At 69.8% G+C, this 49,429-nt stretch carries 41 protein-coding genes, 1 tRNA gene and 2 rRNA genes (1 of these 44 only partly in view); 16 read left to right on the forward strand and 28 right to left on the reverse strand.

The window, feature by feature from the left end; genetic code table 11:
* A protein-coding gene (locus ACIBCU_RS21000) for a purine-cytosine permease family protein (protein ID WP_399233009.1) crosses the window boundary here: on the reverse strand, nt 1–593 show its 5' portion. 844 nt of this gene lie to the left of the window's left edge; only the first 593 of its 1,437 coding nucleotides appear in the window; the start codon lies at nt 591–593; its stop codon lies off the left edge, out of view.
* A 596-nt stretch (nt 594–1,189) separates the two neighbouring features.
* Nucleotides 1,190–2,128: a tRNA (adenosine(37)-N6)-dimethylallyltransferase MiaA gene (gene miaA, locus ACIBCU_RS21005; protein ID WP_399233011.1), complete on the reverse strand. Its 939-nt coding sequence runs from the start codon at nt 2,126–2,128 to the stop codon at nt 1,190–1,192.
* A 133-nt stretch (nt 2,129–2,261) separates the two neighbouring features.
* Between miaA and ACIBCU_RS21010 the strand changes: the two genes are divergently transcribed.
* Nucleotides 2,262–2,507, forward strand: coding sequence for an antitoxin (locus ACIBCU_RS21010; protein ID WP_362930063.1), 246 nt, complete (start codon nt 2,262–2,264; stop codon nt 2,505–2,507).
* An 84-nt stretch (nt 2,508–2,591) separates the two neighbouring features.
* Here the strand turns inward: ACIBCU_RS21010 and ACIBCU_RS21015 are convergent, their stop codons facing one another.
* Both ACIBCU_RS21015 and miaB read right to left on the reverse strand, forming a co-directional pair.
* On the reverse strand, nt 2,592–3,311 hold the full coding sequence (locus tag ACIBCU_RS21015; protein WP_399233014.1) for a class III extradiol dioxygenase subunit B-like domain-containing protein: 720 nt from the start codon (nt 3,309–3,311) through the stop codon (nt 2,592–2,594).
* A 29-nt stretch (nt 3,312–3,340) separates the two neighbouring features.
* Nucleotides 3,341–4,861, reverse strand: a complete 1,521-nt coding sequence (gene miaB / locus ACIBCU_RS21020) for a tRNA (N6-isopentenyl adenosine(37)-C2)-methylthiotransferase MiaB (RefSeq protein ID WP_362930067.1) — start codon at nt 4,859–4,861, stop codon at nt 3,341–3,343.
* 160 nt (nt 4,862–5,021) lie between these two features.
* On the opposite strand from miaB, the gene ACIBCU_RS21025 reads away from it, so the two are divergent.
* Complete coding sequence (locus ACIBCU_RS21025) at nt 5,022–5,936, forward strand: YceI family protein (protein WP_362930069.1); 915 nt, start codon at nt 5,022–5,024, stop codon at nt 5,934–5,936.
* A gap of 128 nt (nt 5,937–6,064) precedes the next feature.
* On the forward strand, nt 6,065–7,063 hold the full coding sequence (locus ACIBCU_RS21030; RefSeq protein WP_362930071.1) for a TAXI family TRAP transporter solute-binding subunit: 999 nt from the start codon (nt 6,065–6,067) through the stop codon (nt 7,061–7,063).
* 15 nt (nt 7,064–7,078) lie between these two features.
* Here the strand turns inward: ACIBCU_RS21030 and ACIBCU_RS21035 are convergent, their stop codons facing one another.
* On the reverse strand, nt 7,079–8,473 hold the full coding sequence (locus ACIBCU_RS21035) for a sensor histidine kinase (RefSeq protein ID WP_399233017.1): 1,395 nt from the start codon (nt 8,471–8,473) through the stop codon (nt 7,079–7,081).
* A gap of 14 nt (nt 8,474–8,487) precedes the next feature.
* Nucleotides 8,488–9,180 carry a response regulator transcription factor gene (locus ACIBCU_RS21040; protein ID WP_362930075.1) on the reverse strand — a complete coding sequence of 231 codons (693 nt, stop codon included), beginning with the start codon at nt 9,178–9,180 and terminating at the stop codon, nt 8,488–8,490.
* 355 nt (nt 9,181–9,535) lie between these two features.
* Between ACIBCU_RS21040 and ACIBCU_RS21045 the strand changes: the two genes are divergently transcribed.
* The 9 genes from ACIBCU_RS21045 to ACIBCU_RS21085 all read left to right on the forward strand — a co-directional run bounded on the left by ACIBCU_RS21045 (nt 9,536) and on the right by ACIBCU_RS21085 (nt 17,092).
* Nucleotides 9,536–10,321, forward strand: coding sequence for an amino acid ABC transporter ATP-binding protein (locus ACIBCU_RS21045; RefSeq protein WP_356710160.1), 786 nt, complete (start codon nt 9,536–9,538; stop codon nt 10,319–10,321).
* Nucleotides 10,322–10,353: 32 nt separating this feature from the next.
* Nucleotides 10,354–11,277 (forward strand): glutamate ABC transporter substrate-binding protein, encoded by a 924-nt coding sequence (locus ACIBCU_RS21050; RefSeq protein ID WP_362930077.1) that lies wholly within the window; start codon nt 10,354–10,356, stop codon nt 11,275–11,277.
* A 141-nt stretch (nt 11,278–11,418) separates the two neighbouring features.
* Nucleotides 11,419–12,066: an amino acid ABC transporter permease gene (locus ACIBCU_RS21055; protein ID WP_104789549.1), complete on the forward strand. Its 648-nt coding sequence runs from the start codon at nt 11,419–11,421 to the stop codon at nt 12,064–12,066.
* Nucleotides 12,063–12,995 carry an amino acid ABC transporter permease gene (locus tag ACIBCU_RS21060; protein ID WP_362930079.1) on the forward strand — a complete coding sequence of 311 codons (933 nt, stop codon included), beginning with the start codon at nt 12,063–12,065 and terminating at the stop codon, nt 12,993–12,995. The genes ACIBCU_RS21055 and ACIBCU_RS21060 overlap by 4 nt, the downstream gene beginning before the upstream one ends.
* 326 nt (nt 12,996–13,321) lie before the next feature.
* The gene (locus ACIBCU_RS21065) at nt 13,322–14,956 is read left to right on the forward strand and encodes an FAD-dependent monooxygenase (RefSeq protein ID WP_362930081.1); all 1,635 of its coding nucleotides are present in this window, start codon (nt 13,322–13,324) and stop codon (nt 14,954–14,956) included.
* A gap of 32 nt (nt 14,957–14,988) precedes the next feature.
* Nucleotides 14,989–15,075: a putative leader peptide gene (locus tag ACIBCU_RS21070; protein WP_311605579.1), complete on the forward strand. Its 87-nt coding sequence runs from the start codon at nt 14,989–14,991 to the stop codon at nt 15,073–15,075.
* Nucleotides 15,076–15,146: 71 nt separating this feature from the next.
* A complete protein-coding gene (locus ACIBCU_RS21075; RefSeq protein ID WP_362930083.1) occupies nt 15,147–15,758 on the forward strand; it encodes a cysteine dioxygenase in 612 nt (203 codons plus the stop codon).
* On the forward strand, nt 15,749–16,162 hold the full coding sequence (locus ACIBCU_RS21080; RefSeq protein WP_399233072.1) for a rhodanese-like domain-containing protein: 414 nt from the start codon (nt 15,749–15,751) through the stop codon (nt 16,160–16,162). The genes ACIBCU_RS21075 and ACIBCU_RS21080 overlap by 10 nt, the downstream gene beginning before the upstream one ends.
* Before the next feature lie 279 nt (nt 16,163–16,441).
* On the forward strand, nt 16,442–17,092 hold the full coding sequence (locus tag ACIBCU_RS21085) for a hypothetical protein (RefSeq protein WP_399233021.1): 651 nt from the start codon (nt 16,442–16,444) through the stop codon (nt 17,090–17,092).
* Nucleotides 17,093–17,258: 166 nt separating this feature from the next.
* Here ACIBCU_RS21085 and recX read toward each other — a convergent pair whose 3' ends face one another.
* The 4 genes from recX to ACIBCU_RS21105 all read right to left on the reverse strand — a co-directional run bounded on the left by recX (nt 17,259) and on the right by ACIBCU_RS21105 (nt 20,914).
* Nucleotides 17,259–17,939 carry a recombination regulator RecX gene (recX, locus tag ACIBCU_RS21090; RefSeq protein WP_362930089.1) on the reverse strand — a complete coding sequence of 227 codons (681 nt, stop codon included), beginning with the start codon at nt 17,937–17,939 and terminating at the stop codon, nt 17,259–17,261.
* Between the two features lie 3 nt (nt 17,940–17,942).
* Nucleotides 17,943–19,073: a recombinase RecA gene (gene recA / locus ACIBCU_RS21095; protein WP_362930091.1), complete on the reverse strand. Its 1,131-nt coding sequence runs from the start codon at nt 19,071–19,073 to the stop codon at nt 17,943–17,945.
* Nucleotides 19,074–19,386: 313 nt separating this feature from the next.
* The gene (locus ACIBCU_RS21100; protein WP_362930137.1) at nt 19,387–20,532 is read right to left on the reverse strand and encodes an AI-2E family transporter; all 1,146 of its coding nucleotides are present in this window, start codon (nt 20,530–20,532) and stop codon (nt 19,387–19,389) included.
* A 187-nt stretch (nt 20,533–20,719) separates the two neighbouring features.
* Nucleotides 20,720–20,914, reverse strand: a complete 195-nt coding sequence (locus ACIBCU_RS21105) for a DUF3046 domain-containing protein (RefSeq protein WP_362930093.1) — start codon at nt 20,912–20,914, stop codon at nt 20,720–20,722.
* Between the two features lie 80 nt (nt 20,915–20,994).
* Here ACIBCU_RS21105 and ACIBCU_RS21110 point away from each other — a divergent pair, with 80 nt between their 5' ends.
* Entirely contained in the window at nt 20,995–21,909 is a 915-nt protein-coding gene (locus tag ACIBCU_RS21110) for a hypothetical protein (RefSeq protein WP_399233024.1), read from the forward strand.
* 10 nt (nt 21,910–21,919) lie between these two features.
* Here the strand turns inward: ACIBCU_RS21110 and ACIBCU_RS21115 are convergent, their stop codons facing one another.
* Genes ACIBCU_RS21115 through ACIBCU_RS21125 form a run of 3 tightly spaced genes read right to left on the reverse strand, consistent with a single transcriptional unit; the run spans nt 21,920 to nt 23,875 of the window.
* Nucleotides 21,920–22,225 carry an AzlD domain-containing protein gene (locus ACIBCU_RS21115; protein WP_399233026.1) on the reverse strand — a complete coding sequence of 102 codons (306 nt, stop codon included), beginning with the start codon at nt 22,223–22,225 and terminating at the stop codon, nt 21,920–21,922.
* Nucleotides 22,222–23,001 (reverse strand): AzlC family ABC transporter permease, encoded by a 780-nt coding sequence (locus ACIBCU_RS21120; RefSeq protein WP_362930099.1) that lies wholly within the window; start codon nt 22,999–23,001, stop codon nt 22,222–22,224. The genes ACIBCU_RS21115 and ACIBCU_RS21120 overlap by 4 nt, the downstream gene beginning before the upstream one ends.
* A 10-nt stretch (nt 23,002–23,011) precedes the next feature.
* A complete protein-coding gene (locus tag ACIBCU_RS21125) occupies nt 23,012–23,875 on the reverse strand; it encodes an AraC family transcriptional regulator (protein WP_362930101.1) in 864 nt (287 codons plus the stop codon).
* A gap of 101 nt (nt 23,876–23,976) precedes the next feature.
* On the opposite strand from ACIBCU_RS21125, the gene ACIBCU_RS21130 reads away from it, so the two are divergent.
* Both ACIBCU_RS21130 and ACIBCU_RS21135 read left to right on the forward strand, forming a co-directional pair.
* Nucleotides 23,977–28,692, forward strand: a complete 4,716-nt coding sequence (locus ACIBCU_RS21130; protein WP_399233029.1) for a DEAD/DEAH box helicase — start codon at nt 23,977–23,979, stop codon at nt 28,690–28,692.
* A 58-nt stretch (nt 28,693–28,750) separates the two neighbouring features.
* Nucleotides 28,751–29,557: an Fpg/Nei family DNA glycosylase gene (locus tag ACIBCU_RS21135; protein ID WP_399233031.1), complete on the forward strand. Its 807-nt coding sequence runs from the start codon at nt 28,751–28,753 to the stop codon at nt 29,555–29,557.
* 96 nt (nt 29,558–29,653) lie between these two features.
* Here ACIBCU_RS21135 and ACIBCU_RS21140 read toward each other — a convergent pair whose 3' ends face one another.
* The 11 genes from ACIBCU_RS21140 to ACIBCU_RS21190 form a co-directional block, all read right to left on the reverse strand.
* Entirely contained in the window at nt 29,654–29,872 is a 219-nt protein-coding gene (locus ACIBCU_RS21140; protein WP_362930107.1) for a hypothetical protein, read from the reverse strand.
* A 267-nt stretch (nt 29,873–30,139) separates the two neighbouring features.
* A complete protein-coding gene (locus ACIBCU_RS21145) occupies nt 30,140–30,331 on the reverse strand; it encodes a CsbD family protein (RefSeq protein ID WP_104789534.1) in 192 nt (63 codons plus the stop codon).
* Between the two features lie 25 nt (nt 30,332–30,356).
* Nucleotides 30,357–30,827 (reverse strand): DNA starvation/stationary phase protection protein, encoded by a 471-nt coding sequence (locus tag ACIBCU_RS21150; RefSeq protein WP_362930109.1) that lies wholly within the window; start codon nt 30,825–30,827, stop codon nt 30,357–30,359.
* Nucleotides 30,828–31,073: 246 nt separating this feature from the next.
* Nucleotides 31,074–31,457, reverse strand: a complete 384-nt coding sequence (locus ACIBCU_RS21155) for a helix-turn-helix domain-containing protein (protein WP_014153702.1) — start codon at nt 31,455–31,457, stop codon at nt 31,074–31,076.
* Nucleotides 31,458–31,566: 109 nt separating this feature from the next.
* The gene (locus ACIBCU_RS21160; protein ID WP_399233035.1) at nt 31,567–32,079 is read right to left on the reverse strand and encodes a CinA family protein; all 513 of its coding nucleotides are present in this window, start codon (nt 32,077–32,079) and stop codon (nt 31,567–31,569) included.
* Nucleotides 32,076–32,918 carry a CDP-diacylglycerol--glycerol-3-phosphate 3-phosphatidyltransferase gene (gene pgsA, locus ACIBCU_RS21165; RefSeq protein ID WP_362930113.1) on the reverse strand — a complete coding sequence of 281 codons (843 nt, stop codon included), beginning with the start codon at nt 32,916–32,918 and terminating at the stop codon, nt 32,076–32,078. The genes ACIBCU_RS21160 and pgsA overlap by 4 nt, the downstream gene beginning before the upstream one ends.
* A complete protein-coding gene (rimO, locus tag ACIBCU_RS21170; protein ID WP_362930115.1) occupies nt 32,915–34,393 on the reverse strand; it encodes a 30S ribosomal protein S12 methylthiotransferase RimO in 1,479 nt (492 codons plus the stop codon). Before rimO ends, pgsA begins: the two co-directional genes overlap by 4 nt.
* Before the next feature lie 154 nt (nt 34,394–34,547).
* Nucleotides 34,548–35,348 (reverse strand): helix-turn-helix domain-containing protein, encoded by an 801-nt coding sequence (locus ACIBCU_RS21175; protein ID WP_399233037.1) that lies wholly within the window; start codon nt 35,346–35,348, stop codon nt 34,548–34,550.
* Nucleotides 35,349–35,561: 213 nt separating this feature from the next.
* Nucleotides 35,562–38,345 (reverse strand): DNA translocase FtsK, encoded by a 2,784-nt coding sequence (locus ACIBCU_RS21180; protein ID WP_362930119.1) that lies wholly within the window; start codon nt 38,343–38,345, stop codon nt 35,562–35,564.
* A 110-nt stretch (nt 38,346–38,455) separates the two neighbouring features.
* Nucleotides 38,456–39,136, reverse strand: coding sequence for a response regulator (locus tag ACIBCU_RS21185; protein WP_362930121.1), 681 nt, complete (start codon nt 39,134–39,136; stop codon nt 38,456–38,458).
* Nucleotides 39,137–39,380: 244 nt separating this feature from the next.
* Nucleotides 39,381–44,816 (reverse strand): HAMP domain-containing protein, encoded by a 5,436-nt coding sequence (locus tag ACIBCU_RS21190; RefSeq protein ID WP_399233040.1) that lies wholly within the window; start codon nt 44,814–44,816, stop codon nt 39,381–39,383.
* Nucleotides 44,817–45,230: 414 nt separating this feature from the next.
* On the opposite strand from ACIBCU_RS21190, the gene ACIBCU_RS21195 reads away from it, so the two are divergent.
* Nucleotides 45,231–47,846, forward strand: a complete 2,616-nt coding sequence (locus ACIBCU_RS21195) for a SpoIIE family protein phosphatase (RefSeq protein ID WP_362930125.1) — start codon at nt 45,231–45,233, stop codon at nt 47,844–47,846.
* Here ACIBCU_RS21195 and ACIBCU_RS21200 read toward each other — a convergent pair.
* The 4 genes from ACIBCU_RS21200 to ACIBCU_RS21215 all read right to left on the reverse strand — a co-directional run.
* Entirely contained in the window at nt 47,843–48,364 is a 522-nt protein-coding gene (locus tag ACIBCU_RS21200; protein WP_399233043.1) for a pyridoxamine 5'-phosphate oxidase family protein, read from the reverse strand. The genes ACIBCU_RS21195 and ACIBCU_RS21200 overlap by 4 nt on opposite strands.
* Nucleotides 48,365–48,837: 473 nt before the next feature.
* Nucleotides 48,838–48,910 (reverse strand) — tRNA-Thr (locus ACIBCU_RS21205).
* A gap of 250 nt (nt 48,911–49,160) precedes the next feature.
* A 5S ribosomal RNA gene (gene rrf / locus ACIBCU_RS21210) occupies nt 49,161–49,277 on the reverse strand.
* Nucleotides 49,278–49,356: 79 nt separating this feature from the next.
* A 23S ribosomal RNA gene (locus ACIBCU_RS21215) occupies nt 49,357–49,429 on the reverse strand; the annotation flags it as partial.

The following is a 49,429-nucleotide window of genomic DNA, read 5'->3' on the forward strand; positions in this document are numbered from 1 at the left end:
GTCCAGACCCCCGCCAGCAGGAAGACCACCGCGAGCACGGGCAGCGCGTACCGCTCGAAGGTGTGCACGAAGTTGTGCCCGATGAAGCCGACGGCGATCTCCACGACGACCACGAGCAGCAGGCTCGGCAGCGGCCGCAGCCCGGTCAGTGTGTTGAGCGCGAAAGCGGCGCTGACACTGTTCACCGCGAACCAGCCGACGCCCGCCACCAGCGCGTTCACCACCGACGGCAGCGCGTTGCCGCCACGGCCGAAGGCCAGTCGGCCGACGGCCATCTGCGGTACCCCGAACCGGGGCCCGTCGGTGCTCAGCACTCCGTGCGTGACCGCGCCCACCGCCGTACCCAGCAGCAGCGCTGTTGCCGCCTGCCAGAAGTTCAGCCCGAAGAACAGCACCGAGATCACGCCGATGTAGACCGTCGCGAACTCGATGTTGGGCGAGGCCCAGGTCCACAGCAGTCCGCGCGGAGTGCCGTGCCGTTCGGCCGGCGGGATGGGGTCGGCGCCCGCCGTCTCGACGGCGATGACCTTGTCGCCGTACCCGGTGCCGGGTGCGGCCGTGTTCGGGGAGGTATCGGTGGGGGCGGTCGTCATGGGACGAAGTCTCGGCCCGCGGGCCGACCGCTCCCAGGGGCGTGCTGTCCGCTTCGGGGCCTGTGACGGCGTACAGCGTGTACGTCGTCACCGGCCCGAACACGGCACGCTTCGGGATATCAGCAGGCTCAGCCCTTCGGCGGGGCGGAGTCCTCCGGCCCCCACTGCCCTCGTGGCTGCCCTCGCCCGCGCGGCGCTTGAGCTCCTCCTCGCGGCTTGTGCAGATCCGCCTCCCAGTCCTTGAGAACGGACTCGTCCTTCTTGTTCTCTCGCCTCTGCCTCCGTCACGCCACCGCACACCCCTCACCGAACGAGCGGAACAGAACGTCGGAATCAACGGGCTCGCCCGCTGCTCTCCCCAGACACACAGCAGCTCCCCGTCGCGGCACCCACAGCTCACTCCGCCCTCCGCCCACAGCCACTCCAAGAAACTGATTAGCCATCAGCAAAGTCAGCGATGCGTCAGCACCAATACCCGAAAGGGTTGTGCCTGATTGTCGAAGTCTGATGAAGCCCGAAACCCAGGACAGTCTCTCTGACCTGCTTCGATGCAGCACAGACTGATCCCTGCTACGCCTCGTTCTCTCGTCACGCCATCAGGTTGTAACCGCTCGTTCGACCAACGCCAGCGCCCGGCGCGGGAGTTCTCCGCGCTGTTCCTCGGCACCACTCAGCCACCGGACGCGCGGGTCTCGCCGGAACCAGGAGTCCTGCCGCCGCGCGAAGCGTTTGGTGGCGCGTACGGTCTCCGTGCGCGCCTCGTCCTCGGTGCACTCCCCCGCGAGAGCGGCGAGCACCTGCTGGTAGCCCAGCGCGCGCGAGGCGGTGCGTCCCTCGCGCAGCCCCCGGGCCTCCAGGTCACGCACCTCGTCCACCAGCCCGGCCTCCCACATCCGGTCCACGCGGGTTCGGATACGTTCGTCGAGTTCGGGACGTCCGACGTCCACGCCGATCTGAAGGGCGTCGTACACCGCTTCGCCGCTCGGCAGATTGGCCGTGAAGGGCTTGCCGGTGATCTCGATGACCTCCAGGGCGCGGACGATACGGCGGCCGTTGCCGGCCAGGATGGCGCGGGCCGCCTCGGGGTCCGCGGCGGCGAGCCGGGCGTGCAGGACGCCGGAGCCGTGCTCCGTGAGCTCCTGTTCGAGCCGGGCACGTACGCCGGGGTCCGTACCCGGGAATTCGAGGGCGTCGATCGCGCCCTTCACGTAGAGACCCGAGCCGCCCACCAGGACGGGCGTACGTCCTTCGGCCAGCAGCCGGTCGATCTCGGTGCGCGCGAGCCGCTGGTACTCGGCGACACTCGCGGCCTCGGTGACGTCCCAGATGTCCAGGAGATGGTGCGGAACGCCGGCACGCTCGGGGAGAGTCAGCTTCGCCGTGCCGATGTCCATGCCCCGGTAGAGCTGCATGGAGTCGGCGTTGACCACTTCACCACCGAGCTGCTGGGCGAGAAACACTCCCAGATCGGACTTTCCGGCGGCGGTGGGACCGACGACGGTGATGACGCGGGGGGTGGGAGCTGGTCTTCTCACCGAGACAGTCTCCCAAACTTCGGGACGCCCTCCGACCGGAAGAGACCGGGAACGGACGGACACGGCGAGTAACGCGTGATTTCTCACAGACGGGTAAAATGTGACCACAGTCCCCCAGCACGGAAGGTGACCCATGGGTTTCCTGGACAACCTGAAGGCCAAGCTGGCCCCGGCCAAGGAGAAGGTCGGCGACCTCGCGCAGCAGCACGGGGGGAAGATCGACCAGGGCATCGACAAGGCCGCCCGCACGGTCGACCAAAAGACCAAGGGCAAGTACAGCGACAAGATCGTGTCCGGCACGCAGAAGGCCAAGGACGCGGTCGACCGTCTGGGCCAGAAGAACCAGGGCGGTACACCGCCGCCACCGCCCGCGCACTGACCCGGTTCCATCGGGATCGAGGGCCGTGGAGCGATATGGCTCCACGGCCCTCGTCCGTGCCGTGGCAGGATCAGGACCGGCGGGTCAGGACCAGACGGCGACGACGTATCCCACGCCGTACGGGGCGTCCTCGTACAGCAGCCGCCCGCCGAGGCCCGCGCCCCGGGCCGCGCCCGCGAGCACCTGCCAGGGCGCCCGGCCCGCCGCCTTCAGTTCGTACGCGAGCGACTCGTCCAGAGCGCTCAGCGCGGCCACATCGGCGCTCCCCAGCGCACGGGCCGCCGCCGCGTCGAAGTCCGCCGCCCGCTCGTCCAGGTAGCCGGGCGCCTTGACCGTACGGCAGGCGCTGCCGTCGCCCATGACCAGCAGGGCCACCCGCTCCGCCCCGGCCGCCAGGTCCGCTCCCGCCCGCAGGCAGCGATCGGCGGCGAGGGGCTCCCCCACGCCGAGCCCTTCGACCGGGGAGCCGTCCCAGCGGGCGCGGCCCAGCAGCCAGGCGCCGACGGCGAGTGACCCGGGGAGCGGGCGCCCGGGGGCGGGTGATCCGCCCGGGGCTTCACCCAGCCGCACGCTCAGGTCGACGCCGAATCCGGCGAAGGAACCTGCCGAACCCGGGGGGAACGGCCCGCGGCCGTCAGGTCCGGCGGGCCCGGCCACGATCAGCAGATCCGGTTTCGCGGCGGCGAGCACGCCCAGTGCGTCGAGGCACGCGTTCCTCGCGGCGTCGAGCTCGGGTGCGGCTCCCGCCGCCACCTCGGGGACCAGGATCGGCGGGCAGGGGCAGACGGCGGCGGCGGCAAGCATGCCGGTCAGCGTACTCAGACGGGCCGGTGTCAGTCGCAGCCGCACCCCGGGGTGGCGGCCACGGGCTGCGGGGCGGGCGCGCCGATCCCGGGCAGGCCGAGCATCACTCCGGCGGGCCGGTCGGCAGGGGTCGCGTTGCGCTTCTCCCAGGCGTCGCCCGACCGGGTGCGCCGGACGCCCAGGGGCGCTCCCTCGGCGAGCAGGTGGTGCGGAGCGGCGTAGCTGATCTCGACCGTCACCACGTCCCCGGGGCGTACGTCCTGGGACGGCTTGGTGAAGTGGACCAGACGGTTGTCGGGAGCGCGGCCGGAGAGCCGGTGCGTGGCGCCGTCCTTGCGGCCTTCGCCCTCCGCGACCATGACATCCAGGGTGCGGCCGACCTGCTTCTTGTTCTCCTCCCAGGAGATCGCCTCCTGGAGGGCGGAGAGGCGCATGTAGCGCTCCTGTACGACCTCCTTGGGGACCTGTCCCTCCATGTCGGCGGCGGGCGTCCCGGGGCGCTTGGAGTACTGGAAGGTGAAGGCGTTCGCGAAGCGGGCCTCGCGCACGGCGTGCATGGTCTGCTCGAAGTCCTCCTCGGTCTCCCCGGGGAAGCCCACGATGATGTCGGTGGAGATCGCCGCGTCCGGCATGGCGGCGCGCACCTTCTCGATGATCCCTAGGAAGCGCTCCTGGCGGTACGAGCGGCGCATGGCCTTGAGGATCGTGTCCGATCCGGACTGCATCGGCATGTGCAGCTGGGGCATCACGTTCGGTGTCTCCGCCATCGCCGCGATCACGTCGTCGGTGAAGTCCCGTGGGTGGGGCGAGGTGAAGCGGACGCGCTCCAGGCCCTCGATCGTGCCGCAGGCCCGCAGCAGCTTGGAGAAGGCCTCGCGGTCACCGATGTCGGAGCCGTACGCGTTGACGTTCTGGCCGAGCAGGGTGATCTCGCTGACCCCCTCGGCGACCAGGGCCTCGATCTCGGCCAAGATGTCGCCCGTGCGGCGGTCCTTCTCCTTGCCCCGCAGCGCCGGGACGATGCAGAAGGTGCAGGTGTTGTTACAGCCGACGGAGATCGACACCCACGCGGCGTACGCCGACTCACGGCGGGTGGGCAGCGTGGAGGGGAACGCCTCCAGCGACTCGGCGATCTCGACCTGCGCCTCCTCCTGGACCCGGGCGCGCTCCAGGAGCACCGGCAGCTTGCCGATGTTGTGCGTACCGAAGACGACGTCCACCCAGGGGGCACGCCGCACGATGGTGTCGCGGTCCTTCTGCGCCAGACAGCCGCCGACGGCGATCTGCATCCCGGGGCGCTTCGTCTTCATCGGGGCGAGGCGGCCGAGGTTGCCGTAGAGCTTGTTGTCGGCGTTCTCACGCACCGCGCAGGTGTTGAAGACGACGACGTCGGCGTCGCCGTCGGAGCCCTCGGGGGCACGCACGTACCCGGCGCCCTCCAGGAGCCCCGACAAGCGTTCGGAGTCGTGGACGTTCATCTGGCACCCGTAAGTGCGTACCTCGTAGCTCTTCTGGACGTCCACTGCTTCGCTCCGGTTGCCGCTGGTCATGGGACAAGGGTAGGCGGTGGCCGGGGTCCGGCCGTACGACGGAGCCGCCACAGAGGGCGGGCACAAGCCGTCCGGGGCGGGCGGCTCGGGCAGGGGGCGTTGAACGACCTGCTCCGGTTCTTTTCTATGCTGACTGCTCCACGCTCGAAAGGTGCATGTCATGGTCCTCTCTCTCCTCCGCGGCAGGCGATCCAGGCGGGCCTCCGGTGAAGGTGCGAGATTCGTACTCCCCGTGCCTCCAGGGGCCGGGACCGTCACCTGCGAGGTCACCGATCCCATGGGACAGCTGCTTGGCGGCGCCGAGGTGACGATCACTGCCCAGAGGTCGGCCCGGACGGCGGCCAAGGGGACCACGGACCTGTTCGGCATGTTCGTCGCGGCTCTGCCTCCAGGCGACTACCGCCTGCTCATGACGGCCGAAGGCATGCAGCCGGCCAGCTGGACCTTCGAGGTCGCCGCAGGTGAGACCCTGTCGATGGGCCGCGTGCAGCTGGACGTCGCCCGGCAGCTGGAGCCCCCGGCACCCGGGAACTGGCTCTTCGATCCGCCGCACACCGCGATCCGCTTCATCGCCAAGCACGTCGGCATGGCCAATGTGCACGGCCGCTTCACCTCCTTCGAGGGCGGAGTCCGGATCGCGCCCTCTGTCGAGGACTCCCAGGTCGAGATACGCATCGACGCCGCGAGCATCACGACGGGCAACAAAACCAGGGACAACCATCTGCGGTCGGCCGACTTCCTCGACGTGGAGAACTTCCCGTACCTCCATTTCGCCAGCACGCGGTTCGTCTACCGGGGCGGCAACAACTGGACCGTCCAAGGAGGGCTGACGATGCACGGGGTCAGTCGCTCCGTCTCCCTCGACACGCAGTATCTGGGCGCTGTCAACGGCGGTTACGGCGAAGAGCTGCGCTGTGCGGCACGCGCCACTGCCGAGCTGCACCGTGAGGACTACACCCTGAACTGGCGCAACATGCTCGCCCGCGGCATCGCCATCGTCGGGCCCACCATTCAGTTGGAGCTGGACATCCAGACCATGTTCCAGGGGCCCGACACCCCTACGCCGCCGGAGTGACGGGCGGGGGAGGCACCTCGCTCCCGGTGCGGACGGACTGATCCACGGCAGGTGCGGCCACATCCCGCGAGGGGTGCGGCCGCCCCCTGCCCTGGCCGTCACGGGCAGGGAGATGGCAGGATCGCGCCATGTTGCACGCACTGTCCCGGTTCGGCCGGCGACGCACCCTTCAGGGGGGCGCCGCCGCCGTGGTCGTGCTCGGACTGCTCCTGTGGTGGGTGCTCCCGATCGGGGAGGAGGAGCCGAGCGGTTCGCTCACGTTCTCCACGGGCGTACGGAGCGGGGTCTACCAGCTCTACGGACAGCGGCTGGAGGGCGCGCTGGCCAAGGACATGCCCAAGGTGTCGATACGGCTGCAAACCAGCGAGGGCTCGCAGCAGAACATCGAACGGGTCGCGACGGGGAAGGCCGACTTCACCATCGCCACCGCCGACGCCGTCGCCACCTACCTGGCAAGCGGGAAACCGGGCGCGGGCCGGCTGCGCGGCTGCGTCCGGCTGTACGACGACTACATCCAGCTGATCGTGCCCCGTGGCTCCGGGATCCGTGAGGTCGCCGACCTGCGGGGCAAGCGGGTGGGTGTGGGACAGAAGGGGTCGGGGGTGCTTCTCGTCGCGGACCGGCTGATGAAGGCGGCCGGCGTCGATCCGGCGGAGGACATCACTCCCGTCCAGGCCGGGATCGACACGATGCCCGCGCGGCTGGCGGACGGCCGGCTGGACGCCTTCTTCTGGTCCGGCGGGCTGCCGACCGGCGCGGTGCAGGACCTCTCGGAGAAGTTCGCGATTCGGCTGGTGCCCCTGGAGGACGCGCTGGTCACCCAGCTCCAGGCGGCCGGCGGGTCCACGCGCTACTACCGCTCGGCCGTGATGCCGGCCGACGCCTACCTGCACGCACAGCAGGGTCAGGCCGTGCGCACAGTCGCCGTCTCCAATCTGCTGATCACCACGGACCGTACGGATCCGCTGACGACCGAGGCGTTCACCCGGACCGTGATCGACAGCCGGGACCGGATCGGCCGCGAGGTGCACTCGGCGCAACTGGTGGACCTGCGGACCGCCATCTACACCGATCCGCTGCCGCTGCACGAGGGCGCCAAGCGTTACTACCGCTCGGCCAAACCCTGACGGTCAGGGCCGGGCTCACGCGTGCGGCGGGTTGCGCGGCACGGTGACCGTCACCCGCAGGCCGTGCGGTTCGTGCGTCCCGTAGCGGATCGATCCGCCGCCCGCCGCGAGCAGGGCGCGCGAGATGGACAGCCCGAGGCCGGATCCCTTGACGTTCTGGTGCCGCCCGCTGCGCCAGAAGCGGTCGCCGATGCGCTCCAGCTCCTGTTCGGTCAGGCCGGGCCCCCGGTCGGCGACGACGACCGTGGCGCCTTCGCCCTCGAGCCCGGCCGTGACCCGGACCTCCTGGCCTTCGGGGGTGAATTTGAGCGCGTTGTCGATGACGGCGTCCAAGGCGCTGGAGAGGGCGATCGGGTCCGCCCAGCCGGTCACCGCCGGTGCCCCGTCCAGGGCCAGCCGTACGCCCTTCTCCTCGGCCAGCGGACGCCATGAGGCGACCCGTTCACCGGCGAGTGAGGCGATGTCCGTGAGCTGGAGATCCGCCGCGGTGTGCTCGGCCAGCGCCAGGTCCAGCAGGTCGTCGAGTACCTGGGCGAGGCGCTTGCCCTCCGTACGGACCGAGGCGATCTCCTCGTTGCCCTCGGGGAGTTCGAGTGCGAGGAGCTCGATCCGGAGCAGCAGCGCCGCCAGCGGGTTACGCAGCTGGTGCGAGGCGTCGGCGACGAAGGCGCGCTGCTGCTCCAGCACGTCCTCGACGTTGTCGGCCATCTCGTTGAACGAGCGCGCCAGGCGCCGGAGCTCCGGAGGTCCGCCGGAGGCGACGACACGGGACCTCATCCGGCCGCTCGCGATGTCGTGCGTGGCCGCGTCCAGGGTCCGTACGGGCAGGAGCACCCATCCGGTGAGGCGGAACGCGGCGCCGACCGCCACGAGCATGGCCACGGCCTCGCCGAGGGCGATGAGCAGCCAGCCGCGCAGTGTGCGGGACCGCATGTCCCCGGTGGGCGAGTCGGTCACGACGACGGCGACCACGTCCCCGTCGCGTACGACCGGGGAGGCGACGACGATCCGGCCGTTCTGCCAGGGCCAGACCTGGGGCGGGTCGTGGGAGCGACGGCCGAGGAGGGCCTCCGCGAACGCCTCACGCCCTTCTCCCTCGGTGGGGAGGGTCCATGAGGCCGGCGCCTTGGCGAGGGCTCTGTCGTCGCGGTAGAAGACTCCGGCCCGGATCCCGTAGACCGAGTCGTACGCCTCGAGTTCGGTCTGCAGGGTGCGCTGCCGCTCCTCGGTGCCCCGCACGGGTTCGTCGACGAACTGGGCCAGCGCGCCGAAGCGTGCCGTGTCGTCGATCCGGTCGATGACGACCCGCTGCTGTTCGGCGGCGGCCACGCGTACGGCCAGCGGGAAGCCGAGAGCGAGCAGCACGGCGGCCATCAGGACGATGAGCAGAGGGAGCAGGCGGGTGCGCACGGGGGCGTACGTCCTCAGGCCGACGGCGGGACGAGCCGGTAGCCGACGCCTCGCACGGTCTCGACCAGTGCGGGAAGCCCCAGCTTGGAGCGCAGCGAGGCGACGTGCACCTCCAGGGTGCGTCCCGTTCCCTCCCAGCTCGTCCGCCACACCTCGCTGATGATCTGCTCCCGGCGGAAGACCACGCCGGGGCGCTGGGCGAGCAGTGCGAGCAGGTCGAACTCCTTGCGGGTGAGCTGTACCTCCTGGCCGTCGACGCTGACCCTGCGGGTGGGCAGCTCGATGTGGACCGGCCCGATCCGCAGCGCCGCGAGCGGGGTCGGCCCGGTCTCCTCACCGGCCGTCCTGCGCCGGGCCACGGCGTGGATACGGGCCAGCAGCTCTCCGGTGTCGTACGGCTTGACGACGTAGTCGTCGGCGCCGAGGTTCAGGCCGTGGATCCGCGAGCGGACGTCGGACCGCGCGGTCACCATGATCACCGGGATCGCGGAGCGCTTGCGGATCTTCCCGCACACCTCGTAGCCGTCCTGGTCGGGCAGCCCGAGATCCAGGAGCACGACCCCGAAGGGCTCCTTCTCGGCCGGCAGCAGCGCCTGGAGGGCCTCCTCGCCGCTGCGGGCGTGCACGACCTTGAAGCCGTGGCGCGTCAGCACGGCGGACAGGGCAGCCGCGACGTGGTCGTCGTCCTCGACGAGCAGCAGTCTCATGGCCCCCCTCTCCGCCTCATGTCTTCTCGTGATTCCTTCGCGACCACCGCGAACCGTGCGTGACGGTCCACCGGTGTTCCGCCCGGCGAACCTTTCCGTACGGCGTCGATTCACATCATCCCCGTACCAGGGCATCCACGCCGATGACGGGTGGGTCAGTCAAGTCCCTGCCGGTTACCACCAGGTTTCCGTTACCCACCCGGTATGCCGTCGAGCGCCCCGCGGCGTCCCCTTCACGCGGTGTGTCCGGTTGCGGCCGGATCGTTATGCTCAATTTCCGCTCAGATGTAATGACGCTGGTAGCACTGCGTCACTAGTGTCCTTGCCTAACCGAGGAGGACGGAGCAAGAAGCCGATGAGCGGAGTTTCAGTGACCAAGGCCGCCGAGGATGCCGCACCTGCGGGAGACGACCTTGTCGTACTGAGCAACGTCAACAAGCACTTCGGCGCGCTGCATGTGCTCCAGGACATCGATCTGACCATCGCCCGTGGCGAGGTCGTCGTAGTCATCGGGCCCTCCGGGTCCGGGAAGTCCACGCTGTGCCGCACGATCAACCGCTTGGAGACGATCGACTCGGGCGCGATCGCGATCGACGGCAAGCCCCTGCCCCAGGAGGGCAAGGAGCTGGCGAGGCTGCGTGCCGATGTCGGCATGGTCTTCCAGTCGTTCAATCTCTTCGCGCACAAGACGGTGCTCGAGAACGTGATGCTGGGCCAGGTCAAGGTCCGCGGGACGGACAAGAAGGCCGCCGAGGAGAAGGCCCGGACCCTGCTCGACCGGGTGGGCGTCGGCGTGCAGGCGGAGAAGTACCCGGCGCAGCTCTCGGGCGGTCAGCAGCAGCGCGTCGCGATCGCACGCGCGCTGGCGATGGACCCCAAGGTCATGCTCTTCGACGAGCCCACGTCGGCTCTCGACCCGGAGATGATCAACGAGGTGCTCGAGGTCATGCAGCAGCTGGCCCGGGAGGGGATGACCATGGTCGTCGTCACCCACGAGATGGGCTTTGCCCGTTCGGCCGCCAACCGTGTGGTGTTCATGGCGGACGGGAAGATCGTCGAAGAGGCGACTCCCGACCAGTTCTTCAGCAATCCGCGCAGCGACCGGGCCAAGGACTTCCTGTCGAAGATTCTGCACCACTGATACCGACGACCTACGACACGAGGATTGTTCACATGAAGCTCCGCAAGTCGGCCGCAGTTGCGGCCATCGCTGTGCTCGCCCTGACCGCGACCGCCTGTGGCGGCAAGGAGGGCTCCGCCGGCGACAAGCAGTCGGGCGTCAAGCCCGGTTCGTCCGAGGCCCCTGAGCTGCCGAAGTACACCGTCGCCACCGGTGTCGACCTCGACTCCCCGACCTTCAAGGACGCGAAGAAGCGCGGCAAGCTGGTCATCGGCGCCAAGGCCGACCAGCCGTACCTCGGCTTCGAGGACCAGTCGACGAAGGAGCGCTCCGGCTTCGACGTCGAGCTCGCCCGGATGATCGCAGCTGACCTCGGTTTCTCGGAGAAGCAGATCGAGTGGAAGACCGTCGACTCCGGCATCCGTGAGACGGCCATCTCCAAGGGCCAGGTCGACTACTTCGTCGGTACCTACACGATCAACGACGAGCGCAAGAAGCAGGTCGGATTCGCGGGCCCGTACTACAAGGCCGGCGCGGACCTCCTGGTGCGCAAGGACGAGACCTCCATCACCGGCAAGGAGTCGGTGAAGGACAAGAAGGTCTGCTCGATCGTGGGTTCGACCCCGCTCCAGGAGATCAAGAAGCCCGAATACGGCGCGCAGGTCGTCGAGCTGGCCAAGTACTCGGACTGCGTGCAGCAGCTCCTGACCAAGCAGGTCGACGCCGTCACCACCGACGACTCGATCCTCAAGGGTTACGCCGCCGCCAACTCCGGCAAGCTGAAGGTCGTCGGCAAGCCGTTCACCGACGAGCCCTACGGCGTCGGCCTGAACAAGGACGACAAGGTGCTCCGCGAGGCGATCAACAAGTCGCTGGAGACCCACGTCAAGGACGGCACGTACAAGAAGATCTACGAGGCGACCCTGGGCCTGTCCGGTTCGGAGTACACCGAGCCGCCGGCCATCGAGAGCTACTGACGCAGCTCCGTCGCTGACGTCCTGTCACTGACGCCACACGCGTGAGTGAGGCGTCCCGTACGCCGCCGTCACTGAGTACGGCAGCGTACGGGGCGCCCCTTCCCCTGCCCAGATGCCGCTGACCGCCGACGCGGAGACCCCATGAACGTATTGCTCGACAACTTCCCGGAATACCGCGACGGCTTCATAGGCACCGTGTCGATCACCGCCATCAGCTCGGTCATCGCTCTGGTCCTGGGCGTCGCCATCGCCGGCTTCCGTGTGTCGCCCGTGCCGCCGCTGCGCTTCTTCGGCACCGCCTGGGTGACCCTGCTGCGCAACACCCCGCTGACGCTTCTCTTCCTGATCTTCTTCTTCGTGGTGCCGGAGATCCTCTTCCCGGGCATGAGCCCCTTCCTGCTCGGCTCGCTGGCCCTCGGCTTCTACACCTCCTCCTTCGTGTGCGAGGCGGTCCGCTCGGGTATCAACACCGTCCCCCTGGGGCAGGCCGAGGCCGCCCGCTCCATCGGCATGACGTTCGCCCAGACCCTGCGGATCGTGGTTCTCCCGCAGGCCACCAGGTCCGTCATCCCGCCGCTGAGCAGCATCTTCATCGCCCTCACGAAGAACTCGGCGATCGCCGGGGCCTTCAGCGTCACCGAACTCTTCGGGTGGCAGAAGCTGATGAGTGACCGGGGCTACGAGATCATGCCCGTCTTCGTCTGGGTGGCCCTCGGCTACCTGGTCGTCACTTTTGCCATCAGCGGTCTCTTCCGGCTGCTCGAGCGTCGTATGGAGGTCGCCCGATGAGTGCCAGCGTTCTCTACGACGCCCCTGGTCCCAAGGCTGCCGTCCGTAACCGGATCTATGCCGTGGTCGGAAGCCTCGCCATCCTGGGTCTGATCGCGGTCAGTTTGGTGCGGCTGTCCGACAAGGGGCACCTGGCCCCCGAGATGTGGGACATCTTCAACTACGCGGGCATCCGGCAGAACATCGCCGACGCGGTGCTCGCCACGCTCAAGGCCTTCGGGCTGGCGGCCGTCGGTTCACTGATCCTCGGGGTCCTGCTCGCGATCGGCCGGCTCTCCGACCACAAGCCGGTCCGCTGGGTCGCGACCACCTTCATCGAACTCTTCCGTTCGATCCCGCTGCTGATCACCATCTACGCCATCTGGGTCGGCTTCCTCACCGACTACTCGATGTGGGCCCTGGCGCTCGGACTGTCGGTCTACAACGGCTGTGTCCAGGCCGAGGTGCTGCGCGCGGGTATCAACTCGGTGCCCAAGGGGCAGAGCGAGGCGGCGTACGCCCTTGGGATGAGCAAGACCCAGGTGATGGTCAGCGTGCTGATCCCGCAGGCGGTGCGCGCGATGCTGCCGACGATCATCAGCCAGCTGGTGGTGACCCTCAAGGACACCTCGCTCGGCTTCATCATCCTGTACCCGGAGCTGCTGCAGACGGCGCGTCTGATCGCCTCCAACACCCAGGTCAACAGCCAGTACCCGTACGTCTCGACGATCGCGGTCATCGGCACGATCTATGTGGCGATGTGTCTGCTCCTGTCGGCGCTGGCCACCTGGATCGAGAAGCGTGGCCGGCGGGCCAAGACCGGTATCGCGATGGCCGCGGCCGCCGAGACTCCGGGCATCCTCCCGGTCGGCAGCCTCGCGGCGCCCCGCGCCGAGGACGGCCCGGCAGGCGGGCCCGAGTCGACCGAGGGGACCGGCAAGACCGACTGACGGAACAGGCGTCCGGGCCTTCCGTGACGGGAGGCGTTGTTCGCCCTTCTCACCTTCGTGACGTTCGCCCTCCTCACCTTTGTGTCAGCCCGCCGGTCCGCCGGCGGGCTGACACGGTTTCGGGAGCATTGAGGCGCGGGAGCTGCACGGGTTGCGTGGGGCGGCAACGCGGGCGCCCCGTCCCGCCGTCGCTTGACGCAAGCACCGGCAGTGGGTTGCATTCGTTCTGTGATCGCGCCCCGAACCACCGCCGCCGCACCCCCTTCCTCCCCCTCGGCCCCCAGGACCTCCACGGCCACTCCCACCAGCGCCGGAGGGTTCACGCCGTGGACCCGGTGATCGTCGTCGGCGCCGGCCCGGTCGGGCTGGCGCTGTCGCTCGCCCTCGCGGCTCAGGGCGTTCCCTCCGTGCTGCTCGACGAGGGCCCAGGGAAGTACGAACCGCGCCCTGCCCGCACCGTCGTGCTGCGCGAGGACACCGCGGACCTGGTGGAACGGCTCGGCTGCCCGGCGCTCCACGACGAAGGGCTGCGGTGGGCCGGCTGGCGTTCGGTGCGGCGTAAGCAACTGGTGCGGGCCGTACCGCTGGGCGAGGAGGAGGGCACCGTACCGCTGCCCTCACCCGTCCATCTGCCCCAGCACGCCCTGGCAGGCGGTCTGCGGGCCGCGGTCGCCGCGCAGGACCTGGTCACCATGGTGCCGTTCAGCAGGATCGACACCCTGGAGCAGGACGCGCACGGGGTCACGGTGCACACCCGTGAGCCCGGATCGACCTGGTGGCGCGGGAGTTACCTGGTGGGCTGCGACGGCGCGCGGTCCACCGTGCGCAAGCTCCTCGACATCAGGTTCCCCGGTCGCACGGCGGTCGAGCGGCACGCTGTCGCGGCGCTCCGCGCCGAACTGCCCTGGCCGGACGAGGCGGTGCTGCACCGGTCCCCACCCTGGCGCACCGGTGGTGCCGAGGTAACCGCGCGTCCGCTGCCCGACGGTGTCTGGCGGCTGGACTGGCTCCTTCCGCCGCGCGGTGAACTGGTCACCCCCGAGGCCCTGATCACCAGGATCCGCGACACCCTCGAGGGCTGGTGCGGTGAGACTCCGGCCTACGAGCTGCTGGACACGGGCGTGTACACCCTCCACCACCGGCTGGCCCGGCGCTGGCGGTCCAAGCGCGCCTTCCTCGCCGGGGACGCCGCCCACCTGCTGGGCGCGCTCGGCACTCAGGGCCTGGACGAGGGGCTGCGGGACGCCGAGAACCTGGCCTGGAAGCTGGCGCAGGCCTGGCACCAGAGTGCCTCCGAGCTCCTGCTCGACAGCTACCAGGCCGAGCGCCGGGCCGCTGTCGCCTCCCGGCTGCGCGCCGCCGACCAGTCGCTGCCGATACTGCGGGGCGGCGCGGGCCTCCGGACGCTCGTACCCGGTACCGCGCGCGGGCACGACACGTTGCTGGCCGATGGCCATCTGGGGTGCGGCCCCCTGGGCGCGCCCCCCGCGTACCCGCACTCCCCTCTTTCGCCTCAACGCACCGAGGGGCACGCGTCGGTGGGGACGGACCCCGGTGCGCCGGTCGCCGACGTGCGGGTGACCGCGCCCGACGGGAAGACGGTGCGGCTGCGCGACCGGCTGGGCCTGGGTCATCTGCTCGTGATCCTGGTCGCACCGGGCACGGGGGTGTGGGACAGGCGGCACTGGCTGACCGCGGGTGTCATGCCCCGGCTCGTCGACGCGGTGGACGCCCTCCCCGTCAACGCCGAGCTGCTGGTGACCGAGAGCTACCCGGGGGCGACGGCCCATACGGTGCTGCTGGTCAGGCCGGACGGGCACCTCGTCGCCGCCTTCAGCGGGGTGCGGCCCGCCGAACTGTTCGCGGCGGCGGACGCGGCGCGCGGGGGTGGCCCGGACACGGCGCACGGCGACCCGGCGCGCACCACCACGAGCTCCGACCGGACCGCGGACGTCAATTGACCGTCGCAGGCGCACATGGTGTACTCCAGATCATGACCGACACCGATGTGCGCCTGTGGCGGAGGGTCCATATGGACCTCGTCCGCTATGCGGGCTGCGTGTGTCGCCCGTCCTGCTGAATCGCCTTTCCCCGCACGCCGTGCTGTGTCGCGCGGCTGTGCTTCCACGCGAACTTCTCAGGACGGTCCCTGTGTCTGCACCCTTTCCCACGCTGCCCACACCCGCGTCCGAGTCCGCCGTCGGAGCGGGCCCGTCGGCCCCCGCTGCCGACGACGCGAGCGTGCCCGCCGTCGCCGGTACGGGCTCCCCGGCCCCGACCGCCGCGGAACTGCTCGGCTTCGTCCGCCGGACCGCGGAGGACTCCGCGCTCGTCGCCTCGCTCCCGCTCGATCCCGAGGGCCGCACCTGGCTCCGGCTCGAGGGTCCCGGCGGCAGCGAGGCGTGGCTGATCAGCTGGCCGCCCGGTACGGGCACGGGCTGGCACGACCACGCCGAGTCGACGGGGGCCTTCACCGTCGCAGCGGGCGCCCTCCGGGAACACTCGCTGGCCGCGCGGCTGCCCACGGACGGCTGGAAGACCCTCGAACTGAGCGAGGGCATCGACCGGGACCGGCTCCTGCCGACCGGGCAGGGCAGGGCCTTCGGCCGCCACCACGTCCACGAGGTACTCAACGAGTCCGACGACGAGCACGCCGTATCGGTGCACGCGTACTACCCGCCCCTGCCGCAGATCCGCCGCTACAGCCGCACGGGAGCGGTGCTGCGCCTGGAGCAGACCGAACGCCCGGAGGACTGGCAGTGAGCGACGCGGACCAGCTCCACCCGAGACCGGTGGGCATCGATGAACTGCTCGACCGGGTACGGGCAGGCTACGAGCGGGTCGGACCCGTGGAGGCCGCAGCCGAGGCTGACGAAGGCGCGCTGCTGGTCGACATCCGTTACGCGGCGCTACGCGAGAAGGACGGCCTGATCCCCGGGGCTCTGGTCGTCGAGCGCAACGAGCTGGAGTGGCGGCTCGATCCGCAGGGAAGCCACCGCGTCCCGCAGGCGGTGAGCCATGATCTGCGGGTCGTGGTGATCTGCAACGAGGGTTACGCGTCGAGTCTCGCGGTCGCCTCCCTGCGACAGCTGGGACTGCACCGGGCCACGGACCTGACCGGCGGCTTCCAGGCGTGGCGCGCGGCCGGGCTCCCGGTCGCTCCCTGAGGAAGAGCACCTGACGCGCCTGGCCTCGTGCACCGGCGGCCGCCACACCGTGCCGGCGGCCCTGTCGCTTCCGATGACCTTCCGATGACCTTTGCGATGACCGGTGATCGATGACGGATGGCCGGATGACCGGTGGCACAGTCACCGGTCATCCGGCCGCTCACTGGACCGAACGACGCTCCGACCCACCCGAACGCTGCTCCCCGGTGGAGCAATCGCCGCGCGCGACGGACATTCGCCTCATCACTGAGGACCGGAATGTACGGAGATGTCGCGCCGATGGAAACCGCTCAGCTCACCCCGGACCAGCTCGACGCACAGGCCTCCCGGCTCCATGGCACCGACGCGTGGCAGCGCATCGTCACAGACTGGGAGCAGACCGCCCGAGAGCCCGCACCCCCGACCGCACCCCCGGCGTCCGTATCGGACGACGAGACGCGGCCCGCACCCACGCCTGCGGACTGGCGGGACCTGCTGTCCGTGCCTGTCGACCGGCTCGTCGAGGAATCCCTGCGGGCCCTGCCTCCGCGACCGCCGCGCGAGCGCCGGCTTCCCGGGCGCCTCGGCGCTGTACTGCCCGAGCGTCTGCACACGTGGCGCCGCATCGGACAGCCTGATGTGCGCCCGTCCACCCATCTGGGCTACGCCCGGCAGATCCTCACCGAGTGGGGGTGGCAGAACACCCCCTACCGCCTGCGCAACACCCGTGGCGCGCGTTGTCTCTGCGGGGCCATGCTGACGGCTCACCGGCTCGGCTACGGGTCGCTCGACACCGTCGACCGTGCCGGTGCGTGGATGATCACCGAGCTGCGCTCGCAGGGCTGGTCCGGCCTGATCGGTCCCTGGAACCGGCACCCCGGCCGCACCGCCGCCGACGCACTGGCCCTGATCGACGCCACAATCCGCCGTGCGTCCCTTGCAGGACACTGATCACCGGACTTCCGCCCGCCCCCTTCCGGCACCGAGCGCGGTCTGCGGCGGTGGCCCCCTCCGCCACCGTCGCCGACCGCCTCCGTGACTTGCGCGTTCATCCCCCGATTCCCCCGCGCCGGCCTGGCTTCGTGCTCCCCCGCTTCTCCCGCCCCCGTTCCACCGGTCAGAAGGGCTCGTCCAGCCCTTCCATGTCCTCCCCCTCCGCCTCGATCGCCTGACGCACCACGCGCAGGGCCATGCCCTCGCCGTACCCCTTGCGCGCGAGCATGCCCGCGAGCCGACGCAGACGCTTGTCGCGGTCCAGCCCCCTGGTGGAGCGGAGCTTGCGCGCGACGAGCTCCCTGGCGGTCTCCTCCTCCTGCTCGGGGTCGAGCTGCCCGACCGCCTCGTCGATCACTGTCGGGTCCACCCCCTTGGTGCGCAGCTCCCGCACGAGGGCACGCCGGGCCAGCCCTCGCCCGTGGTGCCGGGACTCGACCCACGCGTCCGCGAACGCGGCGTCGTCGATCAGTCCCACGTCCTCGAACCGCGAGAGCACTTCCTCAGCCGCCTCGTCGGGAATCTCCCGCTTTCGAAGCGCGTCAGCCAGCTGCTTACGGGTGCGCGGGGTCCCGGTCAGCAGCCTGAGACAGATGTTGCGCGCCTGCTCGACCGGGTCTCGCGGTTCCCCCTTCTCGGCCCTCGACGAGGAAGGGGAACCGCTGCTTCTGGAGCGGGAGCGACGGCCGGCCCCCTCACCGAACCCGGCCCCCCGGCCGGGCTCCGGGGGACCCCCGGACGGCTCTGCGGCGTACTCGGGGCCGGGGCCCGCGTCGGTACCCGGCCACTCCGTGCGGCGCGTCACGGTCTAGCTCTTGGCCGCCGCGGCCTTGGCGGGCTTGGCCTTGGCCGCGGGAGCCGGTACCGACTTGGCGGCCCCGTCGGCCGGGGCACCCGTGGTGACCGCGCCATCGGCTGCGGGCTCCGCCGCGGCATCCTCCGGACGGACACCGACGCCGAGCTTGTCGAGGATCTTCTTCTCGATCTCGTTGGCCAGGTCGGGGTTGTCCTTGAGGAAGTTGCGGGAGTTCTCCTTGCCCTGGCCGAGCTGGTCGCCCTCGTACGTGTACCAGGCGCCGGCCTTGCGGACGAAGCCGTGCTCCACGCCCATGTCGATCAGACCGCCCTCACGGCTGATGCCCTGGCCGTAGAGGATGTCGAATTCGGCCTGCTTGAACGGCGGCGCCACCTTGTTCTTGACGACCTTGACGCGCGTGCGGTTGCCCACGGCGTCGGTGCCGTCCTTCAGGGTCTCGATCCGGCGGATGTCCAGACGCACCGAGGCGTAGAACTTCAGCGCCCGGCCACCGGTCGTGGTCTCCGGCGAGCCGAACATCACGCCGATCTTCTCGCGCAGCTGGTTGATGAAGATCGCGGTGGTCTTGGACTGGTTGAGCGCGCTGGTGATCTTCCGGAGCGCCTGGCTCATCAGGCGGGCCTGCAGACCCACGTGCGAGTCGCCCATCTCTCCCTCGATCTCCGCTCGCGGCACCAGGGCCGCGACGGAGTCGATGACGATCAGGTCGAGCGCGCCCGAGCGGACGAGCATGTCCACGATCTCCAGCGCCTGCTCGCCGTTGTCCGGCTGCGAGAGGATGAGATTGTCGATGTCGACGCCGAGCTTCTTCGCGTACTCCGGGTCCAGAGCGTGCTCCGCGTCGATGAACGCCACCGAGCCGCCGAGCTTCTGCGCGTTCGCCACGGCGTGCAGCGTCAGCGTCGTCTTGCCGGAGGACTCCGGTCCGTACACCTCCACCACGCGGCCGCGCGGCAGCCCGCCGACGCCGAGCGCGACGTCGAGCGCGGTGGACCCGGTGGGGATCACCTCGATCGGCTCGTTCGGCCGCTCACCGAGGCGCATCACCGCGCCCTTGCCGAATTGCCGTTCAATCTGTGCGAGTGCGGCGTCCAGCGCCTTCTCGCGGTCGGTTCCTGCCATGGGTTCCACCCGATTTGCTTGAGTCGATCGCTTCACGTCACAGACGCTAACCCCTGCCACTGACAATGGGCCTCGACGTCCTCCCGGCCTGTGGACAACTCCACGGTCGGGCCCGGCAAAACCCGGCCGGAATCCAATGAGAATGGATGTTCGATTTCAGTGTCAAGCGCACCACGCCGGACCGATACGGACGAGGGTAGCCGCTTATAGCAGTCAGCATCGATCAAGTCAATGAACTGCGACGGGCCTCACATCGGATTCGGGCGATGCCTCGTGGAGGCCCAGGCCCAGACCCCGGACCTGCCGACCGGTGTCACGGATTGCCGTCGGCCGGGCCTCCGGCGTGCCCGCCACCCCCCATGGCACGGCGGATCCTCGACAGCACCGGCTCGCCACGGCGCCAGCGGTGTCCGCCCTGCACCCGTGGGTCGTCCATCACGTCGTAGCGCTTCACATACGCGCCCAGGAACGCCTGGAGCGTGGCGACGGCCGGAATGGCGATCAACGCTCCGACGGCTCCCATCAGCGCGGTGCCCGCGACCACCGAGCCGAAGGCGACCGCGGGGTGGATGTCGACCGTCTTGGACGTGAGCTTCGGCTGCAGCACGTAGTTCTCGAACTGCTGGTAGACCACGACGAAACCGAGCACCCACAGCGCGTACCAGGGATTGACCGTGAAGGCGATCAGCATGGGCAGCGCGCCGGCCAGATACGTACCGATCGTGGGGATGAACTGCGAGACGAGGCCGACCCAGACCGCGAGCGCCGGCGCGTAGGGCACTCCGAGGACCACCAGCAGGACGTAGTGCGCCGCGCCGGAGATCAGCGCCATCAGTCCGCGCGAATAGATGTAGCCGCCGGTCTTGTCGACCGCGATCTCCCAGGCGCGCAGCACCTCTGTCTGCCGGGAGGGCGGCAGTACGGAGCAGAGCGCGCGCCGCAGCCGGGGACCGTCGGCCGCGAAGTAGAACGAGAACAGGAAGATCATCAGCAGCCGGAACAGCCCGCCGAGGACGGTGGTCGAGACGTCGAGCACGCCGGTAGCGCTGTTCTGCACGTACTTCTGGAGCCAGTCGGAGTGCAGCAGGCTGTCCTGCACCTCGACCCGGGAGAGCTCCGTGTGGAAGGTCTGGTTGACCCAGTTGATCACCGAGTCGAGGTACTTGGGGAACTCCTCGACCATGTCGACGATCTGGCCGGCGAGCATCGAGCCGAGCAGGACGATGAAGCCGATCCCGGCGATCAGCACGGCGAGGAAGACCAGGAAGGTGGCGAGTCCCCGGCGCATCCCGTGCCCGGCCATGCGGCTGACGGCCGGCTCGATCGCCAGCGCCAGGAAGAAGGCGATGAGGATGTTGGTCAGCAGCCCGATGAGCTGGTAGAAGGCCCAGCTGCTCAGTTGGAAGCACCCGTAGAGCGCCAGTGCCATGACCATCGCGCGCGGCAGCCAGCCGGGCATGCGGACGGGGCCGGTGCCGGGCGGCGGACTCGGTGGTGCGGGCGGCGAGGCGGGCGGCTGGGTCTGGGCTGTCTCGTCTGTCGGGGCCACGCGACAAGTCTCGCTCACCGCAGTGACAGCCGGTCCCCCGGCCCGGCAGGGACCGATGCGGCTGACGCGGCCGTGCCGGTGGGCATGGCCGCGTCGCTCAGCGCTTGTCCGGGGGCACTCCGACCGCCGAGCAGACCCCGCGCCAGACGTCTTTGGCCTCCCATCCCGCGGCCAGGGCCTGGTGCACCGTGCGGCCGCCGAGCTCCGCCATGACGTGATCGCGCGCGAAGGAGTCGGCGTAGGCCTCGCCGAAGTGATCCGCCATCCGTTCCCAGAAAATCGTCAACCGCATGCCCTCAGTATCCCGCTCCTGAGAGTGCAGCCGGGCCGGAGGGCCCTGCCGGCGACGTTTTCCCCTCTACGGTCGGTTCCATGGCTGGAACCGGAGCAAATCCCCTCGCCCGCGCCGAGCAGTTCATCTGGCTCACCGCACGCGTCCTCGAACAGCGGCGGTTCGCCCATCTCTTCCTGGGAGGGAGCGCGGACACCGTCGAAACCGCGCTCGACGCCTATCGGAACGAGGACGGCGGCTACGGTCACGCGCTCGAACCCGATCTTCGCGGGCCGGTGAGTCAGCCGCTCCACACCGCTCATGCGCTGAGCGTCCTCGACTCCATCGGCCGCTGCGGTGGGATGCGCGTGGAACGGATCTGCCGTTATCTGACGGACGTGTCGACCAAGGAAGGGGCTCTGCCGGCGCTCCATCCCTCCCAGCGTGGCTACCCTGCGGCGCCCTTCGTCCCCGTCGTCGACGACCCGCCCGCCGAACTGCTGGCGACGGGCCCGGTGGTCGGGCTGCTGCACCGCAATCAGGTGTGGCACGCCTGGCTGTTCCGGGCCACCGACTTCTGCTGGGCCGCTGTCGACGCCCTGGAGCAGTCCCATCCGTACGAGATCGAGGCCGCCGTAGCCTTCCTGGACGGCGTTCCCGACCGTGCGCGTGCCGAATCGGCAGCCGACCGGCTGGGGCAACTGGTGCGTGAGCAGCGGCTGGTGGTGCTCGATCCCCGGCGCCGTGCGGAGTACCAGGTGGCTCCTGGCTACGCCCCGGGGGAACACCACTTCCCTTACGACTACGCCCGCACACCCGGGTCGCTCGCCCGTCGCTGGTTCAGCGAGGGAGAGCTGGGAAGCGCTCTGGATCATCTCGCGGCCGAACAGGAGGAGGACGGCGGCTGGCCGGTCAACTGGCGCCAGTGGGCCCCGGGGACGGCTCTGGAGGGCCGTCCGATCGTGACGATCAAGGCGCTGCAGACCCTCCGGGCATACGGCCGCGGTCCGCGCTGACCTGCCCGCCTCAGAACAGGGCGCGCGCGGCAGCGGTGACCACGACGGCGGTGCCGACGACGACGAGGAAGGGCGCCCGCAGGACGAGGGCGAGCGCCGCAGCGGCGAGCCCAGCCGCTCTGGCGTCCAGCACCAGCTGCTGTCCCTCGGCGAAGGTCTGCTGAGCGGTGAGGGCCGCGAGCAGCGCCACCGGCATGAGTGCTGCCAGCCGCTGCACGAGGGGGCGTTCCAGGACTCCGGCGGGGACCAGGAGCCCCAGGAGCTTCGCGAGATAGCAGCCGACGGCGGTGAGCCCGATGGCGATCCAGATGTTCATCGGCCCTCCCCGGGCGCCGTGCCTTCGGTGGCGGTCCGGTCCGAGCCGTTCTTGCCTCGGCCGTTCAGGAACAGGACGACCGGAGCGGCCAGCGCGGACACCAGTACGGGCGCGCCCGCCGGCAGCACCGGCAGGAGGCCCAGCACCAGCAGGACCGCCAGTCCCGCTGTGACGCGCTCCGTGGTGCTCTTCAGCATCGGCGCGAGCAGCGCGAGGAACACGGCGGGGCCCGCCGCGTCCAGTCCCCAGGCGGCGGTGTCGCCGAGCGCCTTCGCCCCGAGCGCGCCTCCCAGCGTGGTCAGGTTCCACAGGACGTAGAGGGTGAGCCCGGTGACGGTGAAGCCGATACGCGCGGCACGCCTGGTGGGCTGGGGCAGCGTGACTGCGGTCGTCTCGTCGATGACCCAGTGGGCGGCGAGGGGGCGCAGGAAGCGCGGCACGGCGAGCAACTGCGACAGCCGTAGCCCGTAGAAGGCGTTGCGGATGCCCAGGAAGAACGCTCCTGCCGCGGCGGTGTAGGGGTTGCCTCCGGCCGCGATGGCGCCCACGAGGGCGAACTGGGAGGCGCCCGTGAAGACGAGGAGACTCAACGCGCAGGTCTGGAGAAGGCTCAGTCCGGAGCCTGCCGAGGTCACGCCGAAGGCGAACCCGGAGAGGCCCACGGCTATGCCCACGCCGAGCGCGTCCCGGACGACGGCTCCGTCCGGCTTCTCTGTATCCGCGCCCTGGGCGGCGAGTGCGCCGGAGCTCTGAGGGGGTGCTGTCTGTTCTGCCACGCCCGGAACGCTACGGGGCGGGATCCCCGCCGGTCTTGTACGTTCTTGCACGCTCGCGCTGGTAGGCGCCCGGGGGCACCCCGACGATCCGGGTGAAGTGACGGTTGAGATGGGGCTGGTCGGTGAAGCCGACGGCGGCGGCGGCCTCGGCGGGCGCGGTCCCGGCGTCGAGCATGCGTCTCGCACGCCGCACCCGGGCGTCGGTGAGCCAGGTGTGCGGAGGCATTCCGTACTGCTTCTTGAAGGCCCGCAGCAGCGCGAACGGGCTGGTGCCCAGCTCGGCCGCGAGCGCTTCCAGGGTGGGCGGCCGCTCCATCCGTTCCTCCAGTGCGGTCCGCGCGCGGACCGCGTCCCGGGCACCGGCGAAGTGCGGGGTCCTGGCCGGCAGCACGCTGCCGTGGCGGTCGAGCATCCGGGCTACCAGGACGCGCAGGACGCTGTCGGCGGCCAGGGCGTTACCCTCCTCGGCGGCCCGGTGGACCTCGGTGATCAGACGGGCGGCATGCGGGTCCCGCACGCCGGTCTCCGCGAAGCCGACGGTGCCGCGCAGGTTCGTCAGGTCGGCCGCGATGTCGTTGATCACCTGGGCGGAGGGGTAGAGCGTGGCGTACACCCATCCTTCGGGCACTCCGGCGCGGGCGGTGTGCGGCACCTCCGGGTTGATCATGACCACGGTGCCGGGTCCCGCGTGCACGGTGCCGTCAGGGAGGCCGACGTCCTCGATACCGCTGGTGATCGTCCCGAAGACGTAGCCCTCGTGGCTGTGGCGCGGAAAGGTGTGGCGGACGTAGCGGGCACGCAGCAGATCGAGGTCGGGCAGCTCCGCGTACTGCCAGTACCTCGCCCATTCCCGTGTCGTGTCCACCTCCGCCATGCTCGAATTCTCGCAGGTCCGGGCCGGTGGCCGAAGCCCCGGAAGGTGGGCGGCGGCACGTCCACCGGCCGTTGTCGGTGGCGGGGTGCACGATGGGGGGCATGGCCGGTTCCGCACTCGATTCGTTCTCACCCGCGACCCGCAGCTGGTTCGCCGCCGCCTTCGACGCGCCCACCCCCGCGCAGGAGGGTGCCTGGCGGGCCATCGGCGAGGGTTCGGATGTGCTGGTCGTCGCACCGACCGGATCGGGTAAGACGCTCGCCGCCTTTCTCGCCTCCCTGGACCGGCTGGCGGCCCTTCCGCCTCCCGCCGAGGCGAAGAAGCGCTGCCGGGTGCTGTACGTGTCACCGATGAAGGCGCTCGCCGTGGACGTGGAGCGGAATCTGCGTTCACCCCTGACCGGAATCCGCCAGGAGTCGGTACGTCTGGGTCTGCCCGAGCCGGAGGTGCGGGTGGGGATCCGTTCAGGCGACACCTCTCCGGCCGAGCGCCGTTCGATGGCGACGAGGCCCCCGGACATCCTGATCACCACTCCCGAGTCCCTGTTCCTGATGCTCACGTCCTCGGCCCGGGATGCGCTCGCCGGGGTCGAGACGGTGATCGTGGACGAGGTGCATGCCGTCGCGGGCACGAAGCGCGGCGCCCATCTCGCCGTGTCCCTGGAGCGTCTGGACGAGCTGCTGCCGCGGCCCGCGCGGCGTATCGGACTGTCGGCGACGGTCCGCCCGGTCGACGAGGTCGCGCGGTTCCTCTCCCCGCAACGGAGTGTGGAGATCGTCCAGCCCCCGTCCACCAAGGAGTTCGACCTCTCCGTCGTGGTTCCGGTGGAGGATCTCGGCGAGCTGGGCGGCTCCCCCGCCACGGGTGACGAGGGCGGCCAGGCGGAGAAGCCTTCGATCTGGCCCCATGTCGAGGAGCGCATCGCCGACCTCGTGCAGTCGCACCGCTCCACGATCGTCTTCGCCAACTCCCGGCGGCTGGCGGAGCGCCTGTGCAACCGGCTGAACGAGATCGCCCACGAGCGGGCGACAGCCGCCGCGTCGGAGGAGGAGCCCGGGGCGGGCGGGCCCCTGCCCGAAGCTCACTCCCCCGCCGAGATCATGGCCCAGTCCGGGGCGGCGAAAGGGGCACCGGCCGTCCTTGCCAGAGCGCACCACGGCTCGGTGTCCAAGGAGCAGCGCTCCCAGGTCGAGGAGGACCTGAAGGCCGGCCGGCTGCCGGCCGTGGTCGCCACCTCCAGCCTGGAGCTGGGGATCGACATGGGCGCGGTCGACCTGGTGATCCAGGTCGAGTCGCCGCCCTCCGTGGCCTCGGGACTGCAGCGGGTGGGCCGCGCCGGGCACCAGGTCGGCGCGGTGTCCACCGGGGTGGTCTTCCCCAAGTACCGCGGCGACCTGGTGCAGGCGGCCGTCGTCACCGAGCGGATGCGCCAGGGCGCCATCGAGGCTCTTCGGATCCCGTCCAACCCCCTGGACGTGCTCGCCCAGCAGATCGTCGCCACGGTCGCGCTCGACAGCTGGCAGGCCGACGATCTGCTCGCCCTCGCCCGCCGGGCGGCCCCCTTCGCCTCGCTGCCCGAATCCGCGTTCACCGCCGTGCTCGACATGCTCGCCGGGCGTTATCCGTCCGACGCCTTCGCGGAGCTGCGGCCCCGTGTGGTGTGGGACCGCGTCACCGGTACGGTCACGGGCCGCCCCGGCGCCCAGCGGCTCGCCGTCACCTCGGGCGGCACCATTCCCGACCGCGGGCTCTTCGGTGTCTTCCTCGTCGGCGCCGACCCGAAGAAGGGCGGCGGACGCGTCGGCGAGCTGGACGAGGAGATGGTCTACGAGTCCCGGGTCGGCGACGTCTTCACCCTGGGCACCACATCCTGGCGGATCGAGGACATCACCAGGGACAGGGTCCTCGTCTCGCCCGCCCCCGGAGTCCCTGGCCGGCTGCCGTTCTGGAAGGGCGACCAGCTGGGCCGCCCGCTGGAGCTGGGCCGTGCCCTGGGTGCGTTCCTCCGGGAGATCGGCGGGCTGTCCGCCGAGGACGCCAGGCTCCGGCTGGTCACCGCCGGGCTCGATGCCTGGGCCGCGGACAACATCCTGTCGTACCTCGACGAGCAGCGCCGGGCCTGCGGGCATGTCCCCGACGACCGGACGGTGCTGGTCGAGAGGTTCCGGGACGAGCTGGGCGACTGGCGGATCGTGGTGCACTCGCCGTTCGGCGCCCAGGTCCACGCCCCGTGGGCGCTCGCCCTGTCCGCCCGGCTCGGTGAGCGGTACGGCATGGACGCACAGGTCATGCACGCGGACGACGGCATCGTGCTGCGGCTGCCCGACGCCGACCTGATGGGGCTCGACCTCCTCGACTTCGATCCGGTCCAGGCCGATGCGAGCGGTGAGGCCGCGGGCGATGCGGGGCGCGGCGCTGGCGGCCCAGGTTTTCCCGCCGCCGGATTCGACAGCGAGCAGCCTCCCGTCGGGGCCACCGACGTGGTGTTCGACAAGGGCGAGATCAGCCAGGTCGTGACCGAACAGGTCGGCGGATCCGCCCTGTTCGCCTCCCGGTTCCGCGAATGCGCCGCGCGTGCCCTGCTGTTGCCCCGGCGCAGCCCCGGCAAGCGCACCCCCCTGTGGCAGCAGCGACAGCGCGCGTCCCAGCTGCTCCAGGTGGCCTCCGAGTTCGGCTCGTTCCCGATCGTCCTCGAAGCCGTCCGCGAATGCCTTCAGGACGTCTTCGACGTCCCCGGTCTCACCGAGCTGATGGGCGACCTGGAGGCGCGCCGCATCCGTCTGGTCGAGGTGACCACCCCCGAGCCGTCGCCGTTCGCCCGCTCCCTCCTCTTCGGCTATGTCGCGCAGTTCCTTTACGAGGGCGACTCGCCCCTCGCCGAGCGGCGGGCGGCGGCCCTCTCGCTCGACTCCCGTCTCCTGGCCGAGTTGCTGGGCCAGGCGGAGCTGCGGGAGCTGCTCGACGCCGATGTCCTCGGCGAACTGGAGCGGGAGCTCCAGTGGCTGACCGACGACAGGAAGATCAAGGACGTCGAGGGGGTCGCCGACCTGCTGCGCGTGCTCGGCCCCCTCACCGACGCCGAACTGGCCGAGCGCGGCGCGGAGCCCGCATGGGCCCCGGAGCTGGCGACATCCCGGCGCGCCATCCAGGTCCGCATCGGTGGAACCTCCCACTGGGCGGCTGTCGAGGACGCGGGCCGGCTGCGCGACGCACTCGGCACCGCACTCCCGGTAGGAGTCCCCGAGGCGTTCACCGAGCCGGTCAAGGACCCGCTCGGCGACCTCCTCGCCCGGTTCGCCCGTACGCACGGCCCGTTCACCACCACGCAGGCGGCGAGCCGTTTCGGCCTCGGCAGCGCCGTGACCGACGGGGCGCTGCAGCGGCTCGCCGCGTCGAGCCGCGTCGTCCAGGGCGAGTTCCACCCCGCGGGCATCGGCCAGGAGTGGTGCGACGCCACGGTCCTGCGGCGGCTGCGCCGCCGTTCGCTCGCCGCGCTCCGCCAGGAGCTGGAGCCTGTGCCACCCGCCGCGCTGGCCGGCTTCCTCCCCCAGTGGCAGCACCTCGGCGACAACAGCCTGCGGGGGATCGACGGACTGGCCCGTGCCATCGAGCAGTTGCAGGGCGCCCCGGTCCCGGCGTCCGCCCTGGAGAAGCTGATCCTGCCGAGCCGCGTGGCGGGATACACACCCGCGATGCTCGACGAGCTCACGACCACGGGCGAGGTCGTCTGGGCAGGCGCGGGCGCTCTCCCCGGAAAGGACGGCTGGCTCTCCGTCTACCTGGCCGACAGTGCTCCGCTGCTCCTCCCACCGCCCCTTCCGCTGGAGGAGACCGCGTTGCACGAGTCGGTTCTCACCGTGCTCTCCGGCGGGTTCGGTCTCTTCTTCCGGCAGATCGCCGATCAGGTCCGGGCCACCACCCACCCGGACTGCACCGATCCTCAGCTGGCCGACGCGCTCTGGGACCTGGTCTGGTCAGGCCGTCTCACCAACGACACGCTCGCGCCCCTGCGTTCGCTCCTCGGCTCAGGGCGCACGGCGGGCTCCACCGCGCACCGCGCGCGGCGCAATGTGCCACGCGGCCGTTACGGGTCGCTGACCGCGGCAGCCCGTCCCGCGTCCCGCACCGGCCCGCCGACCGTGTCGGGACGCTGGTCGCTGCTGCCCCCGGCCGAGCCCGAGCCGACGCATCGCGCGCACGCCCTTGCCCGGACACTCCTCGACCGCCACGGCGTGGTGACCCGCGGCGCGGTGCAGGCCGAGGGCGTCGAGGGCGGGTTCTCGGCGATCTACCGCATCCTTGCCGCGTTCGAGGACAGCGGTCAGGCCCGCCGTGGTTACGTCGTCGAGGGGCTGGGGGCCGCCCAGTTCGCCATGGACGGCGCCGTGGACCGGCTCAGGGCAGCCTCCACCGCACGCGACCGTGCGGACCCGGGCTCGGCTCCCCGCGCCCTGGTCCTCGCGGCGGCCGATCCGGCCAACGCGTACGGTGCCGCCCTGCCCTGGCCCGAGTCACCGGACGGCGCGGGACACAAGCCCGGCCGCAAGGCGGGGTCGCTGGTGGTCCTCGTGGACGGCGAGCTGACGCTCTACATGGAGCGCGGTGGCAAGTCCCTCCTCGCGTGGCCCACCGATCCGGAGGACCCGGCGCTCCGGGCCGCGGCGGAGGCGCTCGCGTCGGCCGCCCGCTCGGGGACGCTCGGCACGGTCACGGTGGAGCGCACCAACGGCGTCTCCTCCCTCACCTCCCCGCTCGGCCGAACCCTGGAGGCCGCCGGCTTCCTCGCCACGCCACGAGGTCTGCGGCTGCGCGCCTGAGGACGCTTTCGGCGCGGCCGAGGAACCACGCGCGGCCCGGTCCGCGCATCATGGACACATGCCCGAAGGTGACACCGTCCTGCAGACCGCCCGGCGTCTCGACGCGGCACTCGCCGGCCAGGTCCTGACGGTCTCCGACCTGCGGGTCCCCCGGTTCGCCACAGCAGAACTGACCGGCCGGACCGTCCTGGACGTCACGGCGCGCGGCAAGCATCTGCTCACCCGGTTCCAGGGCGGTCTCACCCTCCACAGCCACCTGCGTATGGAGGGTTCCTGGCGCGTGTACGACCCCGGCGAGCCCTGGCGAGGCGGCCCCGCCCACCAGATCCGCGCCGTGCTCGCCACCGCGGAGCACACCGCCGTCGGTTACCGCCTGCCCGTCCTCGAACTGCTCCGCACCGAGGACGAAGCGCAGGCGGTGGGCCATCTGGGGCCCGATCTGCTGGGACCGGACTGGGACCCGGACACCGCACTGCGCAATCTGCTCACCGACCCCGGGCGCCGGATCGGGGACGCGCTTCTGGACCAGCGCAACCTGGCCGGCATCGGCAATGTCTACATGTGTGAGCTCTGCTTCATGGCCCGCGCGACGCCGTGGCTCCCGGTGGGCGAGCTGCCCCTGCCCGTCGCCACCCGTCTGGTCAGCACGGCCAGGCAGATCCTGGAGGCCAATCGCGACCGGCCTGTGCGGACCACGACCGGAGCGACGGCGGCCATGTCCCGCAGCCGTACACGGGAGCGTCTTTTCGTCTACGCACGGGCCGGCCGGCCCTGTCTGCGCTGCCGTACGCCCATCCGCGTCGCGGACCGCGACAACCGCCCCACGTACTGGTGTCCGCACTGCCAGTCCGGGCCCACCGGCTGAGATCCGCGCCCCGTCCGCGGCCCCGGCACGCGCTGAGAGTCAGGTGCCGCCCCAGGCAATGTCTGCGTGACGGGACGAACGCTGCCTCCTGAGGAATTAGGAGGGTATGTCCGTCCGGCCCACCGCAGGCTCATCGGCAGCCTCCTCCGGCCGCCTCGAGGACGCCACATGAACAGGCAGGAGACTCAGCCCCCACCCACCGGCCGCCACCGCACCCTCGACCACTCCGGCGTGCTGCGGCTCCAGAAGCAGCCGCAGCACCGCCCACCACCACACGCCACCGAGGACGAGCACCGGCACCCATCGCCGCACCATGGCTGCCTCCTCCGGCCGACGCTAGTACGGCACGATCTCCTGACGGGAGGGCGCATCGGTGCACTACCGGCGTGCACGGCGCGAGCGGAACGACAGCGCGCGCTCTCTCCTCGGGCCGCTGACGGGAGAGGTGTGTCCCGGCCCTCCCCCGCAGTTTCCCCTGGGTCGGCGCCGACTGCATCCCGCGGCCCCGGGCACGCCGGCACCCCGGACATGCCGGTGCCCCCGGGATCGGAATCCGCGGGGGCACACCGGTGGGCGCTGCTCCTACCGGTCGTCGTCGGTGAGGGAATCCTTCACGCCCTTGGCACGGTCACCCGTGGCGCCCAGGGCACCCTCCGCCTTGGCCTTGGCCTGGTCGGACTTGCCTTCGGCTTCCTTGCGACGGTCTCCGGTGACCTTGCCGGTCGCTTCCTTGGCCTTGCCCTTGAGCTTGTCCATGGCCTTCTTGTCCGTCACGGCGATTCCTTCCTCGATTTCGGGTTCAGGCACTCTCCGCCTGGAACATCCAGGCGTGCTTCTCGAGATCCGCTGTGAGCGTGATCAGGATGTCCTGGCTGACGGGGTCCGGTTCGTCGGTCGCCTCGATCCGCTCACGCATGCGGTCGATGACCACGCGGAGAGCGTCGACGAGCACACGCACCGCGTCGACGTCCTTGATCCAGCCCTCGGGCACGGAATCGATTGCAGTGGTCTTCGCGAGCGTCCGGGACCGGCCGTCCGGGTTGACGCCGACCGCGGAGGCCCGCTCCGCGACCGTGTCCGAGTGCTGCCGCGCGGTGTCGACGACCTCGTCGAGCTGCAGGTGCACGGAGCGGAAGCGTGGGCCGACAACGTTCCAGTGGACCTGCTTGGCCACCAGGGAGAGGTCGACCAGGTCGACCAGCGCGCCTTGCAGTGCGTCCCCCACGACCTTACGGTCACCTTCGGACAGGGCGCTCTTCACGACAGACATGCCTTCTCCGTTCAGATAGCTGTTCGACCTATCTTTTGTCCACAATGTCACATATGGGTCGAATTGGGCATCCGGGTGGTTGCTCTCCGGATCCACGGATCCGGAGATCCTGATCCGGGAAAATCACCCTTCGGCCTCACTCCGCGCCTGCCCCGCGAGCGCTCCCGCACACACCGGGTACGCGAAAGCCCCGGCCGCCCCCTGGAGGGGGGCGGCCGGGGCTTTCGTTCACCACGAACCGTGCGGTCAGGCGGCGACGACATCCACCGCTTCCGCGGGCGCCTTGATGGTCACCCGTCCCGTCGGTACGCCGGCGACCGACGCAACAGAGACGGAATTGAGCATCGGGCGTACTGGCACAGGCACCGCATCACTGGCTGCTGCCGACTCGGCCAGCTCAGCCAGGGACAGTTCATCGCTCACTTCACGCATGAGCTCGGACATCCGTACGTCCAGCGCGTCGCAAATGGCGGAGAGCAGTTCGGAGGATGCCTCCTTCTGCCCCCGCTCCACCTCGGAGAGATAGCCGAGCGAGACTCGGGCGGACGAGGAGACTTCGCGCAGAGTACGGCCTTGGCGCTGGCGCTGCCGACGCAGCACGTCACCAAGCAGGCGACGGAGCAGAATCATCGGTGGCTCCCTCCTCGGACCGCGTAGCCGCATCCTTCACGCCCCACCGTACCGCCTTGCGCTGCGGCCGTGCGGGGAGCGATGTCGTGTTCACTCAGGGCTGCAAACATCAATTCCCCCCGTTCTGTTCCGTATCCTGTGCCCTCGCATTTTCGCCGAGTTCGCCGGAGAGCAGTTCGAGCAGGCTCCGTACACTCTCCTTACGGATGTCCGCCCTCCCGCCGTTCAACCTCAGCTCGGCGACTTTCTGTACGCCGCCCGGCCCGGAAACGGCTATGAAGACTGTTCCGACAGGTTTGCCGTCCTGCGGCTCGGGACCGGCGACGCCGGTGGTCGAGACGCCCCAGTCCGCGCCGAGGGCCCGGCGCACGCCGGCGGCCATCGCCTGGGCGACCTCGGGGTCCACAGCGCCGCGCTCGGCCAGGAGCGCGCCGTCGACGCCCAGCAGATCACGCTTCAGAGGCGTGGCGTACGCCGTCACGGACCCGCGGAAGCTATGCGAGGCTCCGGGTACGGAAGTGAGCTCGGCGGCCACCAGACCGCCGGTGAGGGACTCGGCGACCCCGAGCGTCTCACCGCGCTCCTGAAGCTGCCGCAGCACCTGGGCCGCCGCGGAGCTCACCGCTCCGCCTCCGCGGCGCGGTGGCTGCCTGCCACGCGCTCCCCGGCCGGCTCCCTGACGGACTCCGCCGTCGGCTCCCTGACGGGCTCCGCCGCAGCGTCCGCCGACCCACCGACGCCGTCGGTCGGGATCCGCGCTCCGGCGGGAGCCCCCATGTCCGCTGCCGCCGCAACCGCTTCCATGGCTGCGGCCCGCTCGGCGGCGAGCCCGCGGCGGCGCAGCACGACGGCCTGGCGCACGTAATCGAGGCCGGTGAGGACCGTCAGGACGACGGCCACCATCATCACCCAGAAGCGCAGGGTCGCCAGGGGGCCCGTCAGCGCCAGGACGTACATCCCCACAGCGATGCCCTGGGCAAGGGTCTTCACCTTCCCGCCGCGGCTGGCGGGGATCACCGAGTGCCGGATGACCCAGAAGCGCATGAGCGTGATGCCGAGCTCACGGAAGAGGATCACGCCCGTGATCCACCAGGGCAGATCCCCGAGTGAGGACAGACAGATCAGTGCCGCGCCCATGATCGCCTTGTCCGCGATCGGGTCGGCGATCTTGCCGAAATCGGTGACCAGGTTGTACGCGCGTGCCAGATGGCCGTCGAAGACATCGGTGATCATGGCGACCGCGAAGGCCGCCCAGGCGAAGGACCGCCAGACCGGGTCGTAGCCACCGTCGTGCAGAAGCAGCATGACGAAGCCCGGGACGAGCAGCAGCCGCACCATCGTGAGGATGTTGGCGATGTTCCACAGGCCCGCCTGATGGACGGCCCCCGCGCCCAGCTTGCCGCCGCGGGGCGCCGGCGTCGCGCCGGAGCCGCCTGCCGCGGATGCCGGGGCTCCCGTCATCTGGCCGCCTCCGCAAGCTCGTGGTGTTCGGCCACGAGGTCCACTCCCTCGGTGCCCACTGCCTTCGCTTCGACCATACGGCCCGGCACGAGCCCTTCGCGTGCGGTGAAGACGACCTGGCCGTCCGTTTCCGGTGCCTGGTGGGCGGCTCGGCCCACCGCCACGGGCCCGTCCTCGTCGGACTCCACGGACTCGACGAGGACCTGGAGGGTTTCGCCGACCCGCTCCTCGGCCCGCTGCGAGGTCAGCTCCTCGGCGAGCTGCGAGATGTGCGCGAGGCGCTCAGCGATGACGTCGGCGTCCAGCTTGTCCTCGTAACCGACCGCCTCGGTGCCCTCCTCGTCGGAGTAGCCGAAGACCCCGATGGCGTCCAGGCGTGCGCCGGTGAGGAAGCGTTCCAGCTCGGCGAGGTCGGCCTCCGTCTCACCGGGGAATCCCACGATGAAGTTCGACCGCGCACCGGCCAGCGGCGCCTTCGACCGAATGGTGTCCAGGAGTTCGAGGAAGCGGTCCGTGTCGCCGAAGCGCCGCATCGCGCGCAGGACCCCAGGTGCGGAGTGCTGGAACGAGAGGTCGAAGTAGGGCGCGACCTTGGGCGTCGAGGTGAGTACGTCGATCAGCCCCGGCCGCATCTCGGCGGGCTGCAGATAGCTGACGCGGATGCGCTCGATCCCGTCGACGTCGGCGAGCTCGGGGAGCAGGGTCTCCAGCAGCCTGATGTCCCCGAGGTCCTTGCCGTACGAGGTGTTGTTCTCGGAGACGAGCATGACCTCCTTGACGCCCTGCTCGGCGAGCCAGCGGGTCTCTCCGAGGACGTCGGAGGGGCGCCGGGAGATGAACGAGCCGCGGAAGGAGGGGATGGCGCAGAACGAGCAGCGCCGGTCACATCCTGAGGCCAGCTTCACCGAGGCTACCGGGCTGGTCCCGAGCCTCCGGCGCAGCGGTGCCCGCGGCCCGGAGACGGGCGCGACACCTTCCGGGAGGTCCGCGGGGGCCGGTGCGATCTCCTGGGCGTGCCCGGGAAGCGCGACGGCGGCGTCCTGACGCTCGGCCGGGCTGATCGGCAGCAGCTTGCGCCGGTCACGCGGGGTGTGGGAGGCGTGGATGCCACCGTTGAGGATGGTCTGCAGGCGGTCGGAGATGTCGGCGTAGTCGTCGAATCCGAGGACTCCGTCCGCTTCCGGGAGCGCCTCGGCGAGATCCTTGCCGTAGCGCTCGGCCATGCAGCCGACAGCCACGACGGCCTGGGTTCTGCCGTGATCCTTCAGATCGTTGGCTTCGAGCAAGGCATCGACGGAGTCCTTCTTGGCGGCCTCCACGAACCCACAGGTGTTGACGACGGCGACATCCGCGTCCGTGGCGTTCTCGACGAGCTCCCAGCCGTCCGCTGCCAAGCGGCCTGCGAGCTCCTCCGAGTCCACCTCGTTACGGGCGCAGCCAAGAGTGACAAGGGCGACGGTACGGCGTTCGGGCATGGGCTCAAGACTACTTTGTCCCGGCACTCACCCTGCCGTGCAGGGTTCACCGCTACGGGGAGTGACCGAACAGCCGGTAAAGACGAGGGAAAACACGACGGTGAGCGCCGGCACCTGCCGGGCGCTCACCGTCGGGAAGACACGTGTGGAGAGGTCAGCCGACCTCGGGGTCACCCTTGGTGTACGAAAGCCGTTCGACCTGGCCCGATTCGAACTGGTCGTCGACCTTCTTGCCGTTCACGAAGAGATCGATCGCTCCGGCGTCTCCGAGAACGAGGTCGACCCGCTCCTTGTCCTGGAAGGTCTTGGTGTCGCCCTGGGCCAGCAGACCGTCGAAGAGCAGCCGCCCGTTGTGATCCTTGGCGGAGATCCAGCTCTTGCCCTCGGTGGCGCTCAGCCTGACGGTCACCTTGTCCCGCGGAGCTGCGGCGATGGCGCTTTCGGAGGGGACGGGCTTGGGGTCGGCGGGCTTGGTCGCGGTGGGCTTGGGAGTGGTCTTGTCCGGAGTCGAGCCTTCGGCCACCTGTGCCGAGCCCGAACCCTCGTCCTCGCCGCTGAAGAGCGTGAAGCCGACGAAGCCGACCACGGCGACGATCGCGGCGACCATGGCCGCGGTCCAGTTGGGCCGACGGGGTTCGGAGCGGATCCGCTCCGCCTCGAACAGCGGTGCCGCGGGCGTGGGCGCGGGGCGGCCGCCGTGCTCGGCGTCGAACTCCGCGATCAGCGGATCGGGGTCGATCCGGACGGCACGGGCGAGCATGCGGATATGGCCGCGGGCGTACACGTCGCCGCCGCAGCGGGAGAAGTCGTCCTCCTCGATCGCGTGCACGATGGGGATGCGCACCCGGGTGGAGCTGCTGACTTCCTCGACCGTCAGACCTGCGGCGATACGAGCCTGCTGAAGCACGCGACCGATCGAAGGGCGGTCGTCTTCGGGGGAGTTGCCGATGGACACGGGGGCGCCTTTCGAGCGTGAGCCACCTGCTGGATGTTCAGTCTAGGGGTGGTACGAAAGGGTGGGGCAACCGGGAGCGACGACTTTGTACGCCATCGGGTTCGCAGGGAAGCCCCTCGGGCAGGACAGAGGACGGAGCACCGGACGGATCATCCCGCTGCTCCTTCCTTCAACTTGACGTACGGCCGGGCGAAACGGTTGCCCGCAAAACTCTTACGAAGCGGTTTCCCCACGAATGACGGCCAACACACCGTCGAGCTCGTCCGGTTTCACCATGACATCGCGCGCCTTGGAGCCCTCGCTGGGACCCACGATGTTGCGCGACTCCATCAGGTCCATCAGCCGTCCGGCCTTGGCGAAGCCGACGCGCAGCTTGCGCTGGAGCATCGATGTTGAGCCGAACTGTGTGGACACGACCAGCTCGGCCGCCTGACAGAGCAGATCGAGGTCGTCGCCGATGTCCTCGTCGATCTCCTTCTTCTGCTTGGTGCCTACCACGACGTCGTCGCGGAAGACCGGCGCCATCTGATCCTTGCAGTGCTGGACGACGGCCGCGACCTCGCCCTCGGTGACGAAGGCCCCCTGCATACGGGTCGGCTTGTTCGCCCCCATCGGCAGGAAGAGACCGTCGCCCTTGCCGATGAGCTTCTCGGCGCCGGGCTGATCGAGGATGACCCGGCTGTCGGCGAGCGACGAGGTCGCGAAGGCGAGCCGGGAGGGCACATTCGCCTTGATCAGACCCGTCACGACGTCGACCGAGGGACGCTGTGTGGCGAGGACCAGATGGATGCCGGCGGCACGCGCCAGCTGGGTGATTCGGACGATGGAGTCCTCGACGTCTCGCGGAGCCACCATCATGAGGTCCGCCAGCTCGTCGACGATGACCAGCAGGTACGGGTAGGGCGAGAGCTCACGCTCGCTCCCCTCGGGCGCCTTGGCCTTGCCGGTGCGGACCGCGTGGTTGAAGTCGTCGATGTGCCGGAAGCCATACGCCGCGAGGTCGTCGTAGCGGAGGTCCATCTCCCGCACGACCCACTGGAGTGCTTCGGCGGCCTTCTTCGGGTTGGTGATGATGGGCGTGATGAGGTGCGGGATGCCCTCGTAGGCGGTGAGCTCCACGCGCTTGGGGTCGACGAGCACCATCCGCACGTCCTCGGGTGTCGCCCGCACCATGACCGAGGTGATCAGACAGTTGATGCAGGAGGACTTTCCGGAACCGGTCGCACCGGCGACCAGGACGTGCGGCATGTTCGCCAGGTTGGCCATCTCGTAGCCGCCCTCGACGTTCTTGCCGAGCGCCACCAGCATGGGGTGGTCGTCCTCGGCCGCGTCCGCGAGACGCAGGACGTCGCCGAGGTTGACCATCTCCCGGTCGGAGTTGGGGATTTCGATGCCGACCGCGGACTTTCCGGGGATCGGGGAGATGATCCGGACGTCAGGGCTGGCGACGGCATAGGCGATGTTCTTGGTGAGGGCGGTGATCCGCTCGACCTTGACGGCGGGGCCGAGTTCCACCTCGTACCGGGTGACGGTCGGGCCGCGGGTGAAACCGGTGACCGCAGCGTCCACCTTGAACTCCGTGAAGACGGTGGTCAGGGAGGCGACGACGGCGTCGTTGGCGGCGCTGCGCGTCTTGCCGGGGCCGCCGCGCTCCAGGAGGTCCAGCGAGGGCAGCGAGTAGGTGATGTCACCGGAGAGCTGCAGCTGCTCGGCCCGGTTGGGCAGCCCCTCAGGCCGCTCGGGGGCCGGCTTCGTCAGATCGGGGACGCTGTCCTCGGAGGACGAGGTGCTCTTCTCCGCGCGCCTGTCACCGGAGGGAGCCTTCTCGGCCGACCGCGCACCGGGCACCGGGGTGCCGGTCCGCTCGCGGTCCCGGTCCGTGGAGACGCCCTGGGTCAGATCAGCGACGACAGGCGAGGGCGGCATGCCGTTGAGTACCGCCCCGTCGAGCGCGGCCGCCGCGGCTGCCGCGACGTCCACAGCGTCCATGGTGCGGTTCATCGCAGGCTGGGCGGACGGCCTGCGGGACCGGCGCCGCTTGGCCAGCGCCTCGCCCTCGGCCTGATCCGGGTCGTACACGTCGTCGGGCCCCGGGCGACGTGCCGAGGCACGCCGGGTGCGCTCGGGCAGCGCTTCGCGCCACTGCTCGTCGTAGCGCTCGTCGTCGCTCCCGTCCTGCTCGCCCGGTACGTCCACCGGGTCGACGATGCCGAGCCTGACGCCGAGCTGCCGCAGCCGCCGGGGGATGGCGTTGACCGGGGTGGCGGTGACGACCAGGAGTCCGAAGACCGTCAGCAGCAGAAGCAGCGGGACGGCGAGGACCTCGCCCATGGTGAAGACGAGGGGCTGGGAAGCGGCCCAGCCGATGAGGCCGCCCGCGTCCTGCATGGCGCCGGTGCCGTCCTCGCGGCCCGGCGATCCGCAGGCGATGTGGACCTGGCCGAGCACGCCGATGACGAGAGCGGAGAGCCCGATGACGATTCGGCCGTTGGCCTCGGGCTTCTCCGGATAGAGGATCAGCCGTACGGCGACGGCGCCCAGCAGTATCGGCACCAGCAGGTCGAGCCGGCCGAACGCCCCAGTCACGAGCATCTCGACGAGATCGCCCACGGGGCCCTGCAGATGCGACCACGTGCCGGCCGCCACGACCAGCGCGAGCCCCAGGAGCAGCAGGGCGAGCCCGTCCTTGCGGTGTGCCGGGTCAAGTCCCTTCGCGCCGCGCCCTATGGAGCGGAAGACAGCCCCCACGCCGTGCGCGGTACCCAGCCACAGGGCGCGGACGAGCCTGTACACGCCCCCCGTGGGGGACGGTGCGGGCTTGGGCGCGGGTTTCTTCGCGGCAGCCTTCTTGGCCGGTGCCTTCTTGACGGGCACCGTCTTCTTCGCCGCCGCCTTCTTGGCGGGCGCGGCTTTCTTCGCCGGTCCCTGGGTACGGCCGGCACGCTTCGCGGTGCCCGCCGTGCCCAGGGAACCCTTGCCGGACGTACGTGAGGCCATGTGACTGAGGTTACCGGTGCCGACGCCCGTGGACACGTGTGCCTACGGCTTCACCCGTCCGTGTCGCCCTTGCACAGACGTTGAACTGACGCGCCCTCAGCGGGGACAGGTCAGCTCTGCGAGGGCAGGGGCGCCGTGGAGCCGCCCGCCCCGGGTTCCAGCGCGTCGAGCGCGCGGCGCAGGCCCGTGAGCTTGCGCTCGAGGTGGGCGGCGGTGGCCACTGCGGCCGCGTCCGCCGATTCGTCGTCCAACTGCTTCGAGAGGGCTTCCGCCTGCTCCTCGACCGCGGCGAGCCGGGCCGACAGCTCGGCGAGCAGCCCCGCCGGCTCCTTCTCGTCGGCGCCCTGATGGGTGCCGTCTTCGAGCTGGAGCCGCAGCAGCGACGCCTGTTCGCGCAGCTGGCAGTTCTTCATGTACAGCTCGACGAAGACCGAGACCTTGGCGCGCAGCACCCAGGGGTCGAAGGGCTTCGAGATGTAGTCCACCGCGCCCGCCGCATAACCACGGAAGGTGTGGTGCGGACCGTGGTTGATCGCGGTCAGGAAGATGATCGGGATGTCCCGGGTCCGCTCCCGCCGCTTGATGTGTGCGGCCGTCTCGAATCCGTCCATGCCGGGCATCTGTACGTCCAGCAGAATAACCGCGAAATCGTCCGTGAGCAGCGCCTTGAGCGCTTCCTCCCCTGACGATGCCCGTACCAGTGTCTGATCGAGCGCAGAGAGGATGGCCTCCAGCGCCAGCAGATTCTCCGGCCGGTCATCGACCAGGAGGATCTTGGCCTTCTGCACCATGGCCCGTCCTCCTCGCCCCGGAATCGCACCGGGTGCCGCCCCAGGGGACGACTCCCTTACGCCGTCCGTCCTTGTGCCGGTCATGGTAGCCGCACCCCGCCCGTCACCACACCCTGTCACCGCGATGTCACTGTGCACATAACGAAAACGCGGTCGAAGACCAGAAGGTTCCCCGGAATCCGCACAGTCACACCCCTCAGCACACAGCCGGACGACGAATTTCGACGAGCCGCTCCCCGCCCGGTCACTCTCCGCGCATCCACTTCTCCATCACCGACAGCAGATGGTCGGAATCGACCGGCTTGGTCACATAGTCGGAGGCTCCGCAGTCGATCGCCTTCTCGCGGTCCCCCTTCATGGCCTTGGCGGTCAGCGCGACGATCGGCAGCCCCGCGAACTGAGGCATCCGGCGGATCGCTGTCGTCGTCGCATAGCCGTCCATCTCAGGCATCATGATGTCCATCAGAACGATCGTCACATCATCGTGCTGCTCGAGGACTTCGATGCCCTCGCGCCCGTTCTCCGCATACAGCACCGACAGTCCGTGCTGCTCCAGCACGCTGGTGAGGGCGAAGACGTTGCGGATGTCGTCGTCGACGATGAGCACCTTCTCCCCGTGGAAGCGGAACGTCCGGCGGGGTGCCTGCTCCTCCTGCGCGCTCTGCACCCATTCCTCCGGCGCCGCGCTGCTCTCCTCCCCGGAGCTGCCGTTCGCCAGGGCGGGGCGCTGTGCCGTGCCTCCCAGGGCCTTGCGGCGGCGCCGGAACGCCCCCGCGTAGTTGGCGGGGTCGCCCAGGGGCTGCTCGTTCCCGGCGCTCTGCGACGCCTCCAGGTGCAGGGCGCCCTCGGCGGAACTCGCGTGGACCTCGATGGGGCCGGGCCCCATCTGCGGATAGCCCTGCGGAGGCAGCTCGCTGGGGTGCAGGGGCAGATACAGCGTGAAGGTCGAACCGCGGCCCGGTTCGCTCGCCGCGTGGATCTCACCGCCCAGCAGCCGGGCGATCTCCCGGCTGATGGAGAGGCCGAGACCCGTGCCCCCGTACTTGCGGCTGGTCGTACCGTCCGCCTGCTTGAACGCCTCGAAGATCACCAGCATCTTGCTCGACGCGATGCCGATTCCGGTGTCGGTGACCGAGAAGGCGATCAGGTCGCCGTCGGCGTCACGCAGCGAGCCGGCCTCCAGGAGGTGTTCCCTGATGGCGTTCGGGACATCGGCGCCGGCCGGCCGGATGACCAGCTCCACGGCGCCGCTGTCGGTGAACTTCACTGCGTTGGACAGGAGGTTGCGCAGGACCTGGAGCAGCCGCTGCTCGTCCGTGTGCAGTGTGGCGGGGAGCTCCGGGGACACCCGTACGGAGAAGTCGAGCCCCTTCTCCGCGGTGAGCGGCCGGAACGTCGCCTCCACGTAGTCGACCAGCTGCACCAGGGCGATCCGGGTCGGGCTGACGTCCATCTTGCCCGCCTCGACCTTGGACAGGTCGAGGATGTCGTTGATCAACTGAAGCAGGTCGGAACCCGCCCCGTGGATCGTCTCGGCGAACTCCACCTGCTTGGGCGAGAGGTTGCCCTCGGCGTTGTCCGCGAGCAGCTTGGCCAGGATGAGCAGCGAGTTGAGCGGCGTACGCAGCTCGTGCGACATGTTGGCCAGGAACTCGGACTTGTAGCGCATCGAGACGGCGAGCTGCTCCGCGCGCTCCTCCAGGACCTGCCGCGCCTCCTCGATCTCGGTGTTCTTCACCTCGATGTCGCGGTTCTGCTGCGCGAGCAGTTCGGCCTTCTCCTCCAGCTCGGCGTTGGACGCCTGCAGCGCCTTCTGCCGGTTCTCGAGCTCCTGCGAACGGTCACGCAGCTGCTCGGTGAGCTCCTGGGACTGTTCCAGGAGCTTCTCGGTCTTCGTGTTGACGCTGATGGTGTTGACGCTCGTGGCGATCATCTCGGCGAGCTGGTTGAGGAAGTCGCGCTGAATGTGCGTGAACGGCTGGAACGACGCCAGCTCGATGACCCCGAGCACCTGGCCCTCGAAGAGCACCGGCAGCACGATCACGTGTGCGGGCGGCGCCTCCCCGAGTCCGGAGGAGATCTTCAGATACCCCGGCGGCACGTTGTCCACCTGAATCGTCCGCTTCTCCTCGGCCGCCGTGCCGATGAGCGTCTCACCGGGCCGGAAGGAGGTCGGCATGGAGCCGGCGGAATAGCCGTAACTGCCCCGCATCCGCAGCTCGTACGAGCTCTCGCTGCCACTGTCCGACCCGACCTCGTCGCCGTCCCCGGTGGCCATGGCCAGGAAGAACGCGCCGTGCTGGGCGGAGACGACCGGCGTCAGCTCGCTCATGATCAGCGAGGCGACGTCGTCCAGATCCCGGCGGCCCTGCATCAGACCGGAGATCCGGGCGAGGTTGCCCTTGAGCCAGTCCTGCTCCTTGTTGGCCAGCGTGGTGTCGCGCAGATTGGCGATCATCGTATTGATGTTGTCCTGCAGCACCTGGATCTCGCCGGCCGCGTCGACGTCGATCTTGAGATTGAGATCGCCGCGGGTCACCGCGGTGGCGACGGCCGCGATGGCGCGCACCTGACGGGTCAGGTTCCCTGCCATCTCGTTCACCGACTCGGTGAGGTCGCGCCAGGTCCCGTCGACGTCCCGGACCCTGGCCTGCCCGCCCAGCTGCCCCTCGGTGCCCACCTCGCGGGCCACCCGGGTCACCTGCTCGGCGAAGGAGGAGAGCTGGTCGACCATCGTGTTGATGGTGTTCTTCAGCTCCTGGATCTCACCGCGCGCATCGATGTCGATCTTCTTTGTGAGATCACCCTTGGCGATGGCCGTGGTCACCGTGGCGATCTGGCGCACCTGGCCGGTCAGGTTGGAAGCCATCGAGTTCACCGACTCGGTGAGGTCCTTCCAGGTGCCTGAGACGCCCGGTACGCGCGCCTGGCCGCCCAGCTCTCCCTCGGTGCCCACCTCGCGGGCCACCCGGGTCACCTCGTCGGCGAACGAGGACAGGGTCGTCACCATCGTGTTGACGGTGTCGGCCAGTTCGGCGACCTCGCCGCGTGCCTCGACCGTCACCTTCTTCGTCAGATCGCCGTTGGCGACCGCGGAGGAGACCCTGGAGATGTTGCGCACCTGGCTGGTCAGGTTGTTGGCCATCAGGTTGACGTTGTCGCTGAGGTCCTTCCAGATGCCGGTCGCACCGCGCACCCGGGCCTGGCCGCCGAGGATCCCCTCGGTGCCCACCTCGCGGGCGACCCTCGTCACCTCGTCGGCGAAGTTGAGCAGCTGGTCGACCATCGTGTTGACCGTCGTCACCAGTTCGAGGATCTCGCCCTTGGCGTCGACGGTGATCTTCTTGGAGAGATCACCCTTCGCGACTGCCGTGGTCACCTCTGCGATGTTGCGCACCTGGAGCGTCAGGTTGTTGGCCATGCCGTTGACGGACTGGGTGAGGTCCTTCCACGTACCGGAGACGCCCTGCACCTCCGCCTGCCCGCCGAGGATGCCCTCCGTGCCCACCTCGCGGGCGACCCGGGTCACCTGCTCGGCGAAGTTCGACAGCTGGTCGACCATGGTGTTGAGGGTGTTCTTCAGCTCCAGGATCTCGCCCCGGGCGTCCACATCGATCTTCTGCGACAGGTCACCCCGCGCGACCGCCGTGGCGACCTGCGCGATGTTGCGGACCTGGGCGGTGAGGTTCCCCGCCATGCCGTTCACCGAGTCGGTCAGGTCACGCCACACGCCAGCCACTCCGGGCACCTGGGCCTGGCCGCCGAGGCGACCGTCCGTGCCCACCTCGCGGGCGACCCGCGTCACCTGGTCCGCGAAGGCGGAGAGCTGGTCGACCATCGTGTTGATGGTGTTCTTCAGCTCCAGGATCTCGCCCCGGGCGTCCACATCGATCTTCTGCGACAGGTCACCCCGCGCGACCGCCGTGGTCACCTGGGCGATCTGGCGCACCTGGGAGGTCAGGTTCCCGGCCATGAAGTTGACGGAGTCGGTGAGCTCCTTCCACGTGCCGGAGACACCGTCGACACGCGCTTGACCGCCCAGGCGGCCCTCCGTGCCCACGTCCCGCGCCATCCGCGTCACCTGGTCGGCGAAGTTGGACAGCTGCGCCACCATCGTGTTGACGGTGTTCTTCAGCTCCAGCATCTCGCCGGCCACGTCGACGGTGACCTTCTGCGACAGATCACCATTGGCGACGGCCGTGGTCACCTGCGCGATGTCACGCACCTGGCCCGTGAGGTTCCGGAAGGCGGTGTTCACCGAGTCGGTGAGGTCCTTCCACGTCCCTGCCGCGCCCGGCACCTCCGCCTGGCCGCCGAGACGGCCCTCGACACCGACCTCCCGGGCGACCCGGGTCACCTCCGACCCGAAGGCCTGGAGCTGGTCCACCATCGTGTTGACGGTGTTCTTCAGCTCCAGCATCTCGCCGGCCACGTCGACGGTGACCTTCTGCGTCATGTCACCGCTGGCCACGGCGGTGGTCACCTGTGCGATGTCACGCACCTGCGTCGTCAGGTTCCGGAAGACCGTGTTCACCGAGTCGGTGAGGTCCTTCCAGGTGCCCGCGGCGCCCGGCACCTGTGCCTGGCCGCCGAGCAGACCCTCGCCACCGACCTCGCTCGCCACGCGCGTCACCTCGTCGGCGAAGGTACGCAGTGTCTCGGTCATCTGGTTGATCGTCTCGGCGAGCTGCGCGACCTCGCCGCGGGCGCTCACCGTGACCTTCTGGGACAGGTCTCCGTTGGCGACCGCCGTCGTCACCTCTGCGATACCACGCACCTGGGACGTGAGGTTCCCGGCCATGGTGTTGACGGAGTCGGTGAGGTCCTTCCAGACCCCGGCCACCCCCGGCACCGTCGCCTGCCCGCCCAGTTCACCCTCGGTGCCCACCTCGCGGGCGACCCGAGTCACCTCGGAGGAGAACGACGACAGCTGGTCCACCATCGTGTTGACGGTGTTCTTGAGCTGGAGCATCTCACCGGCCACATGGACGGTGACCTTCCGTGACAGGTCTCCCTTGGCCACGGCCGTCGTCACCAGGGCGATGTCGCGCACCTGGGCGGTGAGGCGGTAGGCCATGGTGTTGACGGAGTCCGTGAGGTCCTTCCAGGACCCGGACATGCCGCGGACCTGGGCCTGACCGCCCAGCTTGCCCTCGGTGCCCACCTCGACAGCCACCCGCGTCACCTGCTCGGTGAAAGCGGACAGCTGATCGACCAGGTTGTTGACCGTGCGGGCGACCTTCAGGAACTCCCCACGGAGCGGGCGTACGGTCTCGTCCGGTGCGTGGGTCCGCAGTTCCATCCGCTGTTCGAGGTCACCGTCGGCGACCGCGGAGAGTACCCGTCCGACTTCGGACACGGGCCGCGCCAGGTCGTCGACGAGCTCGTTGGAGGCGTCGATCGCGGCCGCCCAGGAGCCTTCACAAGCGCCGGTCTCCAGGCGCTCGGTGAGTTTCCCCTCCCGCCCGACCACGCGCCGTACACGGGCGAGCTCGCCCGTCAGGTGGAGATTGCGGTCGGCCACCTCGTTGAAGACGGCGGCGATCTCCGTGAGGACGCCGTCGCCGGAGACGGTGAGCCTCCTGCGGAAGTTGCCGTCACGCATCGCCACGAGGGCCGCGAGCAGTCTGTTCAGAGCTGCCGCGTCCACGTCGATGGTCCCATTGCGCTGCTTTTTCACGGACTGCCCGCCTTTTGTGCGCGTTCCTGAACCCCGCGCCGCCACGCCAGACTCCACCGTGTCCCTCCCGCAGGGGTTGACCGTATCGCTCGGGCCGTTATCGGAAGCTTGCCCACTTCCACTTTGGCTCACCGCCACAGCACACCGTTGACGGGTGACTATGCGGTCGTCAAATCGTTGAAACGTACCAGGCCGGAACGGGAGGGCGAGAACAGTCTCACGGTCGTCCCATTTCCCTCACCGGGGGCCCCATAGTTGTGCGCCGGGCGCACAACCACCGGGTGCCCTGCGTACCCAAGACTGCCCTCGTGTACCCGGGACACCGGGCGAACGTCTAGCCTGGCAGACGAATCGAAGCGGCGATATACGGGCACAGGACTCGGGGAAGCGACGAGACACCATATGGGGAGTGCTGTGATCACCGCGCGCGCGGCTGCCACCTTCGATCCGGTCGGACGCTCGGTCGCGACCGCCCGCGCGTTCGTCCGCGACACCCTTCAGGGGTGGGGTTACACGGACGTCGTTGACGACGCCGTCGTTCTTACCAGTGAACTCGTGACCAATGCGGTCGTGCATGCGGGTACGGCCGCCGACGTGCTCTGTCTGCGCACCGAGGACGGCGTACGCGTCGAGGTCTCCGACCACTATCCGGAGCGGGAGGTGCCGCTCCAGAGCTCCGGCCTCGACTTCGGGAGCCCGGACCGGGAGGGCGGCCGCGGCCTGCTCCTCTGCGCGGCTCTCGCTTCCCGTTGGGGCGTCGAGTACACACCGACGCACAAACATGTCTGGTTCCAGCTCGACCTTCCCGAACGCCCTGTGGGTATCCGCTCGGCCAGTCCGGTCCTGCCCACCGCTCTCCTGCCGGTGGCGGAACAGCGTGTGCGGGTGGCCGTCGTCCAGATCGACGGCTCCGGCTCCATCGCCTCGTGGAACGACGACGCGTCCTTCCTCTTCGGATACGCCACCGAGCAGGTCGACGGAAAGCAGTTCACCGACTTCGTGGCGTGGCCGCACACCCCGGGCACCAACACCGGCATCGCCGACGCACTGCAGCTCTCCCGGTGGGAGGGCAGCTACGGCATCCGCGGCGCCGACGGCCGTGTCATCCCGGTGTACGCCTCGCACCTCAGAGTCCGCGATGCCGACGGGGAGCCTTCCACCGTCTGCCTTCTCGTGCGCGACTACGAACGCGCGGTGCTCCAGACGCCGGTGCGCGCCCCCGTGTCCGACGCCTCGGCCGAGAACCGCACCACGGATCCGTTCGAGATCTTCATCGGCTCGCCGGCCCCGGACGACCTCGACGGACTGCTGCAGCGCACGGTCGAGCGGGCGCGCGACATGCTGGACGCCGACGCAGCCTTCCTGCTGCTGGCCACCGATGACGAGACGGAGCTGGAGGTCCGCGCGACCACCGGCCTCCCCTCAGCCCGTCAGCGCTTCGCACGGGTCCCTGTCGAGGCCGGCACGGGCCGCTACGGCTCCGCCCGCATGCCCGCCGTCCACGAGGACCTCACGGTCGTCCCGGGCGCTGTACCGCTGCTCAGCGACACAGGGATGCGCTCGGTCGTCACGGTCCCGCTCAAGGTCGAGGGCCGTCTCACCGGCTCCCTCGGGGTCGCGGCCGAAGCGGCGGGCAGGTACTCCAACGAGGAGGCGCTGCGGCTGCAGTTCGCCGCGGACCGCATCGCGCTGGCCGTCGAGTCGGCGAGGCTGGGCGAGCTGGAACGCCTGCGCCGCGGCTCGCTGTCCTTCCTCGTCGAGGCGTCCGACCTGCTGGCCGGAACGCTGGACAGGGACCAGACCCTGGCGCTGATGGCACAGATGACCGTGCCCACGCTGGCCGCCTGGTGCGCCGTCTACACCATCGCGGACCAGTCCTCGGAGCCGTACCTCTCCTATGTCCTCCACGAGGACGAGGAGCGCATCGACGGCCTCAAGGCCCTGCTCTCCTCCATCGACCCGCCGGACCCCGTCCCGGCCCCCGGAGCCCGCATCTGGCCGGTGCCCGCGGAAGCCGGCCACCAAGCCGCCCTGCGCACCTCCAAGCGCACCCTGGGCAGGGACGCGCCCCTGAGCATGGGGGCTGCTGCCCGTACGACGCTGGCCACCGCGGTCGCCGTGGGAGGCGAGACCGTGGTGCTGCCTCTCGTGGCGAGGAACCGGGTGATCGGCATGCTCACGCTCGGCAAGCCGTCCGACGAGCACTTCCGCCAGGAGATCCTGGAGCTCGCCGAGGACCTGTCCCGACGGGCCGCTCTGGCACTCGACAACGCCCGCCTGTACTCGGAGCGCATGGCCATCAGCCAGTCCCTCCAGCGCAGCCTGCTCCCGCCCGGCCTGCCCGACGTGCCCAACGTCGAGATCGAGGTCATCTACCGTGCGGCGGGCGAGGGCAACGAGGTCGGCGGCGACTTCTACGACGTGTTTCCCATCCGCGACGGCGCCTACGGCTTCGCCATCGGCGACGTCTGCGGTACGGGCCCGGAGGCGGCCGCCGTCACCGGCCTCGCCCGTCACGCCCTGCGCCTGCTGGCCCGCGAGGGGTTCGGGGGCCCCGCAGTGCTGGAGCGGCTCAACGCCGCCATTCTGGACGAGGGTGCGCGCAGCCGCTTCCTCACGCTTCTCTATGGGGAGTTGTGGCCGCAAGAGGACGGCAGCGCCCTCCTGAAGGTGGTCTGCGCCGGCCACCCCCTCCCCCTGCGTCTGCGCCAGGACGGCACCGTGGAGGCGGCGGCCGAGCCGCAGCCCCTCCTGGGTGTCATCGAGGACCTCGAGCTCTACGAGCAGGAGGTCACTCTGGAGCCGGGCGACGTACTCCTGTGTGTGACCGACGGAGTCACCGAACGCCGCGAGGGGACCCGCATGCTGGGCGACGACGGCCTGGCCGATGTCCTCGCCGTGTGTACGGGCCTGACGGCCGGCGCGGTGGCGGGGCGCATCCTGCGGGCCGTCGAGCGCTTCGCCGCGGAGCCCGCATCCGACGACATGGCCATCCTGGCCATGCGCGTGCCGGAGCCGCAGAGCCTCTAGCCAGTACTCCGGCGGTAGAGGGTGACCATGCATGAGTCGTTGCCGATCGGTGCCGAGCCTGCGCCGGAGTACGTGGTTGCCCGCCGTGCTCGGCACGGCGGGCAACCCGGTGTCTGCGAGCCTCGGACGGAGAAGCCTGTGACCTTCTGCGGGGTCACCCGGACAATCAGCCGGAGCACCTCCTCCGGCTCGGCCGGCGGGCCCTCCCCCAGGTACTTCCGAGAGAGCTTGCGCGGCAGCGACTTCTCCGGGTCGTCGATCAGTTCGACAGTGCCGCGGATGTCTACGGACTGGTACGGGTTCGTCGTGTCGAAGACCGTGAGGCTGACCCGTGGATCCCGTTCAAGATTCCGCGCCTTCGGGCCGCCCGGCCGTCGTGGAGAACAGCACCGTGTCCCCCTCCCTGACGATCCACACCACCGAAGTATGCGGTCCGCCTCCCGGGTCAGCGTCGCGACGGTGGCGAAGTTCCTCCCGTCAAGCAGCTTGCGGGTCTCCTCGTTGAACAGCTCTGACACAGCCTCGCCCCTCTGTCCAGCATTCTTGGGATCACTCCCTGCGCAGAACAGACTCGAAGGCCGGGTCCTCCCCGCTGCCGTACCGAGGGGCTGCAGACGGGACGGCCGTCGACGTAGCCGGCCAGGTAGCGGGCGAGGCAGTCGGCGGTGAGCGCCAAGTCGGCGGCGTCGGCGAAGAACCGGCGCACCGTGGCGGCTGGCGGCTTCCAGTTCCCAGCGAGGACCGTGTCATAGTCGGCGAGCTGCTCCGGAGTGGTTACCAGGCGGATCTCCAGGCCGTCGACGTGCGTCTCGGAGAGAGGACCGCGCAGATCCTTCCACATGCCCGTCTCGGTCTCCCGTCCGATCGGCCCTGACAGGTCGAGACATGGTTTCGGTACAGGACTTAGGCGCCGGCCACCGGCTCGATCGGCCCGGGATCGTCCGGACATGAAAAAGGCCCCCGCCGGTGGCGAGAGCCTTTCTCTGTGCTGAGCCCCAATGCGGAATCGAACCGCAGACCTTCTCCTTACCATGGAGACGCTCTACCGACTGAGCTATTGGGGCCTGCTGCCTTGCGGCAACGGGATAAAGCATACCCCGAACTCAGGGGTGCTCAGAACCACCGGTTCGAAGTTTCCACACGCGTCTCCCCACGGCCGCGTTGCCGCCGGCTCGGGCTCCGCGGAACCCACTGGCCCTCACTTCTGCCCTCACTCTGCCCACCATCGAGGGCCCGCGGTCGGGCTGGAGAGGTCTTGCCGTGAACGCAGAAAAGCCCCGTGCCACAAGGGCACGGGGCTTTCCCGGAATAATTGTTCGGCGGCGTCCTACTCTCCCACAGGGTCCCCCCTGCAGTACCATCGGCGCTGAAAGGCTTAGCTTCCGGGTTCGGAATGTAACCGGGCGTTTCCCTAACGCAATGACCACCGAAACACTATGAAATTAACCAACACCGGAACACAACACGGCCGTTCGTTATTTCAGAACTAACACAGTGGACGCGAGCAACTGAGGACAAGCCCTCGGCCTATTAGTACCAGTCAGCTCCACCCGTTACCGGGCTTCCACATCTGGCCTATCAAC

Source organism: Streptomyces sp. NPDC051064 (assembly GCF_044455985.1).
In the GTDB taxonomy this organism is placed as follows: Bacteria; Actinomycetota; Actinomycetes; order Streptomycetales; family Streptomycetaceae; genus Streptomyces.

Coding starts and splice junctions, on each gene's coding strand:
- ACIBCU_RS21010 (WP_362930063.1), top strand. CDS start 2,262: ATGGGTTTCCTGGACAACCTGAAGGCCAAGCTGGCCCCGGCCAAGGAG.
- ACIBCU_RS21015 (WP_399233014.1), bottom strand. CDS start 3,311: ATGCTTGCCGCCGCCGCCGTCTGCCCCTGCCCGCCGATCCTGGTCCCC.
- miaB (WP_362930067.1), bottom strand. CDS start 4,861: ATGACCAGCGGCAACCGGAGCGAAGCAGTGGACGTCCAGAAGAGCTAC.
- ACIBCU_RS21025 (WP_362930069.1), top strand. CDS start 5,022: ATGGTCCTCTCTCTCCTCCGCGGCAGGCGATCCAGGCGGGCCTCCGGT.
- ACIBCU_RS21030 (WP_362930071.1), top strand. CDS start 6,065: ATGTTGCACGCACTGTCCCGGTTCGGCCGGCGACGCACCCTTCAGGGG.
- ACIBCU_RS21040 (WP_362930075.1), bottom strand. CDS start 9,180: ATGAGACTGCTGCTCGTCGAGGACGACGACCACGTCGCGGCTGCCCTG.
- ACIBCU_RS21045 (WP_356710160.1), top strand. CDS start 9,536: ATGAGCGGAGTTTCAGTGACCAAGGCCGCCGAGGATGCCGCACCTGCG.
- ACIBCU_RS21050 (WP_362930077.1), top strand. CDS start 10,354: ATGAAGCTCCGCAAGTCGGCCGCAGTTGCGGCCATCGCTGTGCTCGCC.
- ACIBCU_RS21055 (WP_104789549.1), top strand. CDS start 11,419: ATGAACGTATTGCTCGACAACTTCCCGGAATACCGCGACGGCTTCATA.
- ACIBCU_RS21060 (WP_362930079.1), top strand. CDS start 12,063: ATGAGTGCCAGCGTTCTCTACGACGCCCCTGGTCCCAAGGCTGCCGTC.
- ACIBCU_RS21070 (WP_311605579.1), top strand. CDS start 14,989: ATGACCGACACCGATGTGCGCCTGTGGCGGAGGGTCCATATGGACCTC.
- ACIBCU_RS21085 (WP_399233021.1), top strand. CDS start 16,442: ATGGAAACCGCTCAGCTCACCCCGGACCAGCTCGACGCACAGGCCTCC.
- recA (WP_362930091.1), bottom strand. CDS start 19,073: ATGGCAGGAACCGACCGCGAGAAGGCGCTGGACGCCGCACTCGCACAG.
- ACIBCU_RS21100 (WP_362930137.1), bottom strand. CDS start 20,532: ATGCCCGGCTGGCTGCCGCGCGCGATGGTCATGGCACTGGCGCTCTAC.
- ACIBCU_RS21105 (WP_362930093.1), bottom strand. CDS start 20,914: ATGCGGTTGACGATTTTCTGGGAACGGATGGCGGATCACTTCGGCGAG.
- ACIBCU_RS21110 (WP_399233024.1), top strand. CDS start 20,995: ATGGCTGGAACCGGAGCAAATCCCCTCGCCCGCGCCGAGCAGTTCATC.
- ACIBCU_RS21115 (WP_399233026.1), bottom strand. CDS start 22,225: ATGAACATCTGGATCGCCATCGGGCTCACCGCCGTCGGCTGCTATCTC.
- ACIBCU_RS21125 (WP_362930101.1), bottom strand. CDS start 23,875: ATGGCGGAGGTGGACACGACACGGGAATGGGCGAGGTACTGGCAGTAC.
- ACIBCU_RS21130 (WP_399233029.1), top strand. CDS start 23,977: ATGGCCGGTTCCGCACTCGATTCGTTCTCACCCGCGACCCGCAGCTGG.
- ACIBCU_RS21135 (WP_399233031.1), top strand. CDS start 28,751: ATGCCCGAAGGTGACACCGTCCTGCAGACCGCCCGGCGTCTCGACGCG.
- ACIBCU_RS21140 (WP_362930107.1), bottom strand. CDS start 29,872: ATGGTGCGGCGATGGGTGCCGGTGCTCGTCCTCGGTGGCGTGTGGTGG.
- ACIBCU_RS21150 (WP_362930109.1), bottom strand. CDS start 30,827: ATGTCTGTCGTGAAGAGCGCCCTGTCCGAAGGTGACCGTAAGGTCGTG.
- ACIBCU_RS21155 (WP_014153702.1), bottom strand. CDS start 31,457: ATGATTCTGCTCCGTCGCCTGCTTGGTGACGTGCTGCGTCGGCAGCGC.
- pgsA (WP_362930113.1), bottom strand. CDS start 32,918: ATGACGGGAGCCCCGGCATCCGCGGCAGGCGGCTCCGGCGCGACGCCG.
- rimO (WP_362930115.1), bottom strand. CDS start 34,393: ATGCCCGAACGCCGTACCGTCGCCCTTGTCACTCTTGGCTGCGCCCGT.
- ACIBCU_RS21180 (WP_362930119.1), bottom strand. CDS start 38,345: ATGGCCTCACGTACGTCCGGCAAGGGTTCCCTGGGCACGGCGGGCACC.
- ACIBCU_RS21185 (WP_362930121.1), bottom strand. CDS start 39,136: ATGGTGCAGAAGGCCAAGATCCTCCTGGTCGATGACCGGCCGGAGAAT.